We start from the raw sequence: 57,671 nt of genomic DNA, 5'->3' as shown, positions 1-57,671 counted from the left end.
ACTACGGCATGGCCGCCTTCTTCAGCGAGGTGAACTACAAGAACGGCCCGCAGTTCTTCGCCCAGTATAACAAGGAAGAAACCGTCTACCTTCGCCCCGGCCGCGAGGTCCGCCAGCCCCGCACCGGGCAGGTGATGGCCCCGAAGCCGCTGGGGGCCGAGCCTCCCGAGATCCCCGAGGGTGCCGACCGCCGCGAGGCGCTGGCCGACTGGATCACCTCGCCCGACAACCCGTTCTTTGCCAAGGCGGCGGTCAACCGCATCTGGCATCACCTGATGGGCAAGGGGATTGTTGATCCGGTCGATGACCTTCGCGCCTCGAACCCGCCGATCTCCGAGGACCTGCTCGATGCCCTGGCCGACGATTTCGTCGCCCACGGCTTCGACGTGAAGCGGACCATCCGCCTCATCTGCACCAGCCGGGCCTATCAACTCTCGGCTGAGCCGAACGCCTTCAACGCTGGGGACGACCGCTACTTCTCCCGGTCGCTCGTGGAACTGCTCCCGGCCGAGGTCCTGCTCGACGCCATCTCCCAGGCCACCGGGGTCGAGGAAAAACTGTTCCATCTCCCTTCCGGGACGCGAGCGGTCGAGGTGCCCGACGGCGAGTTCAACCACCCGTTCCTGCGGACCTTCGGCCAGCCCTTGCGGTCGGAAGCGTGCGAATGTGAACGCGAGGAAGATTCGACGCTTGAACAGGCATTACAACTCGTCGGCGGTCGTACGGTCCACCGCAAGGTCAGCGCCGAGGAGAACCGGATCGGCCGCCTGATGGCCTCGGGGGCTGACGATGCAAGCGTGATCGAGGAACTCTTCCTCGCCACCCTCTGCCGCTTCCCAACCGAGAGCGAGACGGCCTTCGCGCTCGACCGGCTCGACGCCGCCACCGACGACGCCGACCGCCGCCGGGTGGCCGAGGACCTGCTCTGGTCGTTGCTCAACCACCCGGAATTTTTGTTCCGGCATTGATCAATCAATCCGGCGCATTCGGTTCCAGGACCGGATCGCCCGGTTTCGCGGGGCGTGGTTGATCATCGGGCAGGGGGTAGATGATGTCTCCCTGCCCGATTTGATTGCGCGGCAGGACGAAGGCCCCGCGCTGATCCACCGCATCGGGCCCGACGCTGTAGAGCACGATGACCGGCATCCCGCTCGGCGAGGGTCCGCGCGGGGCCCCCAGCAACCAGTTCAGCGAGCCGATGACGTGCAACGCATCGGTCGATGACCCGACGTACCCGAACGGCTGGCCGGGCTTGTACGGGTCGTCGGGCAGGCGGTCGAGTTCCGACGGCACGAGGTCCTGGAGCCGGTCGGGCCACTGGCCGTCGTGTTCAAGCTGCCAGGCCCGCAGGGCGAGGATCTGGACCAGGGCGCGACGATCGACCTCGTTCTGGTCATTCGTCCGCATCATCGGGGCAAGCATTGGGGGGACGAGTTCCTCGACCAGGGGAGACGAGTTCAGCAGTTGCGCCTCGCGTTGCACGCGGTACGGCTCGTAAATCACCGATCGGAACGGCCCCCGGTCCAACCCGAAGCGCCAGTCGGCAAACACCGTCCGGAGCACCCGCCGCGCCCGCTCGATCTCCCAGGGGGTGCTGATGGCCGCCGTCCAGGCGGCGAGCCCGGGGGAGACGCTCCCCTGAGACCGTGAGGGCGAGTTGCTCCGTGCCAGCCCATCCTGCAAGGTCTCACGCGGAAGATCGAGGGTTTGCTCGGCGATCACCTGCTCGGTCGCGATCACGAGCAGCGGATCAGGCGGGGGATCGAGCTGTTGAAAGGATTCGAGCGCGTTGCGAAGCAACTCGGGGGTCTGTTGCTCATCCATCGCCCAGTTCATCGCCCGGCGCAGGGCCTGTTCCTCGATGCCCAGGATTAACATCGCATTCCGCGCCGTTGCGGGTTCGAACGTTTGGCGAGCGATGCGAAACTGGGCAAGCAAGTCTTCCCAGGCCCCGTCGAGATCGCCCAGCTTCTGACGGCGATCGAACGCCGACTCGAGTAGACTTGCCACCGGCATCATCGGCACGTCTTCCGATGCCCCCCAATCGAACACCGTACGCCCTTCAAGGGAACCGAGCCGCACATCGGGGAGGATGCTGGCGCGGCGGGCGATATCGATGGCCCCGGCATGGGCGTCGAGCCAGACCCGGGGGTCATCGAGTGGGCGAGTCTCCTGGTCCTCGACCAACGCAGGGCCGCCCATCGAGGCGCCCATTCCCCCGAATTTCAAGCGTTCCTCCCTCATTGAGGCGAGGGCTTTCCGGTAGAGCGGGCGGGCGTCATTTCCCTCGTCTGCCCGGGGAACGGTGAGCTGGGAACGGAGTTCGGCAGGCAGGGGGCCGGGGTCGGGGATCGACCAGGCGCGGAGGCCGACGTACAGCGGGAACAACGTCCCCACGAACAGGAGCACCAGCCCCCCCAGGCGGACCCACCGCGACGACCCAGGGCGGTCGATCATCCAGGGGACCATCCAGCCCCAGGACACCGCGAGCAAGGCGAGCGGCAACACGAACGTCCACCAGAACCCCACCAGTCGGATCGCGACCAGTACGCCAACGGGCACGCTCAACGCAACCAGCAGCACCACGCCGATCAGGGCCGCCGTGATCCCCCGGCGAATCGCCATGCCGCAGAGCAGGCCCACCGCGAAGCACCCCAGGGTCAGGCCCAGGTATGCCACCGTCGCATCGACGATGGCGAGCGTCGGCCTCGGTCCAACAGCCAGGAGAAACAAACCCAGGGGGCCCCAGATCAGCATGAGTCCCACCCCCCAGGCCGCCACCTTGATCGGCCAGACGATGGCCGGGCGCAACCCGTGATGCGTCAGGAGCCGGTACGACCGGCCGCGCTGCTCGGTATGAAACACCCCCACGCCCGCCAGCAACGCCACGACCGGGCAGAGGAAAATCGCCAGGCCATACGGCTCCGGGCCATAGAACATATCGGCCGTGAGCCACCCCACCACCGGGACTCCCAGGCCCAGCAGCGCCAGGTACTGCCAGGCCGATCGCGCCTCACGCGACGCCTGCCAGGCAAGGCTGGCCAGGGTCCGGGTCCAGGACGAACCGGAGGGGGCGGGGAGGGACATGTGATTGCTCGGCGAGGCGGCAGGATGTCCCGTGCCCGGTGTTTCCGTAAGAACACCACTCCGGGAGCGATGAGGTGGCCCGGAGGCGAGGAAGATCACCCGGGAAAGCCCCGCTGTGGCAATCGCGATGCAGAGTCGGATCGACACCTCTTCTGGCATCAAAATCGTCGGTGTTGATTCACCGATGATCGGCGCGAGCGCGGGCAAGAGCAGGAGCAAGCAGCACGCCGCCAGCGCCGCCGCCGCCAGCACGTTCGGCAAGAGGGCCGACCAGAACAATCCCCAGCCGATCGCCTCCAGCATCAGGACGAGCACAAGACCCACGGCACCTAGCGTCGCTCCCGTCCCTCCGAGTCGATCGAACGCCCCGGCACTGACCTGCATGGCCGCGATTGCCAGCAAGAGGAGTGTCAACGCCAGCGACGAGACGACCGCGAACGACGCCTTGCCGTCCCAGAGCCGAGCCCTCGGGACGGGCAGGGTGTCGAGCAATCGCAGGGTGCCGTTGTCGCGTTCGCCGGCAATCGCCGCCGTCGCGATCGCCAGGGCATAAAGGCCGGAGAAGAGGATCGCGAAGCCCCAGATGCTCGTGTCGATCCCGTCCTCGTTCGGCAAATACCGACCGGCCAGCAGGAAGCCGACCAGCGCCATCACCGCGATCGCCACCCAGGCCGGTCCGAACTGCCGGGCGTCCTTCCACCAGAGCCGAGCAATCATGAGCGTGCCTCCCTTTCTGAAATCAAGGATTGAACGCACAGGAACCCGATCACGCCACGGAAACTTCGGACGGGGGGCCGGAAGGGGCCGGCCGACGCGAGCGCATGTAACCGAGATAGATGTCTTCGAGCGTGGGGACTTCGATCTCGACCGCCTCGATGCCCGGCAGGGCTCGAATCGCCTCGCACGCGGCCCGGTCGCGGGCCCGGACGAGCCAGTGGGCCTGTCGAGGGGCATCGGTGGCGTCGATCAATTCCATGGGCAGGTGACCGGGAGGCGCGGTCGGATGGTCGCGGTCGGAAAAGGTGAGCGCAAGTAAAAACGTCCGCGACCGGAGGAGATCAAGCGGCTCGGCAAGGAGCAGCTTCCCGCCGTGGATCAGGGCGATGTGACTCGCCACGCGCTCGACCTCCGCAAGCTGATGGCTTGAGAGCAACACCGTGCGGCCCGAGCCGGCCAGGTCCACCATCTGCTCCAGAAACTCGCGCCGGACCATCACATCAAGGCCCGAGGTTGGTTCATCAAGGATCAACAACCCCGGATCGCCCGCCAGGGCGAGCGAGAGGCTGACCTTGGCCCGCATTCCCTTGGACAAGGTCTTGATTTTGCGAGTTGGGGGCAGGGCGAATCCCCGGATCAGGTCGTTGAACCGCGACTCATACCCGACCGATCCGCCGGGGCCTTCGGTGTGGAACCCGGCAGCGAACCAGCCGATCTCGGCGGGCGTCATCCAGTCGTAAAGGGCCGGGACCTCGGGCACATAGCCGACGCGGCGACGGACGGTCAGCCCGTCCCGGCTCGGGTCGAGGCCCAGCACGCGGGTCTGGCCGTCGTCAGGGGCGAGCAGGCCGAGCAGGACCTGAATCGTCGTGGTCTTGCCCGCGCCGTTCTCGCCGAGCAGGCCGAACACGGAGCCTTCGGGCACGTCGAGCGAGAGGCCATCGACCGCCGTCACCCCTCGGAATCGCTTGACTAACTGGTCGATTCGAATGGCCGCATCGTGTTGAGTCATGATTCTGCCCCTTCGTGATTGTCCGCGACACCGGACGCCTGCCACTGCTCCCGCAAGATGACTTCAATTTCCGATGGGTCGAGCCCGCTGCGTCTCGCCTCGTCAATCGCCGCGCGGAGGCGATCGCGAACGTAGGCTCGGCGGGCCGCCTGGCAACGTTCGGGAGCCTCGGCGGTCACGCTCAGCCCGGTCCCTCGAACCGCATCGAGCAGACCCTCAGCCTGAAGATCCCGATAAGCACGCGCGACCGTGTTCGGATTGACTAAAAGCTGCTTCGCCAGCTCGCGCACCGAAGGGACCAGGTCCCCCGGTCGCAAGGCCCCCGACGCCACTGCAAACCGCACTCGATCGGCAATCTGGGCGTAGATCGCCCGCTCATCTCCCGGTATCAGGCCGAGTAAGAGCATCGCTCGGGCCCTCCGTTCTGGTGTGCTATTGAACTCATACACTGTGACGCCCTGAAGGTCGCTGATCAAGAGGAATTTCTCATTTCTTGGTAACGAGCGATCTGTTGCTGGGTGGATTGGGGGGCTTTGCCCGTGCGGGACCACTTTCGTTGAGAACCAACAACACCGATCACCAGTCGACTGACCCAGGAGAACGTCACGCATCGGGCGCAACGATCAGAACGATTCTGGCGGAATCGGGCCGGGCGTTCTTGTAGAATCAACCACAAGAACCGCGATCAGGACCGGCACAAAGGTTTGGAGAGATTCCTCGCATGTTTCGATCCAGAAGTTATCTGTTCGTCTCCATCGTGCTCGTTCTCGGCACGGGCACCGCCTCAGCGGAATCGCCTTCATCTTCTCCCGAAGCAAGTCGGATCATCGCCCTCGGTGACTCCATCACGAAGGGTGTTCGAGCGGGGGTCTCGGCAGACGAAGCCTTCATCGCACAGATCGAGAAAGAACTAAATGATGCTGGGTTTTCGGTCGATGGAATTAACCTCGGCATCGGTGGTGAACGCACGGATCAGGCCCTTGCTCGGCTCGACGAGTTGATTGACTTGCGCCCTCGGGTCGTGACCGTGATGTATGGGACGAACGACAGCTACGTCGACGAAGGGGCGACGGTGAGTCGCCTTTCGCTTGAAGAGTTCACCGACAATCTGCGAACGATCGTCACACGACTCTTGCTGCACGGGATCGAGCCAGTCCTGATGACGGAACCTCGATGGGCGGACGACGCCTCACCGGACGGCCTTGGTCGAAACCCGAACCTGCAACTGGAACCGTATATCAGAGCATGTCGACAGGTTGCTTCCGAGACCGGCATTCCCCTTGTCGATCACTTCGCCCACTGGACCGAGGCTCGAGCCAACGGTCAGAACCTTCGTGACTGGACGACCGATGGTCTTCACCCCAACCCTCGCGGTCATCAAGAGCTTGCAAAACTCATGATCCCTGTGTTGGAACGGTTGCTTGAGCCTCCCCCAATCATTCCCTTCGAAACCGAACTTCAAACCGTTTTGGAGCACGACGACGGCCAGTTCCTCTGGTACCACCCAAGGGCGACCCCGTTGCCCACGTCAGATGATCCAAACCAACCGAACGTCCTCATAACCTTACAACAGCACCTTCACACTTCAGACCATTACTCCGGCCTCAGCATGCTTACTCGCACTGACCAAGGCCGGGACTGGACCGGCCCCATTTCTGTCAAGGAACTTGACTGGGTCCGCGAGCCGGAAGGGGTTGATGTGGCCGTCGCCGATGTGACACCCATGCTTCATCCGCCTTCGGGCAAGGTGATCGCCGTTGGTGCCCAGGTCCGCTACAGCGCCGCAGGCCAACAGCTTGAAGACCGCCCCCGAGCCCACCAAACCGCCTTTGCTGTCTTCGATCCCAAATCTCGCAAGTGGACCCGGTGGCAACGCCTGGAGATGCCCGCCGACCCCCTGTTCAACTTTGCCCGCAGCGCCTGTGCGCAGTTCGTGATCGAGGAGAATGGGTCGGTTCTCCTGCCGTTTTACATTGGCAGATCCGCGAGCGAGCCCTTCGGAGTCACCGTCGCCCGATGCTCGTTTGACGGAGAGACGCTCACCTACGAGGAACACGGCAACATCCTCGCACTTGATGTCGCTCGAGGACTCTACGAACCTTCCTTGATCCGCTGCGACGATCGCTACTACCTCACCCTGCGTAACGACCTAAAGGGTTATGTCAGCGTTAGTCCCGACGGCCTGAACTTCCGACCCGCCAAGGCCTGGACCTTTGACGACGGCACCGACCTCGGCAGCTACAACACGCAACAGCACTGGCTCTCGCACCAGGACGGCCTGTTCCTCGTATATACGCGTCGCGGGGCGAACAACGACCACATCATGCGACACCGCGCTCCACTGTTTCTTGCTCAGGTTGATCCGGATCTGCTCCAGGTCATTCGAAGCACGGAGCGCGTGATCATTCCCGAACGGGGTGGTGAACTCGGAAATTTTGGAGCGTCGACGATCAATGATCACGAGTCCTGGGTCACGGTCTCCGAAGGCGTCTGGAACGAGGACGCTCGACGTCGAGGGGCCACCGGAGCCCTATTCATTGGCAGAGTCCTCTGGGGTAATCCGCCCTCCGATTCAGGCTCACCATAATCCACTCTGGGCTGCGGTTTCTGCAGAAGAAACCACAGCCTGCCCGCTGTCGGCGAGCGTCCTCCTGTGACAGAACGTCCTCAAGCTCAGTTACGCACCTGACGAACAAGCCGATCCACGGTTGCCGCGATGCGATCCTCGATATCGCCTGCCCAGCGGAACGCAGGACGCCCGTACTCATAAAGATACGATCCGCCCTCATAGCCGCCTTCTTCCCAGACACGTCGCGACGGGATATAAGCGATCATGTCATCAACGTACCCACAAACCCAAGTGTTTGAGCCATACTCCCGCTTGAACCGAAGGGCATAATCGACCACCGTTTCCGCCCCCATTCCAATCATCAGCGTATCCTGACCAATCCGCCAGGCATGCACCGGGTAAGGATACGACGGTTCAAACGATTCCCCCGCTTCAAGTTTGGCAAGCAACCGCGCCGCCCAGCGAGCAAGGATCGCATTCGAATCGTTCAATCGCGCGCTCAATTGATCTTGGGTCACGACCTCCAGATAGGGCAGATCGACCATCTCAAAGGCCGTGCGAAGTATCGGAGCAATGGGAGTCATCGGTTGCTGAAGAGCCTTCTCTACTGCCCTGGCAAGTTCCTTGCCGTAGCGTTCGCACAGCTCGACCGATCGACGGGGCAGGGGGTTCTGATCCCCCCCGCACGTATTGACGAACATTGCAGTGGTTCCCGGAGATAATCGTTCCAGCTCAAGCTGAGCGAAACCGGGATAATCGCCGCACCAGGTTGTGAAGCTCAAGGTTGTCGGATGACAGGCGTAGCCGAACAGGATGGCGGCCCGAGATCCATCGGGTCGATCGACGGTCAACACGGGTACCGAATGATCAACCGGTCCGGCCAGAGGTTCTCCCCGAGCCATGAGTGAGGGGACCTCCGCTTCCACGTTGTTTCGTCGGTTCACTGCGAAGGTTGCTGAGCTTTCTCCTGTGCTCAACACTGCCGGGCCAAGTGATTGGATTGACTCATCCACAAGTTTGACAATCGTTTCAACCATTTTCTCCGTGTATTGGTTAACCAGCGCAACCTGTTCCTCCTCAACCGGATAGTAATCCACCAGATCCTCTCCCAGTCGAGGACCACAATGGTTATGCGAAAACGTGAGCATGACCTGCTCCCGATCAAGACCGAATTGTTCCTTTAGGCGATCGAACACTCGGTCGCTCATCCCTTTCGGTATCCCTTGAAAGTCAGAGGTGATGAGCACGGCTTGATTTCCGTCGGCATCCTCCAGGCAGACCGCCTTGGCCCACAACTCATGCAGTTTCCCGTCGGGAACTCGCTTGCTGCCGTAACCGGCAAGCCAGACGTCCTCCTCTGGCGTGATCACTATCCGAGCAACTCCGGCTTTCCAGAAGTTGGGGGGGCCTTCCGAATCATTGGCTGACGACTGTTGGCCCAGGATTGCGATCATCAAGTAGCACAGACCCCAACGCCACCCTGATCCCAGCGTTACGCTCATTCCGTTACGAACACCAGCGAGATGCATCATCACAAAACTCCAAGGCTGGTTAATCCATTGTTGAAGAACCGAAGCTCCCTTACCATAGCGGCATGCCGACCGGTTCACCAGCATGCACCGCGAGTGGCAGCGCGGTAGACGATCGTGGGCCGATTGGCCCAGGATCGCTCGTCTCAGAACTTTCACACGCACTCTCGTGCAAGGTTTTCGACATGATTCGCTTCGTTTGCTCGATTGGGCTGACCCTCTGTTTGCTTTCGGCGACCAGCAAGACACAGGCCGACGATGAGCCAAACGCTGTTGATCCTGTCTTTAAGGCAGGGTTCGCCGTACGAGACATCACTCCTGAGATCGGGATGGAAGCACCCGGAGGCTATGGGAAATCTTATCACCGATCGCTTCACGATCCTTGTAAGGTCCGCGCGGCGGTCTTTGACGATGGGCAGTCTCGCGTGGCGATCGTGGGCGTCGATGCGCTGGGGATCCGTCGAGAGACGGTGCAGAAAGTTCGGCAGGCAGTCGAGGAGCGAACCGGGATTCCTGGAGAGTCGATCCTCATTGGTGCCTCTCATTCACATTCGTCCGGTCCAATCGTCTGGATCATGCCTGATGAATATGACCATGCTCCACCAAACGTACAGGAGCTTGCTTATGAACACTCCACCTGTGTCAATCCTGTATATCTTGAAGAAACCGAACAGGCGCTGATCGACGCAATTTGCGAGGCAAACGACCAACGGATTGGGGCGAAGGGAGGGGTCGGCTCGGGGATCGAGGATCAGGTTGCCTATAACAGACGCTTCGTGATGAATGATGGGCGTACCGTGACTCATCCGGGTCTGGGGAATCCCGACATCGTTGAACCCGCCGGCCCTGTCGATCCAGAGGTCGGCGTGGTGGGAGCCTGGGATGCCGAGAACCCCGACCGATTACTCGGCTGCATCGTCAACTTCGCGTGCCACGCCACAACCAGTCCGGGAGGTATTTCAGCAAACTACATTTACTATCTTGAAAAGGTGATTCAGGGTTATTATGGGAAGGATGCCGTAGTCGTGTTCCTGGCAGGGGCTTCGGCCGATATTACCCAGGTGAATAACCAAAGTCCTTATGTGTATCCGAGCGGCCAGCGCTGGGCACAACAGGTCGGTGGTCGCGTTGGGGCCGAGGCGGTCAAGGTGTTGTTGAGTATGGAGCCGGGTACGCTGGTTCCGGTCGAAGCAAGCCTGAAGGTCTGGAACATTGATCGACGCGCACCTTCTGCTGATCGCGTCCGAGAAAGCCTCGACATCCTCGCCCGCGAGCGCTCGGAGGTCGATCCGACGGAGTGGACCTTTGCCAAGGAGACCGTCATGCTCGATGCTTTACTTCAAGCCGAGCCGACCGCCGAGGTTGAGGTGCAAGCCGTGCAGGTTGGTCCAGCCGTCTTCGTCACAACCCCGGCCGAGTATTTCTGTCAGCTTGGCCTGGACATCAAGGCGGCGAGCGCCTTTCCATTTACGTTTCCCGTTTCGCTGGCCAATGGTTGCGTCGGCTATGTTCCCGATGAAGCCGCCTTCGGCCCGAACGGCGGCGGGTACGAAACGCGATTGACCAGCTACAGTAACCTCGAAATCACGGCGGGAACTCAGATGCGCGATGCCGGTCTCGCCTTGATCCAACAACACACCCCAGGCATTACCCCGGAGCCCCCTCGGCGTCCGCCGTTCACGGGGAAACCCTGGTCGTACGGCAACAACCGTCCTCAGCGCGATTGACAATGCAGTCGCAAGAGAGCGTCGAGAGTCCCCGGGCGTCTTGCCTCACAATCGAGTCGCCCTCTTGTCTCCCAGTATTGGGGCCTTTGCACATCGTTTCACGGCATTCAGGTCAGGGGGGGCCAAAGGCCGGGTGCGGGTTCCAACGCAAGGTCGAACCACAATCGACCTATGCCCCGGCGCAATCGAATGGGCTGAATGAAGTATCAGCATTTACTGTTCGTTCCACGGCCGGCCTTGAGGTGGGGGTGGGGGCTCTTGCCATCGCCAGGTCGGCTGGTAACTTACGTCCAGGTACGGAGTGGCAATTTGCTCACCCCCCTTGGTCAACGACAAGAGCAGGGCGTCGAGTGTTCCACTGGTCAACAGGGTCCGCTCGACGGGCCACGAGGGCTTTCCGGTGAGCATCATGGCCTCGATGCCGTTGAGCAAGAGTGTGAAATGTGCGGCCGGCCGCGCCTCCTGGGTCCAAAAGAGCGTCGATTCGATCGTTTGATCTTTCTCGTACCGCCAGGCGGCGGTCCAGTTGGCCACCGCGCCGTTGAGCTCGAAGACGAAGACACGTAAGCCGTCTTCGTATTGCACGATCATTAACTTCGGGTCGCGCACTGCCTCTCGGGAAATCGTCGTTCCGTCCTGGTAGGCTGGGACCCGTCGCAAGGCTGCCTCGAACAGCTCGCGATCGCACTTCCCCTCATCCAGGGCCTGCCAGACCGCCTCCCCGCGGAGACACTGCACCGTTCGAACGCCTGTCTCACCCCCCGCACGCTGCTCGGCTAGCGATTGCACCGCCTCCAGCGCATGAAATCCATAGGCATCGGTCGAACCATAGGTGAAGGCCACAATTTCTGTAATCTTCGCCCCTCGATCCACATCGGCCGGAGGATGTCGCCAGGTTCCCGGAACCGACGAACCAGCCATCAGCGGAATCTTCAACTCACGGGCTGTTTCATAAATGAATGAGGCATCCTCCCAGTTGTCCGACAGGTGCTTGTCGATAAAGACCGGCACCACCCGACCGCTTTTGCGGAAGACCTCCAGCGTCTCGTTCCAGAAACGACGCTTGGGATACTGGTGATTCCCCGTCTCAGAGAAGGGATAGTCCCCATGCTCGGCGATGAGTAGGACACCATCGACCGCAAGGTTCTCCGTTTCCAACGTCAACGCTTCTTCAATCGTCAGAGCAATCGGAAATCGATGTGACGCCGCGAGCAACCGGCTGATGTCGTTCGCCGGCCGCTGATCGGTGTAAAGCGAGGCCAGTGTCAAGGGTGAATCCTTGCCCGTACCATCGAGCATGTCCGTCAACAGCAATCGACTTACGATCACATCGGCATGAGAATTGTGCCGATACTCGGTTACAACCGCCGCCACCCGGTGTTCACTCGGCTCCTGCGCCGATGCCGGCGCACTCTCACCCATGATCAACCCAAGCCACACAACCATCGCGAGAAACCCGACGCAAGCCCGATCTACGTTGAGTGTCATGACAGTTCGATGCTCCCGAGAAAACCATTTAGGACGACGAATGTCGATCATTCGCTCTGCCTCTTCGCGTCCTCGTCGGACACTCCCAAGCGGAGCACATCTGTCGCCGCTCCGCCTCGATCACCAATCAGTACTCGATAAATCATCTCTTCAATGCGATCGCCCCTTGACTTCTCCAACAGGCGGCTAACGCTAATTCATCTCAATCAGGCACCTCACCTGATCAAGAGATCGTCGATTACCGAACCTTTGCTCAGATCTCCAAGAGAAGGGGCATACGATTCCGCCCAGACTTCGGTTTCAGAAGCGAGGTCCCCGTTTATAATTCGCATCGATAAATTGTTTTTTTTGTGAACGTTTATGCAAGTATGGCGTCGATCGGGGATCCATGATCGATCTCCAACCGCTTGCGTCCGGGCAGCTCCAGTTTCCTAGAGTCGAGGCCCAGTTGTTTGAGGATGGTGGCGTGAATGTCGGTGACGTAGTGGCGGTCTTCGACGGCGTGGAAGCCAATCTCGTCGGTGGCGCCGTGTACGATACCCCCCTTGATGCCGCCACCGGCCATCCAGACACTGAAGCCGAAGATGTGGTGGTCGCGGCCGTCGGACCCCTGGGAGCCGGGTGTGCGGCCGAACTCGGTGGCGAACACGACCAGGGTTTCATCGAGAAGCCCGCGCCGGCTCAGGTCTTCGATCAGGCCGCCGATTGGGCGATCGACCGCCAGAGCGTTCTGCTCGTGGTTCGCCCGAAGGCCCCCGTGGGCGTCCCAGCGTCCAGCCCCTCCAGCCCCGTGCTGGACCTGGATGAACCGGACCCCGCGCTCAACCAGCCGACGGGCCGCCAGCATCTGCATGCCGAAGTCGCGGCAGTGCGGCAGGTCGAGCCCATAAAGGGCCTTTGTTTCGTCCGACTCCTGCGAGAAGTCGACCGCCTCGGGCACCGACTGCTGCATTCGGAAGGCCAGCTCGTACGAAGCCACCCGAGCGGCGATGGCTGCATCGTAAGGCGATTCCGACATCCGCTCCGCATGAAGCTGATTGAGCAAGTCAATGCCGACTAATCGGGCCGGGTCTGAGATTGGGCGTTGCGGTCGGCCGAAATCGAGCGGGTTGTCCGGGTCGACCCGCAAGGGGACGGCGTCGTGAGCCGGTCCGAGGTAGTGTCCATCCTTCAGGTTCCAGTATTCACGATTGCCGATGGAAATGTACTGCGGCAAGTTGTCGTTGAGCGAACCCAGCCCGTAGTGGACCCAGGCCCCAAGATTCGGGAAGTCGCCGTCGTTCATGTGCCGGCCCGAGTGGAATTGCGTCTGGGCGCCGTGGTTGCTGTCGGTCGTCCACATGGATCGGATGATGGCGAGCCGATCCACGTGCCGGGCGATGTGAGGGAACCAGTTACTGATCTCGATCCCACTCTCGCCGTGTTTGCGAAAGCCGATCTGAAGGGGGTAAAGCGTGTTTCTCTGGTTCCCGTTCCCGTCGGGCACGACCAGGCGTTCGAGGGCCAGTTTCTCCGGGTCCTGCGCATCGGCGAACGGCGTCTCGGCAATCGTCTTGCCGCCGTAGCGGGTCAGCATCGGCTTCGGATCGAAGCTCTCCATGTGACTGACTCCGCCGTTCATGAACAGCCAGATCACGCTCCTGGCCTTCGGCGGGAAGTGCGGTTTCCCATCAGGAGGTGCCCAAGCACCATCGCGAGCCACACCGTCGCGGTGCAACATGGCTCCGACCGCAAGCGAGGCGAAGCCTGAGAGGAATGTCCTCCGCGACGGCACCGAGAGCCCCGAAGCCGCGAGCCGTCCTGAGCGCTGAGGCAAGTGAATCATCTCTCAGTATCCCAATGGCGGTTCGGCCGCCGAAGGCGTTCAGCGAAGGGTCACGAAGTCATTATGATTTAGGAGCACCCAGATCAACTGATCACGTGCAAACGCACCAGAGTTTTGTTGATTTGATTCCTCGGAGAGGTTCTTCCATTCGTCGATCGCTCGCAGACTCGCGGCAGCTTCGGCAGGGCTCGGCTCGCTTCCCAGGACCATCATGAAAGCCAGGCGGAGGAATGCCCCGTCCTCGTCGGCCTGGTGTCCCTTCACGGTGATGGCCTCGATGATCCGAGCGCTGATCAGGGGAGACGCATCCAGAACCAGGCGACTGTTGCTGAGTGCAAGAGCCTGCTGCGGGACGATGCTTTGTTGCCTCCGGTAGCATTCCTTGACGAGCGCCTCATCGAACATGGTCAAGAACAGATTCCGCTCGTTGTTCGAGTGGACAAAGTAGAGGCTGCGGCGGCTCGACTCGTCCTGATCGGCCCTCGGAACCGGGGTGCCTCCGAGGCTTGGATCGAGCGTGCCTGCCAGGCTCAGGACCGTATCACGGACCACCTGAGACTCGATCCGGATCGGGGTCCGACGCCAGAGGAATCGGTTGTCGGGGTCAATCGCAAGGTTCTCCTCCGCATCAGTCATCGAAGACGAACGCCGGTAGGCCGCTGACTGTACAATCAACCGATGAAGATGCTTGAGACTCCAATCATGGTCAATCAACTCAGCGGCCAGCCAGTCGAGCAGATCCGGATGGGTCGGCGGCTGGCCGTTGCGACCGAAGTCGAAGACGGTCGGCACAAGCGGCGTGCCGAAGTGCCGGGTCCAGACATGGTTGACGGCCACCCGAGCCGTCAAGGGATTGCGAGGGTCGGTGATCCAATCCCCCAGGGCCTTGCGACGGCCGGTACTCTGGGGCGGGAAGGCAATGGTTGGATCGTCCTGGCCCGAGTTCAGGAACCGCGTGGGGGTCCAGCGTGCCCCGATCAACGGGGTGAACTGGTCGCCCGGTTCCTCGGTTGCCTTGATGGCCTCGTCGAGGGCCGCGCGGGCCGTCTCCACCGCCTTGCCGGCGGCGTCTCGATCGGTCTCGGCGGCGCGAGCCAGGCGCAGCTCGGCCTCGGCCAGAGCGAGCCGGGCCTGAGCGGCCTTCGCCTCGCGTTCGGCCCGAGCGGCCTCGCGAGCTGAGGCGAGGGCCTGCTCGGCCAGGGCGGCAGCCTCGTCCCCCTCGGCTTCGGCCCGATTGTCCCGTTCCCAGGACACCTGCAAGGCCCCGATCCGCAGCTCGACGCTCCGCAACTCGGCCTCGGCCGCATCCCGATTTCGTTCGGCCAGGAGGAGGGCAAGGCGAGCCTCCTCAGAAGCCGAGTCGGGGGTCGAGGGATCGCCAGGGGAGGCTTCGGCCGCCCCCGAGTCGTCCTGGCGCGAGGCGTCGAACGAGGCCCGAGCGGTCGCTAGGCGGTCCTCGGCGGTCTTCAGGGTTTCAAGGGCAGCGAGGCGGTAGGCCTCGGCCACCCAGGGTCGGCGCTCCGGCTGCCAGGCCTCGACCGGCAGATCCACGGGCTCGATCTCCAAGGGCTTGAACCGCAAGACCTCGGGCAGGTTCGGGGAGAGGGGGGTGGAGGTGTCGGGGTTGCTCTCCTCGCCCCGGATGAACCGATAGGTGGGTGCCTCCAGGAGCCCATCGAAGGCACGCGGAATGCCGTCGTGGGCAAGGTCTGCCTCGCCCGGCAGGACATCGAGCCGCACGTGATACGGTTCGAAGAAGGCCCGCAAGCGGTAATAGTCGGCCTGCGAGATGGGGTCGTACTTGTGGTCGTGGCACTTGGCACAGTTCGTGGTCAGGCCAAGGAAGGCTTTCGACACATGCTCAACCGTCTCATCCATCCACTGATGCCGATTGAACAGGAAGTAGTTGCGTGCGAGGAAGCCCGAGGCCCGCAGGCGGTCGAGGTCGTTCGGGTACAGCTCGTCGGCGGCGAGCATCGACCGGACCATCTCGTCGTACGGCAGGTCGGCGTTGAGGGACTCGACGATCCAGTCGCGCCAGTGCCAGATGTGCGGCTGGCTGTTGCGCAACTGCTCGCCCAGCCCCCACCAATCACTGTATCGCCAGATGTCCATCCAGTGCCGCGCCCAGCGCTCGCCGTGGCGAGGGTCGTTGAGCAGGCGATCGACGGTGCGATCGTACCACTCGGGCGAGGGGTCGCTCTGTGCTTCGGTGATTTCCTCCAGGGTCGGCGGCAGGCCGATCAGGTCGATCGAGAGGCGACGGAGCAGGAGCAGACGGTCGGCCTCTCCCTGGGGAACCAGTCCAAGGTCATCGTGCTTCCAGGCGATGAACGCATCAATCGGGTTGGTCGCCCCTTCGACCTCGGGGACGGGAGGTCGAACGATCGCCTGGAAGGCCCAGTGCTCGGCGGGGTCGCGCTCGGGGGCTTCGTCCGGAGGGGCAGGGGCCCCGGCGAGAATCCAGTCGCGGAGCAAGCTCACCTGCTCGTCGGTGAACAGCTCCCCCTCGTGTTCGGGAGGCATGCGGTCGAAGGGGTCGTCGGTCGAGACTCGGGCCAGCAGCTCGCTCTCGTCGGCGCTGCCCGAAACGACCACGGGGCCGGCGTCGCCACCCTGGACCATCAAATCGACCGTGTCGAGCCGCAACCCGGCTTCTTGCTTCAGGGCGCCGTGGCAGGAGTAGCAACGCTCCCGGAGCAAGGGCTTGATCCGGGTCAGGTAGACGTCGTCTGCCCGAGCCGAGGGCCCCCCATCGATGGCCCCGCAAATCATCAAGACAAGGAAAGTGGAACTGCTGATACGAATCATCCGAATACTCATCAGCTCATTGCCTTTGGCTCGCTGACACCGCACTCCCAACGGGCCGGGGATGACGACGCAAGGGCATCTCCGGCCAAGAGAGATCCAGCCCGCATCTCAAAGGTTCGCCAGGCGTTCGTCGGCGTCGCCGAAGGAGTCAAGCTCGACGCCCAAGCGGTCCATGATGCCGAGGTAGAGGGAGCAGAGGCGGCGGTCGTCGTCGGATCGGTCGGAGTAGTCGAGCACGCGGCCGGTCTGAAGGGTGCCGCCGAGGCCACCGGCGAGGACGACCGGCACCTTGCGGGCGTCGTGCTGGGTGCCCGACCAGAGGCTGTTGATGAACAGGAGGCAGGAGTGGTCGAGCACGGTCCCTTCGCCTTCGGGCATGGCGTCGAGCCGCGAAGCGAGGTAGGCAAGCTGGCTGACGTAGAACTGCGTGACCCGCCCGTAAGCTTCGGAGGTATCGTCGTGCGAGGCCCCGTGGTGGGCGGCGCTGACGTCGAGGAACGGATAAAAGAGGCCCGAGATGTCTCGACAAAGCAGAAGCGAGGCAATCCGGGTCTTGTCGGTCTGGAAGCCGAGGGCGATGAGGTCGCACATCAGGCGCATGTGCTCGCGGATGTCCTCGGGCAGACCGTTATCGGGCCGGGGCATGGCGAGCGTGGGGCGGTCGCCGCCCTGGGCACGTTCGTCGGCGGCGAGCTTCGAGGCACGCATGGCGGCGGCCCGCTGCTCGACGTCGCGGACGCTGGTGAGATACTCGTCGAGCTTTGCGCGGTCGGCCACGCTGACGCGGCGGCTCAAGGTGGCGGCTTCCTCGCGGACGCGGTCGAGGATGCTTCGGTTGCGGAGGCTGCCGCGGTTGTCGAACAGGCTGTCGAAGGCGAGGGAGGGGTAGACCTCCATCGGGACCGGAGAGGTCGCACTCTGCCAGGAGATGTGCGAGCTGTAGGCCATCGAGAAGTTCGTCTCGTGGTAGCCGGTGATCGGCTGCTCGCAGCCCAGGACGATGCTCGGCTGGATCGTGTCCTCGCCCAGGTGGCGGGCAAGCATCTGATCGACACTGATGCCCCCCTTCAGTTCGGCCCCGCGCTGGAGGGCGGCGCCGGAGAGGATGTTGCCGGTCTGGCCGGGATGGATGCCGACGCCGAGGGCATGCTGATTAAAGAGACCGTTGATGACGTTAATCTTGGATTTCACGTCCGAGAGCGGTTCGAGCGACGGCCCCAGCTCGATCTCGGAGCCGGACTGCTTCGCCCACCACTGATCGGGGTTCACGCCGCAACCCATGAACATGGCGGCGAACCGCTTTGGGCTGGGCGCGATCTCGCCGGAGGCGGCGGCCCCCCAGGCGGGGATCGATTCGAGCCAGGGGAGGGCCATTGTCACGCCGGCCCCCCGGAGGAACATGCGCCGGGAGGTCGAGAGGCGATCGCCTGGATTCGAGTCGGCCGCCGGGTTCGAAGGTCGCTTCATCGGCTTCACTCCGCGAGATCGCGCTCGACGCGCGTGTTCCGGAACTGGGGGCTGAGAACGATGGCCTCGACCAGGGCGCTGAACCGCCCGCCTTCGGCCGAGAGACGGGCCTGCATGTTTTGAATCGTGGCGTCGTCGGAGGGGATCAAGGTTCGGCCGAGGGCGTAGGCGAGCAGCTTTCGGCAGAGGTTCTCGACGAACTCGTCCCGGCGTGCCTGTTCGAGGTAGGCCCGCAACCCTTCGACCCCGGTTCCCTGGCCGCCGCGTGGGAATTCGGCCTCGGTTTCGACAGGTCGGCCGCCGAGATCAACCGTCCGAAGTTCACCGACCGGCCCGAAGCCTTCGAAGGCGACACCGATGCCGTCGAAGCGGTCGTGGCAGACGGCACAGGCCGGGTCGGCCCGATGGCGGGCGAGGGCCTCGCGGAGGGTCAAGGCACCGAGATCGGCCTCGTCGTCGGGCAGGTCGGGCACGTCGGGGGGAGGGGGGGGAATGTGCTCGCCGAGCAGGCGGCGGACGACCCAGTATCCGCGTTTGACGGGACTGGTCCGAAGGCCGGGGGAGTTCTGGGTGAGGAAGACGGCCATCGGCAAGAGTCCGCCGCGACCGAAGGGGGTGGCGTCGGCGATCTCGACCCAGGTGTCGGGGCCGCCCTCGGGCTCGGGGATGCCGTAGTGGCGGGCGAGGGGGGGGTTGACGAACGTTCGGGTGCCGGCGAGCAGCTCGTCGACCGGGCGGTCGTGCTGGACGAGGTCGAGGAACAGGCGGATCGGCTCCTCGAACATCGCCCGCCGCAGCTCGTCGTCGAAGGCCGGGAAGCGGGAGCGATCGACGCTGTTGTGCGCCTCGAAGCGGCGGAAGTCGAGCCAGTTGCCGGCGAATTCGGTTGCCAGGCCGCGGACGCGAGGATCGCGGAGCATCCGGCGGGCCTGAGCGGCAAGGACGTCGGGGTCCTGCAACGCTCCCGAATCGGCCAGGCTCATGAGTTCGTCGTCGGGCATGCTCGCCCAGAGGAAATAGCTGAGGCGGCTGGCAAGGTCGTTCGGGGAGAGGGGCTGGATGCCCGAGCCTTCCTCAAGCGGCAGGTCCACGCGGTAGAGGACGTGGGGAGACATGAGAATGCTGACCACCGTGTCGCGGACGGCGTCTTCATGGTCCAGACCGTCCTCGTCGCGGAGGCCTTGGTAGAAGGCGGCCACCCCGTCGCGTTCGGCGGTCGAGAGGCGGCGGCGGTAGGCGCGTTCGGCGAAGTCGGCGAGGGCGGCGACATGGTGCGGTTCGGCCTCGGCGCGGACGTGTTCGACGTGGCGGATCTGCTCGGCGATGATGGCGAACTGGTCTTCGATGGCCTGGATCGCCTGGTCGCCGGCACCGATGCGCCGGGCCTTGGCGAGGTAGACCTCGGCCAGACGGGTCATCTTGGCCTCGGAGGCAGCGTCGCGGTCCTCGGCGCGGACGAAGTCGAAGTCGGGGTCGCCGCGCATGAAGCCGGTCTCGGCCCGCTCGTACCAGAGATAGCTGGAGAACTGCCGCATGGGCAGATCGCTGATGAGGTTGAACTCGGTCCAGAGGCGGTCGAGTTCCTGCCGTTGCGCGTCGTCAAGGACCAGGTCGTACAGGGGTTGGTCGTCGCGGAAATAGCCGGTCATGCTGTGGAAGCCGGCCGAGAGGAGGCGCCCGGTGTTGTTCTTATCCTGATCGGGATCGAGGTAGACCCTGGCCCGCTCGGTGACGACGAAGGCATCGGGGAAGGCCCGGCAGAACGGGTCGAAGGTGGCCTCGAAGCGGGCGAGGGCGTCGGGGTCGGCCGGAACGGCGAGGGCCTGGGCGGCGGGGCTGTCAGGATCGAGACCCGCCAGGTTCAACTCGGACGCGCCGCCAGCGTAGCGCATCCGGTTGGCGCCCATTTGCCGGTTCTTCCAGAGGACAAAGGGCTGGGTGCCGTTGCTGATGCCCCGGGCGGTCAGGTTCTCGACCTCCGGTGTCAGTTGTCGGCGGAGATCAACCACGACATCCCGAAGCCGCTCGCAGGCCGGGCGAGCCACCGATTCCGGGTCGGCTCCCTCGGGCGGGGGAAGTTCATTCCAGAGGCCTTGGAGTGCGACGATGGGGCCGAACTTGGCTTCGGATGGGTCGTTGAGCAGGTTCCAGACCGTTTCGAGGTAGCGGGGACTGACGCCCCGATCGGCCGCGATCTCCAAGAGTGAGGCGTCCGCTCGGTCGAGGGCCTCGCGGTGGCGGTAGTGCCAGGCGGCGAGGAAGACCTCGGCCAGATCGACGTCGTGACGGGCGTAGAAGTCGATGATGCGGTTGACGGAGTACTTGTCGCGGTCGGTATCGGCAATGACCGGGTGGGGGGCGAAAGCGAGTCCGTCTGGAGTGAGAACGAGGTGATCGGCCACCTCTCGGGCAGCGTCGAGGTACTTCTTCACCAGGGCGGGGGACATCATGAGCGATTCGGCCGAGTTGTCGAACCCGGCCTCGTTGGCCGGATCGACGGGGAAAGCGCGGGTTGGCCGAAGATCGACACCGGTCAGATCGCGGATCGTGTGGTCGTACTCGGCGTTACTGAGGCGTCGGGCGGGGACGGGGCCGGGGTCTCCCGCGTTGCGCTCGGCTTCGAGGCGGCGCAAGTCGTCGATCCAGGCAACGACCCGATGCCGATCGGTTGTGGTCGGGTGAGCCTCGGCCCGAGGCGGGGGCATGGCCTCGGCTTCAAGCTGTTCGAGGACGATTTCCCAGAGGGCCAGGTCTTCGAGCACGGAGGCGGCCGAGTCGTAACCACTCAGGTCGAGGCCTGCCTTGGGGGCATCGGCGCCGTGGCATCCCAGGCAGTAGGATTCCAAAAACGGCCGGACCTCCTCGGCGAAGCGGCCCTCGACCGTGATCGCCGGCCCCTCGTCGAGAGACTCCTGCGGGGTTAGGGACAGCAGGGGGCTGATGCCCGCGATGATCAGCAGGATCGTCCGAAACACGCGATGCCCCTCCGCTTCCCTCGTCCCGACGCACAATATTCAACAAAGGATAACACTAGCCGGTCGAGCCGGATGGGGCAATCGCTTTGGGTGGTCGGTCTCCGGAGGCGACGGGTAAGCGGGTGCGGCGAACGGCGGATGAACGATCGGGCCTGGCCGTGCTCATGACATGCGCCAGGCGAGTTCACGAAGTTCCTCGGCGGCCCGCTGCATGCCAAGTGTCTCGCAGATCACCGCGAGATTCTCAGCGGCCTGGGGACGTTCGGGGACCGTCTCTCCTGCCTGGGGGAGCAGGAGGTTGAAGGCGAGGAGAAATTCGGAGTAGGCGTCGCGGAGGTCAGAGCGGGCCTGCTGGATCGTTCGGTTCCGAGCGAGGTGTTCCTCCGCCTCGTCGTGTCGGCCGAGGCGATTCAGGAGTTGACCGAGGCGGTAGTGGCCCGAGGCACCGTTCGGGTCGATTCGGATCGCCTCGGCGTAGGAGTCGGCAGCCTGGGAAAGGTCCCCCTCCCGTTCAAGGACCGAACCGCGGTGGAGCCAGATTCTCACGTCGTCCTCAACCTCAGCGGGGATGCGGGCGATGGTCTTGCGGAGGCTCTCCTCGTCTCCTCGTTCAGCGAGGATTTCGAGCAGAGTTCCCCAGACCCTCGGCTCGTTCGGTCGTTGTTCCAGAGTAGTCTGGAGATGCCGATCGGCCTCGGCCGGGCGACCGAGCGTCTCCAGGGCGCGGGCCAGGCCGAGCCGGGCGTTCCAGTCGTCGGGAGCGGCGTCGACGTATCGGGCAAGTGTTTTGGCGACGTCCGTAGGATTGATCCGTTCGAGTTCAAGGCGGATCCGCATGCTCAGAAGGGTCGGGCGGTCCACCCAATCGGCGAGCTCGTATTCGTCCCAAATGAAGGCCTCGGCCTCGACCTGGCGACCTTCAAGGATGTAGAGCTTGATCAACTCAAGGCCGGCGTCGCTGTGCAGTTCGGGAGGGGTGGGGTGGAGGGGGTCGTCCTGGACACAGGCCAACCAGGCTGCCTCGGCGAGGTCGGCCCGATCGGCCTGGAGGGCGGCCTGGCCCTCCCGATAGAGCGCTTCGGGCTTGTTCGGGTCCCAGGGCGGCACCCGGCCGAGTTCGGTCACGCAACCGAGCAGGTCGCCGCGGGCCGCCTTGACCCGGGCGAGCATGATCCGGGCCTCGGCGTCGTAGGGCGATCGGGCAAGGTGGGTTTGAAGCAGATCGCCGGCCTCGTCGAAGCGTTCCCGTTGCACCGCTTGCCGGATCTCGTCCATTCGGAAGGGACGGTCGCGCCAGAACCACCAGGCGTTCAGGACGATCAGGACCAGCACGAGCGGCCAGAAGCCCAGGCGGAGTGTTCTGCCAACACGGCGCCACGGGCCGAGACGGTTGGCAGTGGTCTTCGGTTCCGGATCGATCCGAGGGGGACTTTGGGCCATGAGGTTGAGCATCCCTGAGATGCCTTCAATCGGGGAGAGTCGCCACGCCAGGAGAGGTGAGTGGTGGTCGGGTCAGGAGTCGGCATCGCCCAGGGTGTCGAATCGGTCGAGGGCGTCGCGAGCCTCGGCGTCGTTGGGGACGGTCTTCAGCACAAGTTGATACCAGGCAAGGGCTTCCTCCCGACGCCCCATCCTCGCTCTCAGGTCGGCGAAGCGTCGGTAGAGGTCTGGATCGGGGCGGCTCCCCAGGTCGTCTCGGGGGGAAACCTCCAGGTAGAGCGATCGGAGCTGGTCCTCGGCCTCACCGGCCGACTCGACAAACGCGGCCAAGGCCTCGGCCTCGGCCGGCTGACCGGCGAGTCGGAGGACTTGCTGAAGCCGGTAGGAGACTTCCCGGTCGCCGGGGAAGATGTCTAATGCTCGCCGGTACGCCTCGACCGCAGTCGCCCAATCCCCCTGGTCCTGAGCCACCTGCCCCCAATAACGGGCGACGCTCGGGTCGTCCCGATCCGCTTCGGGCAACCGATCGAGGGCCTCGGCCAGCTCGTCGGTCAGTCCGGCCCTGGCGAGCCCTTCGAGCAAGCCCGACCGGGTCGACAGGTCGTCCGGGTTCGCCTCGGCGATGCGTCGGAGATGACTCAACCCCTCGTCGATGCGGCCCTCGGAGATCAAGGCCAGGCCAAGCGCGGCGGCCGAGCGCCGGTCCATGGGATTCTCACGGACGATGGGCTCGAAGATCGCGAGAATCGAACCTGGCGCCGGCGGCTCCACATCCCACCGAGCGAGTTCGACCAGATAATTGACCCGATCGTCGGGGTCGGGCTCGATCGGGTGCAGGCGAAGCGCCAGCTGTCGGGCGTCGTCTTGCCGCCCCTGGATGTAATAGATCGACAGCAGGTGCCAGCCGACCTCAGCCACCTGCGGGTCGACCTCCAACGCCTGCAGCCAGGCCGCTTCCGCCTCGTCGAGCCGCTGGAGCTGCGCCAGGGCTTCCCCCTCGACCAATAGAACCTCGGCCCTTGTGGCCGGCTCGACGTCCTCAATTCCCCCGATCGCGTCGAGGGCCTCCTGGGGTCTCGGGTCTTCTCCGTGAAGCAGGCTCCGGGCGAGAAGCAGCCGGGCGATCGGGTCTTGAGGGCGGGACTGGAGGTAGCCTCGGAGTTTCGCCTCGGCCTCCTTCAGCCGACCGGCCTCGTAGGAGACAATGGCCGGGGCCAGGTCGGGGGCCGATCGCGTCATCGCCCAGATGCTGGCGATCGCCCCGCCGATTGTCACCAGCCAGGCGGCCCCGAGCAGAAGCTTTGTGACAACGGGCCTCATGGGGTCGGCTCCGGGTCCTCGGCCGGGGCATCGTCCGGTTGGCCCTCGACGATCCGGTGAAAACGCCCGGCCTCCAGCGTCTCCAGGACCGTCTCGCCGCCGCCAGGCCATCGAACGACAACGCGGTCAACCTGCTCGGCATCACCGATTCCGGCAAGGATTCGGTGGTCGTTTGAGGAGAGGTAGCTACCCCCGCCTTTGACCTGGCGGTGCAGGACACGATCCCCCAGGTGAATTGCTGCCGCCGCTCCAATCGCGGATCGGTTCGAGGTCGAGCCGATGAGTTCCAGACCAATCCAGTTCCCCCGAACTGATTCGTTGATCAGAATGGCCGGTCCCCGGTTCATGAGATTGACGACGACATCGAGATCGCCGTCGTTATCGAGGTCGCCGAAGGCGGCTCCCCGGCCAACGTGGGGCTCGGCGAAGTAGGGGCCGGGGTCGCCCACCTGTCGGTATTTCGCGTTCCCTTGATTGCGCCAGACCTTCGTCGGCTGGGCGTGTGGCTCGTTGCGGCCGAGCTGCGCGAGGTTATTGTCCACATGCCCGCTGAGGACGAACATGTCGGGCTCGCCGTCGTTGTCGAAGTCCGCCAGGGCGCAGGCCCAGCTCACTTCGGGGAGGCTGTCGGCGTAGATGCCCGCCGCGGCGCTTGAATCCTGAAAATGGGTGCCGGAGAAGTTCCGGTAGAGCGTGTTGTGCTCCCCCCGGAAGTTGGTGACGAACAGTTCGGGCAGCCCATCGCCGTCGAGATCTTCGGCATCGACGCCCATGCCGGCCTGGTTCACCCCTGAGCCGGATCGGGCGGCGCCGGAGTCTTCTCCGACGTCGTCGAACGTCCCGTCTCCCCGATTGAGGAACAGGAAGTTGGGACTGAGATCGTTGGCGACGTACAGGTCGGTCAGGGTGTCGCCGTTCAGATCGGCGGAGACCACGCCGAGGCCCCGGCCGTCTGTCCGGAGGATGCCGGCCGACTCGGTCACGTCTTCGAACGTGCCGTCACCCCGGTTGCGGAGCAGGAAGTCCCGATCGGTGACGATCGTCAAGGGAGAGCAATAGGTGCGTACCCCTTTGGCCCGGTCACCACAGAAGGTCTCGGCGTCTTGATCGGTCCAGCGGCCATAGCGGGTTACGTAGAGATCAAGGTGGCCGTCGTTGTCGAAGTCGAGCGGGGCGGCGCCTGAATGCCAACCATCGAGGTTAGCACCAGAGCCATCACTGGCGTTGCGGAAGGTGCCATCGCCGTTGTTCAGGTAAAGGACGTTCGGCCCGAGGTTCGCGAGGTAGAGGTCGGGGGTGCCGTCACCGTCGAAGTCGCCGGACACGACGCCGTGGCAGAACCCCCGGAAGGCGACGCCCGCCGCGTCCGAGGCGTCCTCAAACCGTCCATCGCCGAGGTTCCGATAGAGCCGGTTCCCCATCGCATTGGAGGGGGAGTCGAGCGGTAACTCACGGGTCGAGGCGAAGTAGAGGTCGAGAAGACCGTCGCCATCGAAGTCGAGCATGGCCACGCCGCTGCCGTTGGCGGTAGGGAAGTACTTCTTTTCGTCGTCGCCACTGGTGTGGACGAAGTCGATGCCGGATGACTCTGAGGCATCGCGGAACCAGATCGTCCTGGGCTCCGGGCGGGATTGCGACGTTGGTTCCGGTCGTGCTGCCGGGGTCGGCTCGGCCGGCAATCGGCCGCGGTCGGCGGTCGCCGCGGAGACGAGCGACTCCGGAGCCGGCTCACCGCTGCAACCGGTCAGGCTCGCGGCAAGGGCCGCCGAGATCAAGGTAGCGAGGCCGGTGAGCCGGACGGCGATCGCTCGCTCAGTGCTCATGAATCGCTCACTGCTCATGGTCCCGATCGGGCATCATCCCCATCGTTGTTTTGGGCGGCGCATCGTTGCGGAGGCGATCGGCTTGTTCCTGATAACGATCGGCCTCGGTGTCGAGGCCCAGGCGGCGAGAGGCCAGGGCGAGGTTATAGAAGGGCTCATAAGACGAAGGGATCAACTCGGCCGCCCGCTCCAAGGGGGGGATCGCCCCGCTCGGATCCCCCTGTTCGAGCGCAAGCTGCCCCAGTTTCAACCAGGCGATCGAGGCCCGAGGATCGACCCGGGCTGCCCGGGTCCAGGCGTCCCGAGCCGCGTCGAGGAGCCCTTGTTGATGATAGGCGTCGCCGAGCATGGTGAGAAGGTCTGCATCCTCGCCATCGGCCAGGGCTCGGCCAATCGTCTCGACCGCACGCTCAGCCCGGCCCAGCTTCAGCAGGGCGGCCGAGAGGTACGACCAGTAAAGCTTGGCAGGCAGGGGAACCTGCTCGAGCCCCGGGTCCTCTGCGAAGGCCCGGTCGAAGGCGTCGACGGCCTGCTCGTAATCGGGGTCGGGCATCAGGTGCAGGCAGGTCCCGGCCAGCGAGAGGCCGATGACGGTTCCTTCGGGAATCTGCTCCAACCGCCGGGCCACCTCAAGGGCGTCCTGATAGCGGATTTGTGAAATGTAGATGCCCCCCAATCGACGCAACGCGAGCACGTCGTCGGGCCGGCGATTGAGAATGTCAAGGTACGCCTCGATGGCCTGCTCGCGCTGGTTGGCCCGGGTCAGGCCAAAGGCTCGGACGTGCAAGTCGTCCAGGTCGAGCTGACTCGCCCGTTGGTAGTACGGCTCGGCCAGTGCAGCGAAATCGAGGCGGCTCAGGCCCCGCGCGGCAATCAACGAGGCTTCTTGGCTCCAGGGAATTTCTTCCAGGTGGTCCCATGCCCGGCGCACTGCCTCGACATCATTCCCCCGACCCTCGGCCTGTCTCGCCTCTCGGAGTGCGACCCGGTTGGAGGCATGCCAGAACGTTCCAGCCGCCAGAGCGAGGAGGAGCACGATGCGAAGAATCGGGGAGATGACACTCATGTGTGCGATCGCTCGATGCTCCAATCCAAGACCACGGGCCCGCGTATCCATGCAGAGTGAGGCCGACAGCAGGCATTGTATGGTCAACACAGGGATGGTCTGGTCCGTTTCGGTCCAGACCATCCCTGCGATCATCGGCGAACGATCACCACTGATCGGCGCTGACAACCTCGCCACCGTCAGGAGTGGCGACCGAGTACCAGGTGAAGGGGTTGATGGTGTCCTTGACGAACCGGACCGAGCCGTCCGCCAGGCCGACGTTCACGCCCCCCGGGTGCCGGGAACTAGCCCCGATCATCGTGTCCATGGCGCGACGGTCAACACCGCCGCCGAAGTTGCACGCCCGGCGATTCGGGGTGTTGATGTGGCTGTAGACGGTCGAGCCGGCGTGGCCGAGGACCCACCACTCGCCCTTCCAGGACCAGTTTCGCTGAGTACCCACGGTCTGGCACGCCTGAGAGTGGGCCAGGTAGGCTGCCAGCGGGCCGTCGGACTGGGCCACGCTGAGGAAATCCTGCTGGCCGAAGCCGGCCGGCGAGCGGAAGACCATGCCCAGGTCGGCCGGAGAGCCGTTCGGGTCGCGGCCGGTCCCCTTGACCCACTCGCTGAAGACAACGGTGTTGGAGGTGCCGTCGACGTACGTGGACGGGTCGACGACCTCAATGATGTTGGCATCCCAGTTGTTCGCCGCCACGTAGTGCGGGCCGTTCGGATTCCAGCCCGTATAACGGCGATTCATGCCCATGTTGGCCGCATAGTTGGTCGCGGCAATCCGGTTGCCGAGATATGTGCCCGTGACGCCCGGGTTGCCGTCGGACGGGCAGAGGAAGGAATTGATCGTGGTCGTGATGACCGTTTGATGAGGCAGGACATACATGTCGTTGTCCGAGCCCTGGAGCGGACCCCAGCGCACGCCGAGATCCCAGTTGATGGCATTGAAGGCCGCCTGCTGTTCCAGGAACGGCAACAGGCGGCAGTGGATTGACTGATTCTGCCACTGGCAGTTGGTCCGAGCCGCAACCGCAGCGTTGCAGTCGCCCTGGCGAATCTGGTCGACCTGAACAGGGGGATAAGCCCCGTTCGAGCTTTGGTAATTGGCGTAGGCCAGGGAGATCTGTTTGAGATTATTGGTGCATTGTGCCCGGCGGGCCGCCTCTCGGGCTGACTGAACCGCAGGCAGAAGCAAGGCGATGAGCACGCCGATAATCGCGATCACGACGAGTAATTCGATCAGCGTGAAGCCGCGTCGCATATTCCTCATTACGGTAGACCCTCGAATCGAATCAATGAAAATGGTGCCGATGACGTGAACTTGGATTACGAACGGAAGAGACATGATGCTCTCGTTCGAGGCTGGCCACGACGGACAGCCCCCGCGGTTTCTCCGCGGTTTCGGGAATCGGCTGGCAGACGATTCCCCGATCAAGGATTGTTCTCGGGCGGGCGGGTCCGAGATGAGAAGGCCATCCTCCTGAATCCCGAAGGACCGAACTTTATCCAACACCAATCACAACACGTTGCAAATTGGCCCGGTGTAAGGTTCGATGAACGAGCCGAAGCAAAGAGGAGTCATCGAGCGTGAGAGGCTCACTGGGACCCCGGATACCCGGAGGGCACATCGCTTGCCATGCCACCCTGCTGCTGGTACTGATCGTACGTCGAGGGTGCGTCGGGGTTATACGTCGTCTCAGCCGCGCCAGACGTGGCCTCCTCAAACGTCCCCTGGTTGCCGTCGTTGCAACCGAAGGACATTGCGATCGCCGCGCACACAGACGCGACCAACGACCATCGGAATGGTTTCATCATCGAGCCTCTGAAGAAGAAAAACTTCGAGAACACAACGGCGAAGCGAATGCTCGCCAAGAAAATCCCCGATTCGAACGAGTCCTTTCTGGCAAGCCAAGCCGATGGTCGCAATGGCATGGAGATCCATGTCCATTGTGGTGGCTTCCGCCCCGCGATCCGCCCGACCCCGGGCGTTCCCTCGGTAACCTCAGGACAGCGTGAGACGTGAATCCCGAACCCGGGACGAGCCCCGATTCAGAAAAAATGCTGCTGAAGAATTGCCTAGGGTATTTTGATTAAAACCGCTTCGTCTCAGAAACGCAAGCAGGATGACGAAATGATAATGGAGAGCCATCTCCATCATTGGTGGCTTCCGTCCGTGATCCGCCCGACCCCAGGCATCTCTTGATGACCGACCGTTCAATTTTGGAAAGGCTCGCCAGCAAACGAGTTCCGTCTCACATTCGGGAAAATCGCTGCAACAAAACCAGTGATCCGTCCCCGACGAGAACCGCTCCGTCCCAGAAAAGGGATGTCGTCCATCCAGATCAGGTGGAGCTCTTTCTCCATGCAATCGAAGCGATCGGATGATCCGAAATTTCAACACGCCGGCTGAGAACAACTGCGCTACCACGAGTTCCTCGCTCATTCCGAGGACCACCGAGCCACCGTCCTGCCTGAAGGGAGCGCGAAGTCTCGGAACCATTTGTCCTCGTATTGTTTACGACGAAACAAGCGTGTTGCTCTCCCTTTGCCGATTGGGAGACGCTCGCCGAACTGTTCTCTGAAAGGAGTGAAGCCAATCCTCGGGGGTCGCCCGATAAGTAAGGTTGGAGCGATCGAGCAGCTCGGACTGCTTCGTCGATCTCCGTGGCCAGAACTCGGTCCTGGATCGGAACGTGAGGGACGCGATGAAATTCGGTCTGGTCCGGATTCGTACTCTGGGTCTGCTGGCGGGTGCGGTGACACTGGTGGGGCTTGAGTGCCTGGGCCAGGAATCCGGGCGTTCGTTTCCCCCCGTGACGCCTGGCGATCCGACTTCGTCAGCGTTGGGAGATGCGCCGGGGGTGAGCGGGACGGTGGATCTGGGGGGATCGAGCGGGATCGAGCAGGTCATTCCAGTTGGTCCCGGGCCGAGTTACCCTCGGGTGCCACGAGGGATCACCCAACCCCCGGAACCGTTTGGCCTGCAAGAAGGGCTTGGAATCGAGACGAGCACGCCGCTCGTTGAGTCGGCCCTGCCGATCGGCGGGCAACTCGGCACCGCACCGCTCGAAGAACTGGAAGGCCCGCCAAATGGCTTAACAATTGATCAGGCCATCGACCGGCTTCTGGTACTCAATCTTGAGCTGCGGGCTCAGGCGATGGAAATTTCGAAGGCTCGGGCTGATGTTCTCACGGCTGGACTCCGTGGAAATCCCTTGATTTACACCGACGCCGCGTTGATCCCCTATGGAAATTTCGATGATAGCGCGGGTGGTCCCACCCAGTACGATTTGAACATCACCCTGCCAATCGACCTCAATGGCAAACGGAAACGTCGCATTGAGGTCGCCACTCGGGCCCAGGAAGTGACCGAAGCGCTCTACCAGGACGCCGTACGACTGCAAATCGACAATCTCTATACCGCCTGGATCGACGTGTTGGCCGCGCAGGCGACGATTCAATTTTTGAAGGCGGGCCTGGACAGCCTGGAAAACCAGAAGCGGATCACCGAGCAACGAGTTCGCGAAGGGACCTTGAGCAGGACCGAGTTCAACAACATCGAGATCCTTATCGACAGCACCGATCTGACGCTCCTGGAAGCGCTCGAAACCTATGACGATGCCAAGCGGACCCTCGCCGCACTGTTGCTTATCCCCTTCGAAGATGCCGAGACCTTCCCGATTCAGGGAACGCTTCGAGGGCTTGATCTCCCGTCTCCGCCCATTGAGTTTCTCATCGAGCAAGCCAAGGCGATCCGCCCGGATCTCGCCGCGTTCCGCCTTGGAGTCCACCGAGCTCAGTCTGAGGTTCGCCTGGCTCGGGCCAATCGGGTGGACGATCTGTTTTTGGTCTATCAACCGTTCACGGCGCAGGAACCGTTGCTGCCCGGCGAGCGGCTTTCGACCTCCTGGGCGATGGGGGTGACGATCCCTGTGCCCGTCTTCAATCGAAACCAGGGGAACATCGCCCGGGCTCAGCATACGGTCGTGCAGACGCAGACCCAACTGGAGAATCTCGAACGCCAGATCATTCTGGAAGTCCAGCGGGCCGAGGCGGCCTATTCGGTGACCCTCGCCACCATCAAGCGACTTCAAGAGGAGACATTGCCCGCGGCTCAAGAAAACCTGGAACTGAGCCTCGCGCAGCGTGGCCCGGAGGAGCCGGATCCTATTTCCCGGATCGAAGCGCAACGGGCCTTTGGAGACATCGCTCGCCAGTACCTCGATGCTTTGGTCCGTCACCGCCGGTCGATGTTCCGCTTGAATACGGCCGTCGGAACCCGAGTCTTCCCCTGAGCACATTCAGGGCGAGGCGCCTGTTCGATTGCTCATGAGTTCCATTTGAACCAACCCGAAGGGACGCTCATCGGGCCTTGGAATCGTCCCGACCACTCGGGTAGGCTGTCGACCGGCTTCTGGCCGCACGATGCTCTCCGACGAATCCCCCGGGGACGCCTCCGGGGTCGGTCGGCGATCGTCCGGCCAGTACTCGAACCGGCTGATTTTATGCCCCGTCTTCGCTTCCTTGATCGCGAGCGTACGGTTGCTCCTGAGGGATACAACCGATGGCTCATCCCGCCGGCTGCCCTGGCCGTGCATCTTTGCATTGGGCAAGTGTATGGATTTAGCGTCTTTAATGAGCCCTTGACCCGCGTTCTGGGGATTGATCAGCCAATTCCGAACAAGGACTGGACGATTCCGCAGGTCGGCTGGGCCTACTCGATCGCGCTGGTCATGCTCGGCCTGTCGGCGGCGATCCTCGGTCGATGGGTCGAACGGGCCGGGCCGAGAAAAACGATGTTCGCCGCGGCCTGTTGCTTTTGCGGGGGCCTCTGGCTATCGGCACTGGCGGTGGAGTGGCACAGCATTGGATTGCTGTATCTGGGGTATGGGGTGATTGGGGGCCTCGGCCTGGGACTCGGCTACATCGCTCCCGTCTCGACGCTCGTCCGATGGTTCCCCGACCGTCCCGGAATGGCGACGGGCCTGGCGATCATGGGTTTCGGTGGGGGAGCGTTGATTGGTGCCCCGCTTGGGGTCACGTTGATGGATTCCTTCGCGTCGGGGACCTCGGTGGGAGTCAAGGAGGCGTTCCTGGTGATGGGAACGGTCTACTTTGCCTACATGGTCTTCGGAGCCGTCACGGTCCGGGTTCCGGCGTCGGGGTGGCTTCCGAACGGTTACGATCCGGAGATCCGGCGCAAGAGCATGATGGCTCGCTCAGACCTCCCCGTAGAGCGTGCCTGGAGGACCCGACAGTTCTGGCTGCTCTGGATGGTGCTTTGCCTGAACGTGACGGCAGGCATCGGCATTCTTGGGCAAGCGTCGTTGATGTGTCAGGACATGTTTGCAGTCAGCGCAGCGGTTGGTGGTGGATTCGCCGGCCTGTTGAGTCTGGCCAACATGGGAGGCCGGCTTGCGTGGTCGTCACTGTCGGATCTGACCGGGCGCAAGGCGATTTACGGGGTCTACTTTTTGCTCGGAGCCGTGCTGTACACCCTGATCCCCTTGACCCAAAAAAGCGGAAGTGTTGCGCTGTTCGTCGCTGTGACAGCCCTGATCATCTCGATGTACGGGGGTGGATTTGCGACCATCCCGGCCTATCTGCGCGATCTGTTCGGAACGCTGCATCTGGGGGCAATTCATGGACGATTGATTACCTCCTGGTCGATGGCCGCCGTCCTGGGGCCGCAGTTGGTCAATTATCTCTCGACCTATCGGATCGAGCAGGGGGTTCCCAGGGCCGAAGCGTACAATCTGACGATGTATCTGATGGCTGGCCTGTTGCTGATCGGGTTGGTCTGCAACCTACTGGTCCGCCCCGTTGAGGGGAGATCAATCGAGCACACGCACAATTCGCCTGCGAACACGTCGTGAATCGGAATCCATTCCCTGGGTGTTCCCGGAGGCGGATCATGCCCGAGAATGCATCTGGTCGTTCGTCGCTACGTCTCGTGATCTACTGGGCCTTCGTGCTGGTCCCGCTGGGTTGGGGGATCTCCCGGAGTGTCGTCACGTCGCTCCCACTGCTGGCCTCGACCGACGCTCCCATCACGTCCTCCACCGAGGAATGATCCTCAGGCTTCGACGAACGCCGCCTTTGACGCGGAATCCTGATCGTGATGATCCTTCCCGGGAATGATTCGACCTCGAGACTTGGAGAGCCGACCCGCATCTGCTGAGGGGCGAATTGCGGGTGAGGGGAGCGAGTGCTACTTTGGAACAGAAGGAATTCTCCTTCTCGCGAGAGACATTGAGGCCGAACATCATTCCTCGGCGGTCCTGAGCGAGGCCGCGGGCGCCTTGGAACCAAAAGCGGCACATCCGGCCGGAGGGGCTCGAGTGGCGACGCGATGGGCGATGGTGCTATTGCTCGTGCTGGTACTGGCGGCGGCCGTTTTCGGCGGCCTGACGATGGCGGGTGTGATCGAGTCGGGGAACAAGCCGATCGTCGTTGGGATCCTGCACTCGAAGACCGGCCCGATGGCCGACAGCGAGCGCGGAGTGATCGACGCCACTGTCCTGGCCCTGGAACAGTTGAACGAGCAGGGAGGGGTCCTCGGACGACCGATCCGTTGGGTGATCGCCGACGGCGCTTCGGACGAGCTTGTCTTCGCCCGAGAGGTCACACGCCTCATCGAGGAGGAGGAGGTGTCTGCGATCTTCGGCTGCTGGACTTCAGCGAGCCGGAAGGCGGTGCGGCCGATCGTTGAGAAGGCCGACCACCTGCTCTTCTACCCGGTCCAGTATGAGGGATGCGAGCAATCGCCGAACATCGTCTACCTTGGCGCCGCGCCCAACCAGCAGATCATCCCGGCCGTCTCCTGGAGTCTCGATCACCTGGGGAACGCGTCCTACCTCGTTGGGTCCGACTACATCTTCCCAAGGGTGGCGAACGCGATCATTCGTGACCAGCTCGCAGCCAGGGGGGGCCGAGTGGTGGGAGAGGCCTATGTTCCGCTTACCGCCACGGCGATGGACGATCTGGCCGAGAGGATCGTGGCGGCCGAGCCGGAGGTGATTTTCAACACGATCAACGGCGCCGCAAATCTGCCGTTCTTCGAAGCACTTGCCGAGGCAACGAGGGGGCGACGGCCGATCCCCGTGGTATCGTTCAGTATTGCAGAGGTGGAGCTCGAGGCGATGGGAGACCTGGAGTCGGTTGCCGGTCAATATGCGTCCTGGAACTATTTCCAGAGCATCGACCGCCCGGCGAACCGTGCGTTTGTCTCAGCGTTCCGAGCGCGATACGGCAACGCCCGGTTAATGAGCGACCCCATGGAAGCCGCCTACGACGGGGTGAAACTGTGGGCTCAGGCGGTCGAGGAAGCCGACCGGGTCACCCCGAGGGACGTCCGACGTGCCTTGCGCCGTCAGAGCCTTGAAGCACCCGAGGGCGTGGTGAGCATCGACCCGGAAACTCAGCACACGTGGAAGGTGGCCCGAATCGGCCGAGTGACCGAGGATGGTCAGTTCGAAATCGTCTGGGGCTCGGATCGCCCGCTGAGGCCGGTCCCCTATCCGATCTTCCGGCCGAGGTCGGCCTGGGAAGATCTGGTGCGGGACCTCTACACGGGCTGGGGGGAGCGCTGGAGCAACCCCTCGGGAACGATTGAGTTTGTTTCCGGCGTGGTGGCAACCCCGGAAGGGACAGAGCCCCCCCAAGGGATCGAGGAAACACCCGACCCGGGGACGGCCGAGACGACGGGGGAGGTCGGCGGATGAGCTGGTTCTCAAGGGAGGCGATCACCAGTCGGATCCCCCGGCTGATCCCGCGATCGATCGCCGGCCGGCTGACCTTCTGGTTTCTGGCAATCGCCCTGATACCGTGCCTGGCGTTGACGCTGTTGCTGGACCGGATCTCGTCGCACTCGATTGCCGAGACGGTGGAGCGAAACCTGGGCGTCATCCAGGCGGCCCGTGCGGCCGATCTGGAGCAGTTTGCCCGGGACCGTGTCCGGTACGGCACCTCGCTGGCACGCGCGCCGGCGTTCATTGAAGCGACCACCCGACTCGCCGAGGTCGTCGATCTCGCGGGGATGGATTCGGCGGAATACCGTGAGCTGGCCGATCAGTACAAAAATACGTTGTCGTACACGATGGAGACGCTCGGCTACCCGGAGGTCCTGGTCTTCGCGACCGACGGCCGACTCTTGCTGCGCTCGGACGGTGCGCCCGACCCGGGGACCGAATTGGGAGCTGGGCCGCTTCGCGACACGCCGCTCGCTCGACTCGTGGACCGGACGCGAACACTCTTGATGGCCGACCTCTCTGCGTTTGCGATCTACCCCGGCACGGATCAGCCCCTGGCTTTCGTCGGGACGCCACTACTGAGGGAAGACGGCCGCCTGATCGGTATCCTCGCCCTGCAACTGGAGAACAGCGAGGTATTCCGCGTCTTCTCCGATTACACCGGGTTGGGAGAGACTGGGGAGGTCCTCGTTGGGGCGCTCGACCATCCTGGCGAGACAGAGGGGGGCAGGACGGTGACGATCGTCTCGCCGCTCCGGCACGCCACGGCGGAGGACGCTGAGACAGCCACGGTTCAACTGCCGGGCGGCAAGGAACAGAGGGTCAGCAAGCAGGTGGAGTTGGGCTCGGATCGCGCCTTGCCGCTGCAGGAGGCCGTGCTGGCGAGGCGGGGGTATGGCCAGTCGATCGACTATCGAGGCGAGCCCATCGTGGCGTCCTGGGGATACCTGCCGAGCTATCGATGGGGTCTGGTCGTCAAGCAGGATGTGGACGAGGCATTCGCACTGATTGCCCATCAACGTCTGGTGATGTTCGTCCTGCTCGGGCTGACGGCCTTCGGGGTGGTGACGGCGGCGTTGCTCGTCGCCGGCAGCCTGGCCCGTCCGATCCGGGCGGCGGCCGAGGTAGCCCGCCGGATCGCCGAGGGTGATCTGACTGGGCAGGTCGACCAGTACGCCGACGGCGAGCCGGGGCAGCTCCTGGCCGCCTTCCGCACGATGTCCGAGTACCTTCGCGGGCTGATCGGCCGGATGAAGTCATCCAGTGTGCAGTTGCTCGGCACCGCGACGACGATCTCGGCGGCGTCTCGGCAGCAGGAACAGACAGTCCAGGCCTATGGCGCATCGACCAACGAGGCTGCCGCGGCGGTGAAGCAGATCACCGCCACCAGCCAGGAGCTGCTGGGCACCATGAACGACGTCAACGAGGTGGCCTCCGGCACCGCCGCCATGGCCGCCGAGGGGCACGAGGCGCTGGTCAACATGGATCGCTCGATGCGCATTCTGGCCGAGTCGACCGGCTCGATCAGCTCTCGGCTGTCTGTCATCAGCGAACGAGCCAACAACATCAACCTTGTGGTGACGACCATCACCAAGGTGGCCGACCAGACGAATCTGCTTTCGATCAACGCGGCGATCGAGGCTGAGAAGGCTGGTGAATATGGCCGGGGCTTCCTGGTCGTCGCCCGGGAGATTCGTCGTCTGGCCGACCAGACTGCAGTGGCCACCCTGGACATCGAGCGTATGGTCAAGGAGATGCAGCAGAGCGTCTCATCCGGCGTGATGGAGATGGACAAGTTCCACGAGCAGGTGCGGCAGGGGGTCGAGGAGGTCAACCGGGTTGCCGGTAGCCTCGGCCAGATCATCGACGCGGTCCGCGACCTGACCCCTCGGTTCGAGCAAGTGACCGACGGCATGCGTGCCCAGTCTCTCGGGGCCGAACAAATTCGCGAGGCGATGGTCCACCTGAGCGAGGGTGCCGGCCAGTCGGCCGCCTCGATCCGCGAGTTCAATGATGCGACCGAGCGGCTCCGTCAGGCAGTGAGCGCCCTGAGGGACGATATCGCGTTTTTCAAGCTGGAGCCCGCGACCTCAACGGTTGCGGCCGGATCTCCCGGCGGCGACGACGTCTCCCCAGGTCGGTCCGATCGCAATGCAGTGGTCGCGGGGCGGGCGTGACGGCGACCGAACAATCACGCGGGGAGAGGCCGAAGGAACATGATGATCTTGACGTTCGAGGCCGGCGGAGAGCGTTACGGCGTGGACGTATCGCTCGTTGAGGAGGTTGTCCCCCGGGTCGCTTTGCGGAGGCTACCTTATGCCTCATCAGCGATTGTAGGACTGCTCAACTACCGCGGAGAGGTCGTGCCCGTTGTCGACCTCGGCCGGCTGGTCGACGCCCTCCCGTGCGAGGGCCGACTGAGTACGCGGGTCATTCTGTTCGGCACCGACCATGATGGCCGTCGGATCGGTCTGGCGGCCGAGCGGGTGAGCGAGCTTGCGCACGTCTCGTCCATCGATCTGACAACCCTGGCCTCGCCGGTTCAACGAGTCGGCTACCTTGGCCCGGTCGCCCGGATCGACGGACAGCTCGTTCAGCTGATCGACCCGTCTCGGCTCCTGGTCGAGGTGGTCGACAAGGAGGTCATCCATGGCGAGATGAATGATCCGGCCGAGGCGACCGCGGCTGGGATGGAGTAACAGCAATGAGCGGCTCCGCGTCCGATCCTGACCTGGACGCCGCCGAGCGGGTGCTGGGAGAGCGGATCGGGCTAAACCCCGATTCCCTCGGCCGAGGACCGATCGCACAGGCGGTGGCCTCGCGACGCAAGGCACTCGGACTGGGCAAGGGGGATTACGCGGAAGCGCTTTCGAACCTTGAGGACGAGCGGCAGGCGCTGGTTGAGGAGGTTGTGGTCCCTGAGAGCTGGTTCTTCCGCGACCGGCTCCCCTTCACGCACCTCGCCGAGGTCATTGCCCCTGGATGGCGAGACGATCTGTCTCGCCCTCCGCTGCGGATCCTTTGCGTGCCTTGTGCAGGAGGGGAGGAGCCGTACTCGGTCGTCCTCACGCTCCTCGAGACCGGGCTGCGGCCGGACCGATTTCGGGTGGTTGCCGTCGATGTCAGCCGCCGCGAGCTGGAGCGGGCTCGGTCTGGGATCTACAGGGCACACTCCTTTCGGGGGAGCGACACGACCGTTCGGGATCGGTACTTCGAGCGGGTCGGCACAACCTGGCGGCTCATCTCGCCCGCGATTGACCTGGTGGAGTGGCGACAGGGAAACCTGCTCGACCCCAAACTGGTGGACGTGCTCGGGACATCGGATGTGGTGTTTTGCCGGAATCTCCTGATCTACTTCCACGACGACGCGAAACGCCGGGCCGTTGCGGCTCTCAAAAAGCTCGTCGTGCCGGGAGGAACCCTCTTCGTGGGGCATGCCGAGGCAGGACTGCTGCATGGCCCGGACTTCCGGCTTTCGCGGAGTCCGGGAGCGTTCGCGTTCCTCCGAGCATCGACCGACCTTCCTGAGGCAAGCAATCCCTCTCCCTCGCGGCCACCACAGCGGGTTGATAGCGCGGGAGCACCGCCCCGCCCCCGTTCAGCACCAGGGATTGCCCGATCGTCACGAACAGTCCCGACCGAGACGCCCCAGAATTCTTCGATTCGACCCTTGTCCACACGCTTCGAGGAACAGTCCTTGGTGCCGGAGACCGTCGATCGTGTCTCCGAGCTGGCGAATCAGGGGGCATGGGAGTCGGCGTTGGCAATGGCCGGCCGCCTGGTGTCGCGCTCCCCATCAGACCCGTCGGCATATGTGCTGCTGGGCTCGATTGAGCAGGCGGCAGGTCGGGCGGATCGAGCCGAGGCGTGCTATCGACGCGCGGTCTATCTCGACGGTGATCGCGTCGAAGCCTTGCTCGCGCTGGCAGGTCTGGTCGATGCGCGGGGCGACCGCGTCGCCGCCGCGAACTACCGACGACGAGCCGATCGAGCGGCACGACGGGAGAACGGATCATGACCGGACACGGCTCGGGCGAGGACGATCAGGCCCAGCAGGCCGATTCCCGATCGCTCGCCGACGAAGCGCGTCGTCTGTTCGATCGGCCCCCTCCTCCCGGCTACCTGGAGGAGTGGGCAGCGGTTCTGGCCGAGCCAGAGGCCGAGGAGTCAAGCGACGTCACCTCGCTGCTGGTCTTCCGCATGGCCCGAAGCTGGCTAGCGATCCCGACGTCGACCCTCGTCGAGGTTACCGAGTCGCGTCCGATCCATCGGGTCCCGCACCGTGTCGGGGGACTGCTGCGAGGACTCATCAACATTCGGGGGCGGTTGTCACCCTGCGTCGATGTCGTCCGGCTCTTATCGATCGAGGCCACGGTAACGCACGGGGAGCCCGAAGACGGTCGTCGCATCGTGGTGGCGGAAGGGGCCAGGGGCGCCGGCTGGGTCGCCTTCGAGGCTGACGAGGTCGCCGGTGTGCACCTTGTGCCAGCCGAACGACTCCGTGGGCTTCCGTCAACCGTCGAACGTGCCGAAGGTCACTGCGAGGCGACCTTCCGGTGGCAGGATCAGACCGTTGGAGTGCTCGATCCCAGCCGATTCCTTGACGCGATGGAGGCCTTTGACCGATGAGCGACGGGGGCGGGCTCGACGTCACGCTGCTCGACCTGTTCCGCCAGGAAGCGGATGTGTACGTCGATGCGCTCTCGAAGGGCCTGATGACGATCGAGCAGGAAGGCTCGAATCCGGCCGCTTTGGAGCCGATGATGCGAGCGGCGCACTCGCTCAAGGGTGCGGCGCGGATCGTCGGACTCGCCGCCGCCGAACGCGTCGCCCACGCCCTCGAAGACGTCATGGTCGCCGCACAGCACGGCGCAATCACGCTCGGCCCGCCCGAGGTCGACGCAGGTCTCGCGGCGGTGGACTGGCTGGCCTCTTGCGCTTCCACCTCGAACGAGGAGCTGCCCGAGTGGGTCGAGTCCCAGGCGGGGGAGGCGGATCGGCTGGCCGATCTGTTGCGTCGCGTCGCCGAAGGTCGTTCGCCGTCGGCCGATCCCTCCGGATCGACCATCCCCAGGGAGGCCCCAGGGGCGACGACCACAGACGGTCCCGAACCCACCCCCGAGCCGCCCGAAGCCGCGGTGGCCGAGGTGTCTCTGGCCGACCTCTCCCTCCTGGAATTGTTTCGCCAGGAAGCGGACGTGTACGTGCAGATGCTCTCCGAGGGCCTTGTTGCGCTGGACCGAGAGGGGGCTGAGCCGACGGCCCTGGAGCCGATGATGCGAGCGGCGCACTCGCTCAAGGGTGCGGCGCGGATCGTCGGACTCGCCGCCGCCGAACGCGTCGCCCACGCCCTCGAAGACGTCATGGTCGCCGCACAGCACGGCGCAATCACGTTGCAGTCCGCAGGGGTTGATACGTGCTTGAAGGCCGTCGATGTCTTATCTGAGTGCGGCGGACTCGACGAAACGGTGTTCGAGGGGTGGCACCGATCGAACGCGGAACGAATCAATGACCTCGTGGCCGCGCTTCGTGCCCTTGCCGAGGGTCGGGAGGCCAGACCGGCCGAACCTTCACCGTCCTCTGCACCGGCCGAGCCTGCGGTATCGCTCCTCGCCGAGCCCGCGGCATCGCTCCCCGCCGAGCCAACGACAACAAAGGCAGCCCCGGTGGCCTCGCCAGAGGCTGTTGTGAGGGTTGCGGCTGAGAGTCTCACGCAATTGCTGGGACTGGCCGGCGAGGCGCTCGTCGAGGTCCGACAACTGCGGCCACTCGTCGACGCGTTGATGGCGGTTCGGGGACACCACGCCGGGCTGTGTGAGGCACTTCGGGCGCTTCAACGGAGAGACACCGGGGCAGACCTCGGCCGTCGCGAGGCGATGGGGCAGGCTTCCAACGTCGCCGATCGCTGCCTGGCCGAACTGGACCATGTCATGGAGTCGCTCGAACGCTACGCCCGGCGGAACGAGCAACTGGCCGAACGGCTCCACCACGAGGTGATCCAGAGCCGAATGCGGCCGCTGGCCGACGGAGTTCGCGGCTTCCCCCGGATGGTCCGCGACGTGGCACGTCAACTGGGCAAGAAGGTGCGGTTCGAGGTCGTGGGCGAACGCACCGGCGTCGACCGCGACATCCTCGACCGCCTGGAAGCGCCGCTAAATCACCTGATCCGCAATGCACTCGACCACGGGCTCGAATTGCCCGAGGAGCGCATCGCCACCGGCAAGCCGGCCGAGGGGATGGTCCTCCTGGAGGGGAGACACCAGGCCGGGATGCTGCACCTCACGGTCTCAGACGATGGCCGAGGGCTCGATCCCGAGCGGCTCCGCGCGAAGGTCGTTGAGCGTGGACTCGCCGGCGCGGCCATGGCGGCCCAGATGACCGACGCCGAGCTGTTCGAGTTCCTGTTCCTTCCCGGCTTCTCGACCAAGGGGCAAGTAACCGAACTTTCCGGCCGAGGAGTCGGGCTGGACGTCGTACAAAGCATGGTGCAGTCGGTCGGCGGCCTCCTCCAAACTACCTCGACGCTGGGGCAAGGCACCCAGTTTCACCTCCGACTGCCGATCACCCGATCGGTCATCCGGGCACTGCTGGTGAGAATTGACGGAGAACCCTATGCGGTCCCGCTGAACCGGCTCGACCGGGTCGTGGTCGTCTCACCCGACGACCTGGAAGAGTTGGAAGGTCGACCGTTCATCCGGGTGGACGACGACCAGCCGATCGGCCTGATTCCGGCCGCTCTGGTGCTCGGGCTCAGCGAGGACTCAGCGTGGTCGGGTGTCGAGGGGCGGTCGCCGATCGTCGTGGTCGCCGACCGCGGGCAGCGGTTTGGGATGCTGGTCGACTCCTTGATCGGGGAGCGCGACCTGGACATCCGACCGCTCGACCCGAGGCTGGGGAAAGTCCCCGACGTGGCCGGGGCGTCGGTCCTCGATGATGGCTGGCCGGTCCTGATCCTGGACGTCGAGGATCTCGTCCGGTCGATCGACGCGAGATTGCACGGCCATCGGTTCCGGCTGGGAGCGTCGGACATCGACTCATCCCCGTCGGCAACGAAGACTCGGGCCTCGAAACGTGTCCTGGTGGTGGACGATTCCATCACGGTTCGCGAACTGGAGCGGCAGTTGCTGGCCAACCACGGGTACGAGGTGGACACAGCGGTTGACGGAATGGACGGCTGGAATGCCTTGCGGCAGGGGCGGTATGATCTGATCGTCAGCGACGTGGACATGCCGAGGCTGGACGGGATCGGGCTGGTCCGTCGCGTCCGAGACGACCCTCGGCTGCGTGGGCTCCCCGTGGTGATCGTATCCTACAAAGACCGTCCGGAGGATCGCCTCCGCGGCCTTGAAGCCGGCGCCGACGCCTACCTGACCAAGGGAAGTTTCCATGACGAGACGTTTATTTCAACCGTCGTCGACCTGATCGGGGAGGCGGTGCGACGGTGAAAGTAGCCATCGTGAACGACTCGCCACTGGCGACCGAGGCGCTGCGACGCGTGGTGCGGGCGGTTCCCGGCGCAGAGGTCGCCTGGACGGCTGCCGACGGGATCGAGGCCGTCGATCGCGCCGCGGCCGACCGACCCGATGCCTTGCTCATGGACCTGATCATGCCCCGGATGGATGGGGTCGAGGCGACCCGCCTGATCATGCGCTCCAGCCCTTGCCCGATTTTGGTCGTGACGGCAACGGTCAGCGGAAATATGGACCGCGTCTACGAGGCAATGGGACACGGCGCGCTCGATGCGGTAAACACACCGGCCCTCGGCCCCGGAGGCGTGGTGAACGGGAGTGAGGATCTGGTCCGCAAGCTCTCGCAGCTCGCCCAGCTCAGTAGTCGGTCCGCGATCGAGAGCAAGACTCCTCATCGGCCTTCGCAAGAGCCCGCCAGGACTCCGCTCGTCGGAACACCGATCGACGATCTGCCGCCAATGGTTGTGATCGGGGCCTCGACCGGCGGCCCGAAGGCTCTGGCCGAGGTCCTCGAGTCGCTGCCGGCCAACTGGTTGGCGACCGTCGTGGTCATTCAGCACATCGACGCCTCGTTCGCGCCGGGACTGACCAAATGGCTGGCCGGGCACGCTCGAATGCCCATCCGGCTCATTGGTGAAGGGGATCGCCCCGCGCCCGGCACGGTTCTCGTCAGTGGGACCGACGACCACGTCGTACTTGACGACCTTGGCCGGCTGTCGATCACCCCCGAGCCCGCCTCCCAACCCTACCGACCGAGTGTCGACGTGTTCTTCGAGAGTCTGGCTGCGCGTCGAGTTCGACCCGGAGTGGCTGTGGTCCTGACCGGGATGGGGAGAGACGGGGCCCGCGGATTGCTCGCCCTGCGCGAACTCGGGTGGCACACCATCGCTCAGGACCGCGAGACCTGCACCGTCTGGGGAATGCCCCGCGCCGCGGTCGAGCTCGGTGCCGCAGTCGAAATCCTCCCTCCCCAACAGATTGGCTCGTCCGTACGCTCTGTCATCAATTCACTCGCCGACCAGCGTTGAACCTTGGTCTGAGCGCCGCCTCGATTGGTTTCCCACTCGGTCGAATCCAGCTCGCTCATCGGGTCAATGACCGATCGTGCAGCCGATGGACGCCATCCTGGCCGACAACGTCGACGATGAGCACCAGCAATTCCCAAAACCACTCCCCAAGAAATCTGAGAAATCAGCGTCCGGAAGCTTGACTCGAAACAGACAGGTCTGTATATTTCGTGCATGAGCCAGACACGAACCAGGAAATCGGATGCCCGCCAACGAATCGTGGAAACAGCCGAACGGTTGTTCTACGCCGAGGGCGTTCGCACGGTGGGGATTGATCGGATCATCGCCGAGGCGGGCGTGGCCAAGATGACGCTATACAATCACTTCACTTCGAAGGACGATCTGATTCTGGCTGTCCTGGAATTTCGAGAGGAAAAATTTGATGCCATGTTCGAGACGTGGATGGGTCGACACCTTGAAGCAGGGATGGATCGGCTGGAAGCATTCTTTGCTGCCCTGAAAGAGTGGTTCAAGAGCCCCGGCTTTCGGGGCTGCATGTTCATCAATACATGCGCCGAATTGGCCGATGCCGAGCACGCCGCTTCAAAGTTCTCCGCAGACCATAAAAAGAGATTCCACGTGATGCTGACGCAAATTATCACTCAGGAAAGGGGGGAGAAGGTTGCTGAAGCAGTCGCTCCGGCCGTCGCTTTGCTTGTGGAAGGAGCGATTGTCTCCGCGGTCATGCAGCAGTCAATTGAGTCTGCTGAAGTCGCAAGAGATGCTGCGATCCGACTGATCGCAACGCAACCAACACGATAGTCCAGAGGCTTCTTTTTTTTCGAGCAACAATACAGACCTGTCTGTATTGAAACTGCTACACATCAAGGAGACCCAGTATGTCGAGCGGACGCAACGAGCGGCCAACGGTGGTTTACGGACGGGGACGAAGACCGGATGCCGCCATTCCTCGACCGGGAATCACGCTTCGGAAGGGACGTGTTGCCGTAGTCGTCACCGATCCACAAAACGACTTTCTCAGTCCGGAAGGAGTGGCATGGGGTGTCGTCGGCCAGAGCGTCAGAGACAACGGCACGGTTGAGAACATCGGCAATGTGTTCATGCAGGCCAAAGAACTTGGCATCCCGCGGTTCATCAGCCCGCACTACTACGATCCCCACGACCACACCTGGAAATTCGAGGGAGCGCTGGAGCGGTTGATGCACAACATCAAGATGTTCGACCGTTCGGGGCCGCTCGAACCCAAGGGAATCGAAGGGTCAGGGGCCGATTGGTTGGACCAGTACAAGCCGTTCATCAACGACGGCCAGACCATCGTTTGCAGCCCGCACAAGGTATTCGGCCCCCAAACAAATGACCTCGTCCTCCAACTTCGGAAGCAACACATCGAGCAAATCATTCTCGCTGGGATGTCGGCCAACCTCTGTGTTGAGTCTCATCTTCGGCACCTCATCGAACAGGGATTCGAGGTCGTCGTGGTGGGAGACGCCACCGCTGCCGCACAGATTCCCGGATACGACGGTTACGAAGCGGCGATCATCAATTTTCGCTTCCTCGCTAGCGACCTGTGGAGCACCAGTGAGGCCGTCGAGCGACTGGCCGAACTCAAGTAGCACAGGACCCTTGAGAACTCGATTCACCAACCCTTCGTTCAGGAGAAAGAACCATGAATGTTCTGAAGACCATTGCCGTCACAATCGCATTGACATCCGTGACTTCGCTGGGATCGTTCTCACGAGCAAGTCAGCCCAGAGTCTCCCCCACGCAGGTCTTGCACCGCACGGTCGAGATCGAAGGAATGAACATCTTCTATCGCGAAGCTGGACCTCAGGACGCTCCTACGATTTTGCTGCTACACGGCTTCCCAACTTCCTCACACATGTTCCGAAACCTGATTCCAGCGCTGGCTGATACATATCATGTGATCGCCCCTGATTATCTTGGTTTCGGCTACAGTTCGGCTCCTTCTCCCGATGACTTCGACTACACGTTTGACAACTTGGCCAACGTCGTCGAAGAGTTCACCGAAGCACTCGGCCTGACGAAGTATTCGATCTACCTGATGGATTACGGTGCCCCTGTCGGTTTTCGCCTTGCCGTCAAGCACCCAGAACGTGTGCAAACGCTCATCGTGCAAAACGGCAATGCCTACGAAGAAGGAATCGACAACGACTTCTGGAAGCCGCTCAAAGCATACTGGAAAGACCGCAGTCCAGAAAATGGCGACTCACTTCGTGCTCTCCTGACTCTTGATGCGACTAAGTGGCAGTACTTGCAGGGCGTCCGGAACACCGAGTCAGTGAGCCCTGATACATGGAGCCACGTTCAACCGCTGTTGGATCGTCCTGGCAATCAAGAGATTCAACTGGCCCTCTTCTTCAGTTACGGGAGCAACCCACCACTGTATCCGCAGTGGCAGGAGTATTTCCGCAACCACCAACCGCCAACTCTGATCGTCTGGGGGAAGAACGACCTCATCTTTCCTGCCGCTGGGGCGTATCCCTACTCGCGTGACCTCAAGAACCTTGAGTTCCACCTCCTCGATACCGGCCACTTTGCTCTTGAAGAAGACGGCGCACAGATCGCCTCGCTGATCCGAGAATTCCTCGGCAAGCAACTGACTCAGTAACCTCCTCTCGCATTCGCTTTTTGGCTTGAGAAATACAGACCTGTCTGTATGACAGCGAGTCGGTCGAGTCAAACTTGGAGAGACAGCGTGGCCAGCATCAAGCCAGGCTGTCTCTGAAAACTCCACACCAATGTGGCCGAGACGAAACTCGACATTTCCGACGACCAAACCGACCGACGCTTGCTCACCATCCCCCTTGGGTACTGGAGCCTGCGTCGTGCCGTCAACGCATCGTCTCACGATGTTGCGTGAGGGTCAGCCCAAGCGATTGAACTCAGTTGACATTTCACGATCACGGAAGGGTTTCGACATGAATTCTCTCCGACCACCATTCACGCTCGAAACCGCTGCCGCCAAAGTGCGTGCCGCCGAAGATGCGTGGAACAGTCGTGACCCAATACGGGTCTCACTCGCGTATTCAGAAGACTCCGAGTGGAGAAATCGAGATCAGTTCCTCCGAGGACGGGATCAGATACAACAATTCCTGAGCGCAAAATGGAAAAAGGAACGTGACTATCGCCTCGTCAAGTCTCTTTGGAGCTTCACCGATCACCGAATCGCCGTACGATTTCAGTACGAGTATCGGGACGAAAAGGAACAGTGGTTTCGTGCATATGGGAATGAACTCTGGGAGTTCGATGCAGCAGGCCTGATGCGGCGTCGAGAGGCAAGCATTAACGACGTCCCTATCAACGAGCACGAGCGACGGTTTCTCTGGTCAGCCCCCGGCCCTCGTCCTGAATCAGACTCAGGCATTCCAAGTGTCTCCTGAAGAGCAAACCACTCGTTTCCTGTCGTCACGCCAGCAGTTTGACGACTTCGTTTTCCTTCTTGAGTGGAATCTGACTCATGCCTCGAATCAACTCCGTTTATTCCCGAATCATCCTCGTGAGCGATTCTAATCGAATAACACGTTCGCTCTTAGCCTTGTATGAAGAACCATTGTGGTTCACACGCGAACCGATTGTTGCACTCTAGAGGGAGCCACCGTACCCACCCAGTTGATCCTCTCCCGAATTGCCTGCGTCACTTCGAAATTGCTCCCCAACCAGTCTGTCACCCTGGAAGCCCTCGGATCCACGTCGAGCGGCCCAGCCTTGCCACCCTCGAACCTTGCCGAAGTCGCGTGGGCTGCGGTGCGGCAAGGCGTGGATCCGTTCGCTGCCCCCGTCGTCGATCTCCGGGCGGGCCGAGGCGGGGCGGTGGGACTTCTCCTGCATGCAGGCGACACCCTCGGCCTCGAAGGCGCGCAGTGCGTTACCGACGGTCTGGGTCGAGAAGCCGAGCCGGGCGCGGATTGCGGAGGGCTTGAGCCCTTCGGCGCGGGCCAGCAGGATCTGGCAACGGCGGAGCGTAAAGGCCGAAGGGAAGCGGAGGCCCGCCCGGATCATCCGGCTCTGATCGGGGGTAAACGGTCGGACGAGCAGGGGTGCTTTCATCCCCCCTCTACAGCGACCGTCTTCCAAAGGATCAGTTCTGACGTCTCGGCCTACTCCAATGCCCCTTCGTGCTGGTCCTGCCCTTCGAGCGGATCGAGGCGGCCCTGGAGGGGATGATCGCCGCCTTCGGGTTCTTCGGCCGGGTGCCCCCGCGAACTCTGGCGGCAGTATAAGGCCCGCCACATCGTCGGTGAACACGCAGAGTTCTCGTGGCGTCGGATCGGTGATGGGGTGGAGCCACCCTCAATCCTGACCTAGTCGCTCCGAGGCAAACGTGGGGCGATGTTGTTCTGACCGACCGTCGGACACCGGCCAACACTCCGTTTTTCCGCCGGCCATCACAGAGATCGAACGAGATAGGATATCATACACCCTTCTGATGGCTTCGTTCGCCGGGTCCACCGTTCGGAGAGCCGCTTATGTCATCATCCGCGATTACCGCCAACCGTCCCGTTCCGATGATTCTGGTCCTGCTGCTCCTGGGTAGCTTCGTGGCGTGGTCGGGCACGGCCAAAATCCAGGGAAGCTCGCCCGAGCCCGCCGCGCCTCCCCTCCCGAACCGCACTCCTTGGACCTCCTCCCGAATTGTCGGATCTCCCGATCCACCTCCGCCGTTCGACGTCGTGCGCGTGTTCCCGAATTTGAAGTTCACCAATCCCTTGCTCATCGTCCGAGATCCCGCGGCAAAACGCTTCATCGTCGGCGAACAGTCTGGCGTCCTCTATTCGTTTGCCGATGATCAGGACGCCCAGGCCGAACTCTTCTTCGACCTCCCTCGGGAACTGGAAACCCTCGATCGGCTCGAAGGCGCGGAGGGGGTCGAAGCGGTCTACGGCCTGGCATTCCACCCAGACTTCGAGCGCAATCGTCAGTGCTTCATCTGCTACACCCTGCGGGGGTCGGATCGAAGCCAGCCGAATCTCAAGGACGGAACGCGCGTGTCACGGTTCACGGTCACCCAGACGGACCCACCTCGAATCGACCCATCGTCCGAGGAGATTGTCATCTCCTTCCTTCAAGGCGGCCACAACGGAGGCGATCTCCACTTCGGACCCGATGGCTTCCTCTACATCTCCACCGGAGACGCGGCCAGCCCGAACCCGCCGGACCCGCTCAACACGGGCCAGGATATCTCCGACCTCCTCTCCTCCATCCTCCGAATCGACGTCGACCGCAAGGACGAGGGCCGAAACTACGCCATCCCCGACGACAACCCGTTCGTCTCGTTCGAGGGGGCCCGCCCCGAGGTCTGGGCCTATGGCTTCCGCAATCCCTGGCGTATGAGCTTCGATCGCCAGACCGGCGAGTTGTTCGTCGGAGACGTCGGCTGGGAACTCTGGGAGATGGTGTATCGGGTCGAGAAAGGGGGGAACTACGGCTGGGCCGCGATGGAGGGGCCGCAGCCGATCAAGTCGGATCAGGTCGGCCCCACACCGATTCACCCCCCGCTGATCGAGCTGCCGCACGCGATCGCCTGTAGCGTCACCGGTGGCATGGTTTATCGTGGCAAGAATTTCCCCGAGTTGTTCGGGTCTTACATCTTCGGCGACTGGGAGACCCGCCGCCTCTGGGCCGCCCGCTTCGAGGGAGGCCGCACCATCGAGATGCCCGAACTGGCCCGCCCGTCGATCCGCTTCGTGGCCTTCTGCGAGAACCGCGACGGCGAGCTCTATTTCCTCGACCACGAGGCCGGCACCATCCACACGTTGGAACGGAGCCAGGGCGGCGAGCGGAACGTCGCGTTCCCAACCACCCTGTCCGAAACCGGCCTGTTCGCCTCGGTCGAGCATCACGAGCCGGCCGACGGGGTCATCCCCTTTCAGATCAATAGCCGCCAATGGCTCGACGGGGCCACGGCCGAGCACTGGGCCGCCTTCCCGGGCCAATCCTCGGCTACGTATTACGCCAACGGAAAGCCCATCCGCGGCCTGGTCGACTGGCATGCTTTCCGCATGCACTTCCCCAAAGACGCGGTCTTGATGCGCACCCTCTCGCTGGCCGAGAGGCGCCTGGAAACCCAGCTCCTGCATTACGATGGCCTGGAATGGCGGGCCTACACCTTCGCCTGGCGAGAGGACCAGACCGACGCCGATCTCGTCCCCGCCGAGGGGGCCGAGATGGAGTTGCCCGAACTGGGTCCCGATCGCGTCTGGCAGTTTCAGAGCCGCGGTCAGTGCATGTCCTGCCACAGCAATCAATCGGAATACGCGTTGGCCTTCCTCCCCGAGCAGTTGAACCGGCCGGGGCCCGATGGGAAGAATCAGCTCGTCTCCCTGACCGAGGCGGGATTCCTCCTCCGGGCCGATGATGAGGAGAGGCCGCTCCCTCCGTTCGACGACACGACGGCCGCGCTCGAACAGAGCCTGGCCGATCCAGCCAATCCCGACCATCCGCTCGATGCAAGAGCTCGCTCCTACCTGCACGCCAACTGCGGCCACTGCCATTCTGACCACGGGGGTGGCTCGGTCCCCCTTCGCCTCCCGTTCACTCTCCCGCTGAACGCCCTGAACGCCGTCGATGTCCCCCCCACGCGTGGGGACTTCGCCCTGCCCGACGCCCGCATCATCACGCCAGGAGAACCGTACTCCAGCACCCTTTACTTCCGCATGGCCAAGTTCGGCCGCGACCGCATGCCGCACATCGGCTCCGAACAGCCTGACGAGGAGGGCCTGGAGCTCGTCGCGCAATGGATCACCTCGATGCGGTCCGACGCTGAGCAAACCGGCCAGAGCCATGAGGTCGAACCGTCAGACCCCTGGATCTCCTCCCCCCAATCTGCGATGCGTCTGGCGCGAAAGCTTGGCCAGGGAGCGCTCCCCCCCTCCGATCGTGACGCCTTGCTGGCCGAGGCCGCGACGATCCCCAGCGGGCCGATCCGCGAACTGTTCGAGGGCTATCTCCCGTCCCATGTCCGGGGTGCGCGGACTCTCGGTTCCAATCCCCGACCCAGATCCATCCTGGCGATTGAGGGGGATCCCGACCGTGGAGCGGAACTCTTCTGGTCGCAATCGGTCCAGTGCGGGACCTGTCACCACATCGGCGAGCGCGGCACGGCAGTCGGCCCGGATCTGTCTGGCATCGGGGAACTTCGATCTCGCGAAGACCTGCTGGAGAGCTTGCTGGAACCCTCACGCCGGATCGAGCCGAAGTACGCCACCTATGCCGTCGCCACGGCCGACGGCCGATTGCTGACCGGGCTCCTGGTCGGGCGAGACGAGGAGTCTGTCATCCTCCGCGATGTCCAGGGCACCGAGATTGTCCTCGCGGCCGACAACGTGGACGAACTCCGGCCGTCTCGAACTTCGTTGATGCCCGAGGGCCAGATCGCCAACCTGACCGCCCAGCAGGCTGCTGACTTGCTCTCGTATCTCGAATCGCTCAAATCCGCAAGCCCTTGATTCAAGAGGTCGCCACCCCCGAACCCCGAACCCACCATCTCGAACCTTGCGTCGTCCTATCTCCGAGGCACGAGCTCCATGTCCCGATGTCCTGAGAATTTCTTGCCTGGACGATTCCGAGGCGCTACGATGCGAGATCGCCCGGACGAATCGGCACCCTCGCCTGGGGTCAGACCCTCCGCCAGTCGTCCACATTCCTCCGCACCCCTATCGACCGGGGGTGTTGGCAGCCGGCAAACCCACCGACAGATTATTTACTCATCTTCATACAAAGATAACACTATGAAGAGGCGAGATGCGAGCGATCGTCCCCGCAATTCCTTAATCCGACGCACGATTCTGGGAATCCTCGTATGGTCCTTCCCGTCCGCTGCCGTTGTCGCCTCTCTCGCAGAGGATGAATCGCCGGACCGGCAGGTCGCCGAATGGGTGATCCTGCTGGGTGGTTCGGTGCAACTGGAAGGCAGGCCCGGCCGCATCAGGGAGGTGATGCAACTCCCGTCGGACAAGTTCCACCTGGAGCGAGTGGACCTCGTGGGGACGAATCTCGACCCGCCCGACTTGCAGCGGCTGTCCGGCCTGACCCGCCTCAAAGCGCTGCATCTGCCCGGGCCGATGTGGAACCCCAGTGCGGGGGCCCGCGTGGATTACAGCCGAGAAACGCGCCACATCGCGACTCTTTCGAGCCTTGAAGAACTTACCTTCAGCGATACCTATCTCGAATCGATCAAGTTCAACGACGACGGAATCGAAGCGATCGCCCCCCTCGGCCCCACCCTCCGGCGCCTGAGCATCGAAGACACCCAGGTCCGAGGCCGCCACCTGGCGCCGTTCACGAACCTTGAGGCGCTCGATCTGGTCTACTGTCCCGTGGATGATGAGGGCCTGGAAGAGATGCGCGGCATGACCAGGCTGCGGACGCTCCTGTTGCGAGACGCGCTTATCAGCGACGAGGGCCTTCAGAACCTCGCGGGCCTGGTCAACCTCGAACAGCTCGACCTGGGCGGGACGAAGATCACCAACGCCGGGATTGCCCACCTCAGCGGATTGACCCGACTGAAGACGTTGAACCTTCAGGGGAGCGACCTCTCCGACGAAGGAATCGTCCACTTGGCAGGGATGATCGGCCTGGAGGAACTGAACCTGTACGGCACCCGCGTGAGCAACGTGGCGGTTGACGTGCTCAAGGATCTGGAGAACCTTCGAACGGTCGACCTTCGCTACACCCGGATGTCTCGTGCCGGTGTCGATCGGCTCCGCGATGCGATTCCGCGCTGCACCCCGATGTTTTTCGACTCCACGGTTCGGCCGGAGTTGCCCGAAGGTGCCGACCGCCTCGTGGCCGGCGCGGGAGACGCGGCCGTGGCCGACTGGGTCCGCTCGATCGGCGGCCGAACCGTCGTCGAAGATGACAGGCTCGTCGAGATCTCGCTGGAAGGAACGAGCGTGACCGACGAGCTGCTCGAAAACCTGAAGGATCTGCACCACCTGCGGACCCTGCGGCTCCGCTCGACCGAGATCGGCGACCTGGGGATGCGTCACCTGGCGGGATTGGTCGGCCTGGCGGAGCTGGACCTGAACGGCACGATGATCTCCGACTCGGGCCTCGTCCACCTCGCCGGGCTAAGCCGCCTGCGGACGCTCGACCTGTCGCACACGCAGCTTTCCGGCCGAGGGTTCGCCGACCTGACGGACCTCGCCCTGGAACGGGTGCGGCTCTCCGACGCACCCATCGATGATCAAGGAGTTGCCAATCTCTCGGAGATTGGCACCATTCGGGAACTCGTCCTGGCCTTCACCGATGTGACCGACGACGGCCTGGCCCTCCTGGAGAGACTTCAGGAACTTCGGCGGCTCGACCTGGCCGGGACCGACATCGGCAACCGGGGCCTTCGCCACCTGGCAAGCCTGGAGGGACTTACCGCGCTGGGACTCAGCTACACGAGGATCTCCGACGACGGCATGGCTCACCTGGAACCACTCCAGAAGCTTCGAGAGCTGGGCCTGATCCGGACCCGGATCGGCGACGCCAGCATGCCCGTCGTCGGCGGCCTCTCCCACCTCGAAGACCTGAATCTCGACTATACCGAGGTCGGCGACGACGGCCTGCAATCTCTCGGCAGCCTGGCGAATCTCCGACGACTGAGCCTCGACAGCACCCACATCACCGACGCCAGCGTCCCGCTCCTGACCCGGTTCCTCGACCTCGTCGCATTGAATCTCTATCACACCTTCATCACCGAGGACGGGCACCGGCAGATCCGCGAGGCGGTGCCGCAGTGCGAGATCATCTTCGACCCCCGATCAAGCGACCCCAAGCGTCGCCGGAGCTGACCGCCTCAGGAATCCCCTCGGCTCCCTCAACGTTCGGTGATGCTCACAACGCTTGCGCCTCGGGAACGGACCAAGGGCACATCACGATGACGATTCTCCTGAATTCCCTTTGCCTCATCGCCCCCCTGTTCTGGGCATCGACCACCCCGACCGACGACGATCTCGCCGTCCAGCTTGCTGACCTCGGGGCCCGCTGTTCCCGCAATGCCGATGGCGCGATCGTCAGCGTCGACCTGAGCCACGCCTGGCTCACCGACTCGGACCTGGAGACGCTCGCCCTCCTGCCGAAACTCGAGCGCATCGACCTGTCCTACACGAAGGTCACCGACCTCGGCCTCGAACTCCTGGCTCCGCTCGAGCATGTCAAACACCTCAATTTGTACTATGCCGAGTACGTCACCGACGTCGGCATCGCACATCTGAAGCACTGGACGAACCTTCAATCGCTGAACGTCCGCGGGACGAAGGTGACCAGCGAGGTCTTCGAGCACATTTCCGGCATGACGGAGCTCCGATGGCTCGACGTCGGCCAGAGTCGCGTCAACGACGACCTGTTCGACGTCCTGGTGAGCCTCGATCAGCTCGAATACCTCGCCTTCGGCGGCAACAAGATGAGTGGCGCCTCCCTCCCCCTGCTCAAAACGCTCCCCATGCTCCGCGAACTGAGCGTTTCGGGCCGGCAGCGAACCGACTCGGGCCTCTGGAGCGTCGCGGTGACGGATTTCAACATCGTCCACATCGCCGACCTCGATCCGCTCGAAGTGCTCGACCTCGGGCAGACGAACATCTCGGATCGCGGCGTCGCGGAGCTGGCTCGCCTGCGCAACCTGCGCACGCTTGACCTGAGCGGCACACGCGTCACCGCCCGGGGAATCGAGGCGCTGGCCGAGCTGCCGGATCTGCGGCACCTGAAGCTCTGGAACGCCTCGGGCATCGACGACGACGCCGTGCCGGCCCTCCTCCAGTTGAAGGGCCTGGAAATCCTCGAATTGCAGGAGACACGCCTCTCGGCCCGAGCCGTGTCGCAACTGGCCGAGATGACGGGCCTCAAGCAGCTCTTCCTCGGCGGCCTCGACCTCGCCCCGGAGCAGGTCGAGGCCCTGCGCGAGGCCTTGCCCGAATGCCAGGTGAGCTGGTGGGAGACGCCAAGGATCGAGCAGCCCGAGTCAGACCGCCGCGGCGGCTGAGTCCCAAAGCCCTCGATCCCCGAGCGACCGCTCAGACAATCTCAGACAGCTTCGTCTCGCCCGTCGGGAAATCGCCGATCCGCGCCCCGACGACCTCTTCGGCCAGGGTCAGGTACAGATCGCCGACCGTACCCGTCACCCGGGTATGCCTCCCGGTCTTCAGATTCCCGGCGTGACCGGCGAGGATCATGGCCAGGCCGGCGTTCTTGTGGGAGTTGGCCTCGGCGTGCTCGTGCACGAACAGCGCGCAGGTGTGATCGAGCAGGGTCCCGTCCCCTTCGGGAATCGACTTGAGCTTGGCGAGGAAGTAGGCGAACTCCTCGACGTGCCAGCGGCAGATGTCGCGCATGATGCGCTGGCCTTCGGGAGACTCGACCCGACCGTGCGTGTACTCGTGGTGCCGCTCGTACGTGTATCCCAGCCAAGGGAACCGCGAAAGCCCCTGGCACTTGGACAGCATGTAGGAGGCCACTCGAGTCTGTCGCGACGCCAGCGCGTGGACCAGCAGGTCGGTCTGCAGCTTCGCGATCCGGGGCCAGTCCTTCAGGTCTCCCCCCTCCGGCGGCTGCTCGACGACCTGTGTGTATTCCGGCGGGAGGCTCGCCACCGACCGCTCCAGGCTTCGCACCGAGGTCAGGTACTCGTCCAGCCGCTGCTGGTCGCTGTAACCAAGGCCCGCCTTCAGCGACTTCGCCTCGTCACTCACCGCGTCCAGAATACTCTTCTTGCGCTCAATCCAGTACGGTTCCTTGGAGCCGAACAGACGGTCGAACAGCCGATGCGGCAACATCTCTGGCGGCAACGGTCGGTCGCGACCGGCCCAGCTCATGTTGCGCTGAATGCTCTCGCCGAACGATTCCTGACAGACTCCGATCTGCAGCGAGCGGAAGCGGCTCTGGGAGCCGATCTCCTGAGCGATGACCTGATCGATCGAGGGTCCGCCTGCCCCTCGCCCCGAGAACATTTCGCCCGAGACCAGCCCACTCATCGAGTTGTGATGGCCGTTGCCCGGCCCGGGCAGGCGGGCCGCCGGGTTGTCGACGCCACTGATCACATGAATGTCCTGCCGGAACCGCGAGAGCGGCTGAAGGCAGGGGGTCATCGCGTAGTCCGGCCCATCCTCGCGCGGAATCCAGTATTTCTCGATGATGCCGTTGCCATTGAACCAGTAGACGAACCGCGTCTCGATCGGATCGGCCGGCACGCCCGCCTCAGCGGCATACGCCGTCCCGCTGGAGTTCAGCATTGCCTCGAAGGTCGGCAACCCGATCTGGATCGCGGCGCCTGACAGGCCCACGCCCCTCAAGAACGCACGACGGGACAGGGGATCTCGCGTGGCCATGATCTATTCCGTTCCTTTCTGGAGGAAAAGTTCTGAGGTGATCAAGGCAACGATCAACTCTCGGAAACGGAACCCGGAGTCACGAAACGCCTCATACAGACCATCGAGGACCGGCTCATCGTTGACGGTCTCCTGCCGACCAAACGCGTACCGGAAGAACTGCTTGACGATGGCCCGCTGGCTCGTCTCGCTCTCAGCGAGCAGCCGCCCCAGCTCTTTCGGCGTCGAGAACTCAGAGTTCTCGATCCCCTGGATGTACCCCGAGGGATCAATCTCCAGCTCGATCGTCGTCGGACCACCCTCCTGGGAAGCGTTTCCCCGCCCCCTTCCGAATTGGAGCCTCATGGTCTCCTCGTAGGCACCGATCGCGTCATAATTCTCGAAACCCAGCCCGATCGGATCGATCAGGCGATGACACGAGGCGCACGACTCGCTGTTCAGGTGAATCGCAAGCCGCTCGCGGTTCGTCATGGGAGCGGCCTCGGTGACGACCGGCAAATCCGTGCTGACGCCCGCCGGAGGCGGTGGGACCTCCTGCCCGAGGAAGTGGTTCCGGACAAACAGGCCCCGGGCCGTTGGCGAGGTCTCTGCCGGATTGCTCGTCGCCACCAGGAAGGAGCCGTGACCCAGCACCCCGGAACGTCCAGACTCGGCAGGATAGGCCACCTTGCCGAATTCCTCCTCCGGCATCGGAAGCTCATAGAGCTGGGCGAGGTCCGCGTTGATGAAGGTGTAATCGGCCGTGAAGATCGCACGGAAATCCCGATCATTCCAGACCAGGTCGTTGAAGAGGCGCCGCGTCTCTTCGACCATCGCAGCGGCAACCTCGGCGTTGTACTGACGGAACCGGCGACGGTCCTTCGTGGCATCGAGCACCCGATCGAATCGGAGCCACTGGGCCAGGAATTCGTCCAGCGCACTCCGGGCTCGGGGGTCGTCGAGCATCCGACGGGCCGCCGCTTCGATCTGCCCTGGTGACGACAGCTCGCCCGCTGCGGCGGCCTGGAACAGCTCATCGCTGGGCATCGTATCCCACAGGAGGTACGAAAGCCGGCTGGCCATCTCGTAATCCGCATCCGGGCCGTTCGCACCCCGCTCCACCCGAAACAGGAAGTAGGGCGACTGCAGCATGGTCTCGATCACCATCGAGGCGCCCCGTTCGAAATCCTGGGCCCGGCCGGCCTCCTCTAGGAACAGGTCGCAATAGCGGGCCACTTCATCCGCCGTCAGGGGGCGGCGGAAGGCCTTGAGCCCGAACTGCCGGACGAACTCGCCTGCGGCCTCGGCATCGGTCGGTGATTCGGGCGTGCGAGGAATCAACCCCTGGTGATCCCCTCCCCGAAAGGCCGCCAGGGCCAGGCGCTCTGCCGCCTTGCCATACGCCTCTGCTTGCAGCGGAGAGATCCCCTGAGCTTCGAGCTGGTTCTTGAATCCGTTGATGAAGTCTTCCTTGGGAAAACGGTTGGCCGGTTGAGACTGGTCGCCGAGGAGGTCGCTCACCGTGTGGTTGTACTGACTATGCGTCAGACGCCGGACGGTCAACGGCTCCAGCTCTCGCACCTCGGACCGGGCGATGGTCTCGCGTGCCTCGCGCACCTGATCGTCCGAGAGCCCAGCCAGGTAATTGACCCAGCTCAGCAAGAGTTGCTCGTCTTCGCTGTCTGGCCTGATCCGTCGGCCTCCGGTGTGTTCCGTGCGCCTCGTGGGCTTCGTCAGCAGCAATGATTGTCGGGGATCCTCCCGATCAACCAGATCGATCATCGAGAGCCCGAACGCCACAATCTGCAACTCGTTCGGATCCTCTCCCGGAAATTCGAGGAGCGTGTCGGATGCCACACCATTATCGGTGTGGCATCGCTCGCACTGCACGGTGTGCAGCATGGGATAGACCTGCTCGACGAAGAACGACTCATCCCGCACCACCGTGTCCTCTGCCGCGGCAACCCGGCCGCATCCCGTGGCTGCCACGGCGATTACGAACGCGGCAAGCACTCCCCACCCCGGCTCCCGCCTTCCCATGGAATGACTCCCGGCTCTCGCCCGAGCCCCGTCCTCACAGGGAATAGGGAGGGCAACTCTTCGGCAGATCCCCAGAGGGACACTCGTCCTGTGGCCACGGCGCTCCCGTCTTTCAGAAGCGTTATCCTATCACCAATCGGCCCCATCTGACAGGACTTCTGGAAGATTCTCAAGAGGAAAACATGCATGAAATCACTCGATGTTTCCCGACGATCCGCACGACCGGGC

The 57,671-nt window shown here is 63.4% G+C and carries 38 protein-coding genes (1 of these 38 running past the window's edge); 20 read left to right on the top strand and 18 right to left on the bottom strand.

What is annotated here, in order from left to right; genetic code table 11:
• A protein-coding gene (locus HG800_RS07865) for a DUF1549 domain-containing protein (protein WP_169975549.1) crosses the window boundary here: on the top strand, window positions 1–968 show its final stretch. Its footprint begins 1,522 nt before the window's first position; 968 of the gene's 2,490 nt are visible here — the last part of the coding sequence; the start codon falls outside the window, past its left edge; its stop codon occupies window positions 966–968.
• 4 nt (window positions 969–972) lie between these two features.
• Here HG800_RS07865 and HG800_RS07860 read toward each other — a convergent pair whose 3' ends face one another.
• The 3 genes from HG800_RS07860 to HG800_RS07850 are packed head-to-tail and all read right to left on the bottom strand — an operon-like array spanning window position 973 to window position 5,223.
• The gene (locus HG800_RS07860; protein WP_169975547.1) at window positions 973–3,804 is read right to left on the bottom strand and encodes an ABC transporter permease subunit; all 2,832 of its coding nucleotides are present in this window, start codon (window positions 3,802–3,804) and stop codon (window positions 973–975) included.
• A gap of 49 nt (window positions 3,805–3,853) precedes the next feature.
• Window positions 3,854–4,816, bottom strand: a complete 963-nt coding sequence (locus HG800_RS07855; RefSeq protein WP_169975545.1) for an ABC transporter ATP-binding protein — start codon at window positions 4,814–4,816, stop codon at window positions 3,854–3,856.
• A complete protein-coding gene (locus HG800_RS07850) occupies window positions 4,813–5,223 on the bottom strand; it encodes a GntR family transcriptional regulator (protein ID WP_169975543.1) in 411 nt (136 codons plus the stop codon). Before HG800_RS07850 ends, HG800_RS07855 begins: the two co-directional genes overlap by 4 nt.
• Window positions 5,224–5,537: 314 nt before the next feature.
• Between HG800_RS07850 and HG800_RS07845 the strand changes: the two genes are divergently transcribed.
• Window positions 5,538–7,403, top strand: coding sequence for a GDSL-type esterase/lipase family protein (locus HG800_RS07845; protein ID WP_169975541.1), 1,866 nt, complete (start codon window positions 5,538–5,540; stop codon window positions 7,401–7,403).
• 86 nt (window positions 7,404–7,489) lie between these two features.
• On the opposite strand, the gene HG800_RS07840 is transcribed toward HG800_RS07845, so the two are convergent.
• Window positions 7,490–8,917 (bottom strand): neutral/alkaline non-lysosomal ceramidase N-terminal domain-containing protein, encoded by a 1,428-nt coding sequence (locus HG800_RS07840; protein ID WP_235963467.1) that lies wholly within the window; start codon window positions 8,915–8,917, stop codon window positions 7,490–7,492.
• Window positions 8,918–9,099: 182 nt separating this feature from the next.
• Between HG800_RS07840 and HG800_RS07835 the strand changes: the two genes are divergently transcribed.
• A complete protein-coding gene (locus HG800_RS07835; protein WP_169975539.1) occupies window positions 9,100–10,641 on the top strand; it encodes a hypothetical protein in 1,542 nt (513 codons plus the stop codon).
• A gap of 213 nt (window positions 10,642–10,854) precedes the next feature.
• On the opposite strand, the gene HG800_RS07830 is transcribed toward HG800_RS07835, so the two are convergent.
• The 11 genes from HG800_RS07830 to HG800_RS07780 form a co-directional block, all read right to left on the bottom strand.
• Entirely contained in the window at window positions 10,855–12,129 is a 1,275-nt protein-coding gene (locus tag HG800_RS07830; RefSeq protein ID WP_169975537.1) for a hypothetical protein, read from the bottom strand.
• Window positions 12,130–12,487: 358 nt separating this feature from the next.
• Window positions 12,488–13,954 (bottom strand): DUF1501 domain-containing protein, encoded by a 1,467-nt coding sequence (locus HG800_RS07825; RefSeq protein WP_169975535.1) that lies wholly within the window; start codon window positions 13,952–13,954, stop codon window positions 12,488–12,490.
• 39 nt (window positions 13,955–13,993) lie between these two features.
• The gene (locus HG800_RS07820) at window positions 13,994–16,765 is read right to left on the bottom strand and encodes a PSD1 and planctomycete cytochrome C domain-containing protein (RefSeq protein WP_169975533.1); all 2,772 of its coding nucleotides are present in this window, start codon (window positions 16,763–16,765) and stop codon (window positions 13,994–13,996) included.
• Window positions 16,766–16,873: 108 nt separating this feature from the next.
• Window positions 16,874–18,232 (bottom strand): DUF1552 domain-containing protein, encoded by a 1,359-nt coding sequence (locus HG800_RS07815; protein ID WP_206352174.1) that lies wholly within the window; start codon window positions 18,230–18,232, stop codon window positions 16,874–16,876.
• Between the two features lie 5 nt (window positions 18,233–18,237).
• The gene (locus HG800_RS07810) at window positions 18,238–21,207 is read right to left on the bottom strand and encodes a DUF1592 domain-containing protein (RefSeq protein WP_169975531.1); all 2,970 of its coding nucleotides are present in this window, start codon (window positions 21,205–21,207) and stop codon (window positions 18,238–18,240) included.
• 162 nt (window positions 21,208–21,369) lie between these two features.
• A complete protein-coding gene (locus tag HG800_RS07805; protein ID WP_169975529.1) occupies window positions 21,370–22,647 on the bottom strand; it encodes a tetratricopeptide repeat protein in 1,278 nt (425 codons plus the stop codon).
• 72 nt (window positions 22,648–22,719) lie between these two features.
• Entirely contained in the window at window positions 22,720–23,967 is a 1,248-nt protein-coding gene (locus tag HG800_RS07800; RefSeq protein ID WP_169975527.1) for a tetratricopeptide repeat protein, read from the bottom strand.
• Entirely contained in the window at window positions 23,964–25,790 is a 1,827-nt protein-coding gene (locus HG800_RS07795) for a CRTAC1 family protein (RefSeq protein ID WP_169975525.1), read from the bottom strand. The genes HG800_RS07800 and HG800_RS07795 overlap by 4 nt, the downstream gene beginning before the upstream one ends.
• Before the next feature lie 7 nt (window positions 25,791–25,797).
• Entirely contained in the window at window positions 25,798–26,856 is a 1,059-nt protein-coding gene (locus HG800_RS07790; protein WP_169975524.1) for a tetratricopeptide repeat protein, read from the bottom strand.
• Window positions 26,857–27,001: 145 nt separating this feature from the next.
• The gene (locus HG800_RS07785) at window positions 27,002–28,192 is read right to left on the bottom strand and encodes a DUF1559 domain-containing protein (protein ID WP_169975523.1); all 1,191 of its coding nucleotides are present in this window, start codon (window positions 28,190–28,192) and stop codon (window positions 27,002–27,004) included.
• 251 nt (window positions 28,193–28,443) lie between these two features.
• Window positions 28,444–28,662 (bottom strand): hypothetical protein, encoded by a 219-nt coding sequence (locus HG800_RS07780; protein ID WP_169975522.1) that lies wholly within the window; start codon window positions 28,660–28,662, stop codon window positions 28,444–28,446.
• Between the two features lie 890 nt (window positions 28,663–29,552).
• Between HG800_RS07780 and HG800_RS07775 the strand changes: the two genes are divergently transcribed.
• The 14 genes from HG800_RS07775 to HG800_RS07710 all read left to right on the top strand — a co-directional run bounded on the left by HG800_RS07775 (window position 29,553) and on the right by HG800_RS07710 (window position 46,496).
• Complete coding sequence (locus HG800_RS07775; protein ID WP_169975521.1) at window positions 29,553–31,142, top strand: TolC family protein; 1,590 nt, start codon at window positions 29,553–29,555, stop codon at window positions 31,140–31,142.
• 210 nt (window positions 31,143–31,352) lie between these two features.
• Complete coding sequence (locus HG800_RS07770; protein WP_169975520.1) at window positions 31,353–32,723, top strand: L-lactate MFS transporter; 1,371 nt, start codon at window positions 31,353–31,355, stop codon at window positions 32,721–32,723.
• A gap of 38 nt (window positions 32,724–32,761) precedes the next feature.
• On the top strand, window positions 32,762–32,920 hold the full coding sequence (locus HG800_RS07765) for an MFS transporter small subunit (RefSeq protein ID WP_169975519.1): 159 nt from the start codon (window positions 32,762–32,764) through the stop codon (window positions 32,918–32,920).
• 268 nt (window positions 32,921–33,188) lie between these two features.
• Window positions 33,189–34,571, top strand: coding sequence for an urea ABC transporter substrate-binding protein (locus tag HG800_RS07760; RefSeq protein ID WP_169975518.1), 1,383 nt, complete (start codon window positions 33,189–33,191; stop codon window positions 34,569–34,571).
• Complete coding sequence (locus tag HG800_RS07755; RefSeq protein WP_206352173.1) at window positions 34,568–36,775, top strand: methyl-accepting chemotaxis protein; 2,208 nt, start codon at window positions 34,568–34,570, stop codon at window positions 36,773–36,775. The genes HG800_RS07760 and HG800_RS07755 overlap by 4 nt, the downstream gene beginning before the upstream one ends.
• A gap of 39 nt (window positions 36,776–36,814) precedes the next feature.
• Window positions 36,815–37,297 (top strand): chemotaxis protein CheW, encoded by a 483-nt coding sequence (locus HG800_RS07750; RefSeq protein WP_169975517.1) that lies wholly within the window; start codon window positions 36,815–36,817, stop codon window positions 37,295–37,297.
• 5 nt (window positions 37,298–37,302) lie between these two features.
• The gene (locus HG800_RS07745) at window positions 37,303–38,616 is read left to right on the top strand and encodes a CheR family methyltransferase (protein WP_169975516.1); all 1,314 of its coding nucleotides are present in this window, start codon (window positions 37,303–37,305) and stop codon (window positions 38,614–38,616) included.
• Window positions 38,613–39,227 carry a chemotaxis protein CheW gene (locus HG800_RS07740; RefSeq protein WP_169975515.1) on the top strand — a complete coding sequence of 205 codons (615 nt, stop codon included), beginning with the start codon at window positions 38,613–38,615 and terminating at the stop codon, window positions 39,225–39,227. The genes HG800_RS07745 and HG800_RS07740 overlap by 4 nt, the downstream gene beginning before the upstream one ends.
• Entirely contained in the window at window positions 39,224–42,043 is a 2,820-nt protein-coding gene (locus HG800_RS07735; protein ID WP_206352172.1) for a hybrid sensor histidine kinase/response regulator, read from the top strand. The genes HG800_RS07740 and HG800_RS07735 overlap by 4 nt, the downstream gene beginning before the upstream one ends.
• Window positions 42,040–43,095 (top strand): chemotaxis-specific protein-glutamate methyltransferase CheB, encoded by a 1,056-nt coding sequence (gene cheB, locus HG800_RS07730; RefSeq protein ID WP_169975514.1) that lies wholly within the window; start codon window positions 42,040–42,042, stop codon window positions 43,093–43,095. Before HG800_RS07735 ends, cheB begins: the two co-directional genes overlap by 4 nt.
• 213 nt (window positions 43,096–43,308) lie before the next feature.
• The gene (locus HG800_RS07725) at window positions 43,309–43,896 is read left to right on the top strand and encodes a TetR/AcrR family transcriptional regulator (RefSeq protein WP_169975513.1); all 588 of its coding nucleotides are present in this window, start codon (window positions 43,309–43,311) and stop codon (window positions 43,894–43,896) included.
• Window positions 43,897–43,973: 77 nt separating this feature from the next.
• Window positions 43,974–44,708, top strand: coding sequence for a cysteine hydrolase (locus HG800_RS07720; protein ID WP_169975512.1), 735 nt, complete (start codon window positions 43,974–43,976; stop codon window positions 44,706–44,708).
• 53 nt (window positions 44,709–44,761) lie between these two features.
• Window positions 44,762–45,724, top strand: a complete 963-nt coding sequence (locus HG800_RS07715; protein ID WP_169975511.1) for an alpha/beta fold hydrolase — start codon at window positions 44,762–44,764, stop codon at window positions 45,722–45,724.
• 310 nt (window positions 45,725–46,034) lie between these two features.
• A complete protein-coding gene (locus HG800_RS07710) occupies window positions 46,035–46,496 on the top strand; it encodes a nuclear transport factor 2 family protein (RefSeq protein WP_169976291.1) in 462 nt (153 codons plus the stop codon).
• Window positions 46,497–46,698: 202 nt separating this feature from the next.
• Here the strand turns inward: HG800_RS07710 and HG800_RS07705 are convergent, their stop codons facing one another.
• Window positions 46,699–47,163: a helix-turn-helix domain-containing protein gene (locus tag HG800_RS07705; RefSeq protein WP_169975510.1), complete on the bottom strand. Its 465-nt coding sequence runs from the start codon at window positions 47,161–47,163 to the stop codon at window positions 46,699–46,701.
• 419 nt (window positions 47,164–47,582) lie between these two features.
• On the opposite strand from HG800_RS07705, the gene HG800_RS07700 reads away from it, so the two are divergent.
• The 3 genes from HG800_RS07700 to HG800_RS07690 all read left to right on the top strand — a co-directional run bounded on the left by HG800_RS07700 (window position 47,583) and on the right by HG800_RS07690 (window position 54,082).
• Entirely contained in the window at window positions 47,583–50,561 is a 2,979-nt protein-coding gene (locus HG800_RS07700) for a PQQ-dependent sugar dehydrogenase (RefSeq protein WP_169975509.1), read from the top strand.
• Window positions 50,562–51,050: 489 nt separating this feature from the next.
• A complete protein-coding gene (locus tag HG800_RS07695) occupies window positions 51,051–52,895 on the top strand; it encodes a leucine-rich repeat domain-containing protein (RefSeq protein WP_169975508.1) in 1,845 nt (614 codons plus the stop codon).
• 86 nt (window positions 52,896–52,981) lie between these two features.
• Window positions 52,982–54,082, top strand: a complete 1,101-nt coding sequence (locus HG800_RS07690; protein ID WP_169975506.1) for a leucine-rich repeat domain-containing protein — start codon at window positions 52,982–52,984, stop codon at window positions 54,080–54,082.
• Between the two features lie 31 nt (window positions 54,083–54,113).
• Here HG800_RS07690 and HG800_RS07685 read toward each other — a convergent pair whose 3' ends face one another.
• Both HG800_RS07685 and HG800_RS07680 read right to left on the bottom strand, forming a co-directional pair.
• Complete coding sequence (locus HG800_RS07685) at window positions 54,114–55,424, bottom strand: DUF1552 domain-containing protein (protein ID WP_169975505.1); 1,311 nt, start codon at window positions 55,422–55,424, stop codon at window positions 54,114–54,116.
• Between the two features lie 3 nt (window positions 55,425–55,427).
• On the bottom strand, window positions 55,428–57,443 hold the full coding sequence (locus tag HG800_RS07680; protein ID WP_169975503.1) for a DUF1592 domain-containing protein: 2,016 nt from the start codon (window positions 57,441–57,443) through the stop codon (window positions 55,428–55,430).
• Window positions 57,444–57,671 lie beyond the last annotated feature (228 nt).

It is taken from the genome of Tautonia rosea (genome assembly GCF_012958305.1).
Classification (GTDB): Bacteria; Planctomycetota; Planctomycetia; order Isosphaerales; family Isosphaeraceae; genus Tautonia; species Tautonia rosea.
Note: the sequence above shows the minus strand (reverse complement) of the source record. Positions and strands in the feature narration are given on the sequence as shown.

Coding starts and splice junctions, on each gene's coding strand:
- HG800_RS07860 (WP_169975547.1), bottom strand. CDS start 3,804: ATGATTGCTCGGCTCTGGTGGAAGGACGCCCGGCAGTTCGGACCGGCC.
- HG800_RS07855 (WP_169975545.1), bottom strand. CDS start 4,816: ATGACTCAACACGATGCGGCCATTCGAATCGACCAGTTAGTCAAGCGA.
- HG800_RS07850 (WP_169975543.1), bottom strand. CDS start 5,223: ATGCTCTTACTCGGCCTGATACCGGGAGATGAGCGGGCGATCTACGCC.
- HG800_RS07845 (WP_169975541.1), top strand. CDS start 5,538: ATGTTTCGATCCAGAAGTTATCTGTTCGTCTCCATCGTGCTCGTTCTC.
- HG800_RS07840 (WP_235963467.1), bottom strand. CDS start 8,917: ATGATGCATCTCGCTGGTGTTCGTAACGGAATGAGCGTAACGCTGGGA.
- HG800_RS07835 (WP_169975539.1), top strand. CDS start 9,100: ATGATTCGCTTCGTTTGCTCGATTGGGCTGACCCTCTGTTTGCTTTCG.
- HG800_RS07830 (WP_169975537.1), bottom strand. CDS start 12,129: ATGACACTCAACGTAGATCGGGCTTGCGTCGGGTTTCTCGCGATGGTT.
- HG800_RS07825 (WP_169975535.1), bottom strand. CDS start 13,954: ATGATTCACTTGCCTCAGCGCTCAGGACGGCTCGCGGCTTCGGGGCTC.
- HG800_RS07820 (WP_169975533.1), bottom strand. CDS start 16,765: ATGATTCGTATCAGCAGTTCCACTTTCCTTGTCTTGATGATTTGCGGG.
- HG800_RS07815 (WP_206352174.1), bottom strand. CDS start 18,232: ATGAAGCGACCTTCGAACCCGGCGGCCGACTCGAATCCAGGCGATCGC.
- HG800_RS07805 (WP_169975529.1), bottom strand. CDS start 22,647: ATGGCCCAAAGTCCCCCTCGGATCGATCCGGAACCGAAGACCACTGCC.
- HG800_RS07800 (WP_169975527.1), bottom strand. CDS start 23,967: ATGAGGCCCGTTGTCACAAAGCTTCTGCTCGGGGCCGCCTGGCTGGTG.
- HG800_RS07795 (WP_169975525.1), bottom strand. CDS start 25,790: ATGAGCACTGAGCGAGCGATCGCCGTCCGGCTCACCGGCCTCGCTACC.
- HG800_RS07790 (WP_169975524.1), bottom strand. CDS start 26,856: ATGAGTGTCATCTCCCCGATTCTTCGCATCGTGCTCCTCCTCGCTCTG.
- HG800_RS07785 (WP_169975523.1), bottom strand. CDS start 28,192: ATGTCTCTTCCGTTCGTAATCCAAGTTCACGTCATCGGCACCATTTTC.
- HG800_RS07780 (WP_169975522.1), bottom strand. CDS start 28,662: ATGATGAAACCATTCCGATGGTCGTTGGTCGCGTCTGTGTGCGCGGCG.
- HG800_RS07775 (WP_169975521.1), top strand. CDS start 29,553: ATGAAATTCGGTCTGGTCCGGATTCGTACTCTGGGTCTGCTGGCGGGT.
- HG800_RS07770 (WP_169975520.1), top strand. CDS start 31,353: ATGCCCCGTCTTCGCTTCCTTGATCGCGAGCGTACGGTTGCTCCTGAG.
- HG800_RS07765 (WP_169975519.1), top strand. CDS start 32,762: ATGCCCGAGAATGCATCTGGTCGTTCGTCGCTACGTCTCGTGATCTAC.
- HG800_RS07755 (WP_206352173.1), top strand. CDS start 34,568: ATGAGCTGGTTCTCAAGGGAGGCGATCACCAGTCGGATCCCCCGGCTG.
- HG800_RS07750 (WP_169975517.1), top strand. CDS start 36,815: ATGATGATCTTGACGTTCGAGGCCGGCGGAGAGCGTTACGGCGTGGAC.
- HG800_RS07745 (WP_169975516.1), top strand. CDS start 37,303: ATGAGCGGCTCCGCGTCCGATCCTGACCTGGACGCCGCCGAGCGGGTG.
- HG800_RS07740 (WP_169975515.1), top strand. CDS start 38,613: ATGACCGGACACGGCTCGGGCGAGGACGATCAGGCCCAGCAGGCCGAT.
- HG800_RS07735 (WP_206352172.1), top strand. CDS start 39,224: ATGAGCGACGGGGGCGGGCTCGACGTCACGCTGCTCGACCTGTTCCGC.
- HG800_RS07725 (WP_169975513.1), top strand. CDS start 43,309: ATGAGCCAGACACGAACCAGGAAATCGGATGCCCGCCAACGAATCGTG.
- HG800_RS07720 (WP_169975512.1), top strand. CDS start 43,974: ATGTCGAGCGGACGCAACGAGCGGCCAACGGTGGTTTACGGACGGGGA.
- HG800_RS07715 (WP_169975511.1), top strand. CDS start 44,762: ATGAATGTTCTGAAGACCATTGCCGTCACAATCGCATTGACATCCGTG.
- HG800_RS07710 (WP_169976291.1), top strand. CDS start 46,035: ATGAATTCTCTCCGACCACCATTCACGCTCGAAACCGCTGCCGCCAAA.
- HG800_RS07705 (WP_169975510.1), bottom strand. CDS start 47,163: ATGAAAGCACCCCTGCTCGTCCGACCGTTTACCCCCGATCAGAGCCGG.
- HG800_RS07700 (WP_169975509.1), top strand. CDS start 47,583: ATGTCATCATCCGCGATTACCGCCAACCGTCCCGTTCCGATGATTCTG.
- HG800_RS07695 (WP_169975508.1), top strand. CDS start 51,051: ATGCAACTCCCGTCGGACAAGTTCCACCTGGAGCGAGTGGACCTCGTG.
- HG800_RS07690 (WP_169975506.1), top strand. CDS start 52,982: ATGACGATTCTCCTGAATTCCCTTTGCCTCATCGCCCCCCTGTTCTGG.
- HG800_RS07685 (WP_169975505.1), bottom strand. CDS start 55,424: ATGGCCACGCGAGATCCCCTGTCCCGTCGTGCGTTCTTGAGGGGCGTG.
- HG800_RS07680 (WP_169975503.1), bottom strand. CDS start 57,443: ATGGGAAGGCGGGAGCCGGGGTGGGGAGTGCTTGCCGCGTTCGTAATC.